General features: G+C 65.3%; 33 protein-coding genes and 1 pseudogene. 4 read left to right on the top strand and 30 right to left on the bottom strand.

The features are described 5' to 3' along the window. A partial coding sequence (locus QF819_08340) for a FlgD immunoglobulin-like domain containing protein (GenBank protein ID MDP6803167.1) occupies positions 1-373 on the top strand: 373 nt, incomplete at its 5' end. A 9-nt stretch (positions 374-382) separates the two neighbouring features. On the opposite strand, the gene murA is transcribed toward QF819_08340, so the two are convergent. The 18 genes and pseudogenes from murA to QF819_08250 form a co-directional block, all read right to left on the bottom strand. Then, a complete protein-coding gene (gene murA, locus QF819_08335; GenBank protein ID MDP6803166.1) occupies positions 383-1642 on the bottom strand; it encodes a UDP-N-acetylglucosamine 1-carboxyvinyltransferase in 1260 nt (419 codons plus the stop codon). 41 nt (positions 1643-1683) lie between these two features. Then, positions 1684-2601, bottom strand: a complete 918-nt coding sequence (prmC, locus tag QF819_08330; GenBank protein ID MDP6803165.1) for a peptide chain release factor N(5)-glutamine methyltransferase — start codon at positions 2599-2601, stop codon at positions 1684-1686. Between the two features lie 78 nt (positions 2602-2679). Then, the gene (locus tag QF819_08325) at positions 2680-3087 is read right to left on the bottom strand and encodes a DoxX family protein (GenBank protein ID MDP6803164.1); all 408 of its coding nucleotides are present in this window, start codon (positions 3085-3087) and stop codon (positions 2680-2682) included. A gap of 102 nt (positions 3088-3189) precedes the next feature. After that, positions 3190-4467: pseudogene (locus tag QF819_08320) on the bottom strand (MFS transporter). A gap of 45 nt (positions 4468-4512) precedes the next feature. Continuing rightward, positions 4513-6150 (bottom strand): antiporter, encoded by a 1638-nt coding sequence (locus tag QF819_08315; protein MDP6803163.1) that lies wholly within the window; start codon positions 6148-6150, stop codon positions 4513-4515. A gap of 72 nt (positions 6151-6222) precedes the next feature. Further along, the gene (gene narI / locus QF819_08310) at positions 6223-6951 is read right to left on the bottom strand and encodes a respiratory nitrate reductase subunit gamma (GenBank protein MDP6803162.1); all 729 of its coding nucleotides are present in this window, start codon (positions 6949-6951) and stop codon (positions 6223-6225) included. A gap of 15 nt (positions 6952-6966) precedes the next feature. Then, a complete protein-coding gene (locus tag QF819_08305) occupies positions 6967-7629 on the bottom strand; it encodes a hypothetical protein (GenBank protein ID MDP6803161.1) in 663 nt (220 codons plus the stop codon). Position 7630: 1 nt separating this feature from the next. After that, complete coding sequence (narH, locus tag QF819_08300) at positions 7631-9175, bottom strand: nitrate reductase subunit beta (protein MDP6803160.1); 1545 nt, start codon at positions 9173-9175, stop codon at positions 7631-7633. A 36-nt stretch (positions 9176-9211) separates the two neighbouring features. After that, positions 9212-12826 carry a nitrate reductase subunit alpha gene (locus tag QF819_08295; protein ID MDP6803159.1) on the bottom strand — a complete coding sequence of 1205 codons (3615 nt, stop codon included), beginning with the start codon at positions 12824-12826 and terminating at the stop codon, positions 9212-9214. A gap of 44 nt (positions 12827-12870) precedes the next feature. Next, on the bottom strand, positions 12871-13734 hold the full coding sequence (locus QF819_08290; GenBank protein MDP6803158.1) for a cytochrome c: 864 nt from the start codon (positions 13732-13734) through the stop codon (positions 12871-12873). 210 nt (positions 13735-13944) lie between these two features. After that, positions 13945-15006: a peptide chain release factor 1 gene (gene prfA / locus QF819_08285; GenBank protein MDP6803157.1), complete on the bottom strand. Its 1062-nt coding sequence runs from the start codon at positions 15004-15006 to the stop codon at positions 13945-13947. After that, the gene (locus QF819_08280; protein MDP6803156.1) at positions 15003-15923 is read right to left on the bottom strand and encodes a DUF1385 domain-containing protein; all 921 of its coding nucleotides are present in this window, start codon (positions 15921-15923) and stop codon (positions 15003-15005) included. Before QF819_08280 ends, prfA begins: the two co-directional genes overlap by 4 nt. Beyond that, a complete protein-coding gene (gene rpmE, locus QF819_08275) occupies positions 15924-16217 on the bottom strand; it encodes a 50S ribosomal protein L31 (protein ID MDP6803155.1) in 294 nt (97 codons plus the stop codon). It lies immediately after the preceding gene. Positions 16218-16306: 89 nt separating this feature from the next. Further along, entirely contained in the window at positions 16307-17560 is a 1254-nt protein-coding gene (rho, locus tag QF819_08270) for a transcription termination factor Rho (protein ID MDP6803154.1), read from the bottom strand. Positions 17561-17774: 214 nt separating this feature from the next. Beyond that, the gene (ilvC, locus tag QF819_08265; GenBank protein ID MDP6803153.1) at positions 17775-18821 is read right to left on the bottom strand and encodes a ketol-acid reductoisomerase; all 1047 of its coding nucleotides are present in this window, start codon (positions 18819-18821) and stop codon (positions 17775-17777) included. Position 18822: 1 nt separating this feature from the next. Next, a complete protein-coding gene (locus QF819_08260; protein MDP6803152.1) occupies positions 18823-19980 on the bottom strand; it encodes a tetratricopeptide repeat protein in 1158 nt (385 codons plus the stop codon). Positions 19981-20198: 218 nt separating this feature from the next. Next, entirely contained in the window at positions 20199-22631 is a 2433-nt protein-coding gene (gene priA / locus QF819_08255) for a primosomal protein N' (protein ID MDP6803151.1), read from the bottom strand. Then, a complete protein-coding gene (locus tag QF819_08250; GenBank protein ID MDP6803150.1) occupies positions 22619-24931 on the bottom strand; it encodes a sulfatase-like hydrolase/transferase in 2313 nt (770 codons plus the stop codon). The genes priA and QF819_08250 overlap by 13 nt, the downstream gene beginning before the upstream one ends. 298 nt (positions 24932-25229) lie before the next feature. Here QF819_08250 and QF819_08245 point away from each other — a divergent pair, with 298 nt between their 5' ends. From QF819_08245 to QF819_08235, 3 genes are read left to right on the top strand one after another with little or no spacing between them, the layout of a single operon-like run. Continuing rightward, positions 25230-26450: a cytochrome c3 family protein gene (locus QF819_08245; GenBank protein MDP6803149.1), complete on the top strand. Its 1221-nt coding sequence runs from the start codon at positions 25230-25232 to the stop codon at positions 26448-26450. Between the two features lie 34 nt (positions 26451-26484). Continuing rightward, positions 26485-27756, top strand: coding sequence for a hypothetical protein (locus QF819_08240; GenBank protein MDP6803148.1), 1272 nt, complete (start codon positions 26485-26487; stop codon positions 27754-27756). Beyond that, positions 27753-28403 (top strand): cytochrome c3 family protein, encoded by a 651-nt coding sequence (locus tag QF819_08235; GenBank protein MDP6803147.1) that lies wholly within the window; start codon positions 27753-27755, stop codon positions 28401-28403. The genes QF819_08240 and QF819_08235 overlap by 4 nt, the downstream gene beginning before the upstream one ends. Positions 28404-28434: 31 nt before the next feature. Here the strand turns inward: QF819_08235 and QF819_08230 are convergent, their stop codons facing one another. From QF819_08230 to QF819_08175, 12 genes are all read right to left on the bottom strand, one after another. Further along, positions 28435-28809, bottom strand: coding sequence for a response regulator (locus QF819_08230; protein MDP6803146.1), 375 nt, complete (start codon positions 28807-28809; stop codon positions 28435-28437). Continuing rightward, complete coding sequence (locus tag QF819_08225; GenBank protein ID MDP6803145.1) at positions 28806-31610, bottom strand: ATP-binding protein; 2805 nt, start codon at positions 31608-31610, stop codon at positions 28806-28808. The genes QF819_08230 and QF819_08225 overlap by 4 nt, the downstream gene beginning before the upstream one ends. Beyond that, the gene (locus QF819_08220) at positions 31607-32542 is read right to left on the bottom strand and encodes a response regulator (GenBank protein ID MDP6803144.1); all 936 of its coding nucleotides are present in this window, start codon (positions 32540-32542) and stop codon (positions 31607-31609) included. The genes QF819_08225 and QF819_08220 overlap by 4 nt, the downstream gene beginning before the upstream one ends. Positions 32543-32644: 102 nt before the next feature. Continuing rightward, entirely contained in the window at positions 32645-33688 is a 1044-nt protein-coding gene (gene tsaD / locus QF819_08215) for a tRNA (adenosine(37)-N6)-threonylcarbamoyltransferase complex transferase subunit TsaD (protein MDP6803143.1), read from the bottom strand. Further along, entirely contained in the window at positions 33685-34761 is a 1077-nt protein-coding gene (locus QF819_08210; protein MDP6803142.1) for a YbbR-like domain-containing protein, read from the bottom strand. The genes tsaD and QF819_08210 overlap by 4 nt, the downstream gene beginning before the upstream one ends. 90 nt (positions 34762-34851) lie before the next feature. Further along, on the bottom strand, positions 34852-35520 hold the full coding sequence (locus QF819_08205) for a hypothetical protein (protein MDP6803141.1): 669 nt from the start codon (positions 35518-35520) through the stop codon (positions 34852-34854). Beyond that, positions 35517-36842 carry a hypothetical protein gene (locus QF819_08200; protein MDP6803140.1) on the bottom strand — a complete coding sequence of 442 codons (1326 nt, stop codon included), beginning with the start codon at positions 36840-36842 and terminating at the stop codon, positions 35517-35519. The genes QF819_08205 and QF819_08200 overlap by 4 nt, the downstream gene beginning before the upstream one ends. Continuing rightward, positions 36839-37957 (bottom strand): DNA polymerase III subunit delta, encoded by a 1119-nt coding sequence (gene holA, locus QF819_08195; protein MDP6803139.1) that lies wholly within the window; start codon positions 37955-37957, stop codon positions 36839-36841. The genes QF819_08200 and holA overlap by 4 nt, the downstream gene beginning before the upstream one ends. Continuing rightward, positions 37930-39183, bottom strand: coding sequence for a flavodoxin-dependent (E)-4-hydroxy-3-methylbut-2-enyl-diphosphate synthase (gene ispG, locus QF819_08190; protein MDP6803138.1), 1254 nt, complete (start codon positions 39181-39183; stop codon positions 37930-37932). Before ispG ends, holA begins: the two co-directional genes overlap by 28 nt. Before the next feature lie 77 nt (positions 39184-39260). Further along, the gene (locus tag QF819_08185; protein MDP6803137.1) at positions 39261-40574 is read right to left on the bottom strand and encodes an N-acetylmuramoyl-L-alanine amidase; all 1314 of its coding nucleotides are present in this window, start codon (positions 40572-40574) and stop codon (positions 39261-39263) included. 76 nt (positions 40575-40650) lie between these two features. Further along, a complete protein-coding gene (locus tag QF819_08180; protein MDP6803136.1) occupies positions 40651-42591 on the bottom strand; it encodes an ABC-F family ATP-binding cassette domain-containing protein in 1941 nt (646 codons plus the stop codon). A gap of 21 nt (positions 42592-42612) precedes the next feature. Then, positions 42613-43575, bottom strand: a complete 963-nt coding sequence (locus QF819_08175; protein MDP6803135.1) for a peptidoglycan DD-metalloendopeptidase family protein — start codon at positions 43573-43575, stop codon at positions 42613-42615. Between the last annotated feature and the right edge of the window lie 323 nt (positions 43576-43898).

Raw genomic sequence — 43898 nt, 5'->3', positions numbered from 1 at the left:
CGATGTCCGCATTCACAACCGCGCCCTGGACGCCACGGAGATTGCCGGCCTCTTCGCCGCGACCGCCGTGGAGTCGCTGACGCACCCGTCCGTGCAGATCGCCGGAGGTCCCGGTTTCCCGAACCCCTTCCGGCACGAGACGAACATTCGCTTCTCTCTCCCGGAGGGCGGCTCCCGCGCCAGCCTTCGCATTCACAACTCCGCGGGGCGGTGGGTCCGCACGCTGCTGGACGGGCCCGTCTCTGCGGGGACTCACACGGTTCGCTGGGACGGGCGCGATCACACCGGGCGACCGGTCGCCGCCGGTGTGTACTTCTACCGGATGGAAACAGACCTCGGACCCGCGACCGGAAAGCTCGTGCGCGTTCGCTGACGCGCGGGGTTATTCCGAAATGCGGTGGATGTCCGCGCCCACAGCACGGAGCTTTTCCTCGATGCGTTCGTAGCCCCGGTCGAGGTGGTAGACGCGGTGGATCGTTGTCTTCCCCTTCGCCACGAGTCCCGCAATGATGAGCGCGGCGGAGGCGCGAAGGTCCGTCGCCATGACATGGGCACCCTGGAGCATGTCCGCCGGGTGTACGACCGCCGTGTTGCCATCCAGGCGAATGTCCGCGCCCAGGCGCCTCAGTTCCGGCACATGGGTGAAGCGATCCGTGTAGATCGTGTCCGAAATCACTGAGGTCTCGCACCCCATGCACGCCAGCGCGATCATCTGCGCCTGCATATCCGTCGGGAAGCCGGGATAGACTGCGGTCAGCACATGAACGCCGCCCAGAGCGTCCGGCGCATGGCAGCGTACGGTCGTCGCGTCCACCTCCACCGCGGCGCCCATCTCGCGCAGTTTCTCCAGCACGGCGTCCATGTGGTCCGCACGACACTCATCCAGCGTGATATCCCCGCCAGTGATGGCCGCCGCCGCAAGAAAGGTCCCCGCCTCGATCCGGTCCGGGATCACGGCCCAGCGCGTCGGCGTCATTTGCGACACGCCGTCCACGGTAATCGTCTTGGTGCCCGCGCCCGAGATCTTCGCACCGCACGCGACCAGATAGTCCGCCAGTGCCACCACCTCCGGTTCCGCGGCAGCGTTTCCGAGCACGGTCTGTCCGCTCGCAAGGACGGCGGCCAGGAGCGCATTGCAGGTCGCGCCCACGCTGGAAATGGGGAAGTGTATCTCCGCGCCGCGAAGCCCGCCCGATGGTGCCTCGGCCACGATGTACCCGTGCTCAATCTCCACCTTCGCGCCGAGCTTCTGCATGGCCTGCACATGGAGATCCACCGGCCTTGGACCCCACGCGCAGCCGCCCGGCAGCGAAACCCGCGCCCGGCCCATCCGCGCAAGAAGTGGGCCCAGCACATAGACGGACGCTCGCATGGTGCGCACCAGTTCGTACGGCGCCTCGCAAGATGTGAGGTGCGACGCATCCATCGTGACCGTGCCGTTCTCGTGGGAGGAGCGTGCGCCAAGTGTGGTCAGAACGCTGCGCAGCGTGTCGATGTCGCGGAGATCGGGAACGCGGTCCACCACGGAGGGCTTGTCGAAGAGAAGCGACGCGGCCAGCACGGGAAGCGCGGCGTTCTTCGACCCGCTGACGGAAACGCGGCCCCGCAGAGGACCGTTTCCCTGCACGACCATGGCGTCCAGCGTCCCGCTCCCTTCCCGACGAACGAATCAGTCCGCCGGATCTACTCCTGACCCATCCACCGGGCGCGCACAATCCGGTTCCGCTCTGCGAAGTCCGGCAGCACTTCCGCGTCCACAAAGCCCAGCATCTCCAACTGGTCGCGCACTTCCGGCCCCTGTGCCTCGCCGATTTCAAAAAGAAGCCATCCGCCGGGCTGCAGAAACTCCCGCGCCTGTTCCGCGATCCTCTGGTGAAACCCCGTACCTCCCGCAGGGTCGAAGAGCGCTTCCTTCGGGTCTGCGTTTTTCACTTCCGGGGGGAGTGTGTCCCTCTCCTTTGGGTCGATGTATGGCGGGTTCGCTGTCAGCACATCCACGGTCCCGAGGAGGTCCTTGAACGCGGAGAAGAGATCCGAGCGGCGCACTTCCACCAGATCCGCCACTTCTGATTCCTGTGCGTTGGTTCGTGCCAGACGAACCGCTCGAGAGTTCAGATCTCCGGCGTGGATAGAGACGCGACTGTCCGTGGAGTCCCGGACGCTGGCGGCCACGGCAATGGCGACGGCGCCGGTTCCCGTGCACAGGTCCAGAACGCGAATGGGTTCCGTGCTGGAGGACAGGCGCTCCCGGATCGCGCCGAGGGCCAGTTCTACCAGCACTTCCGTCTCAGGGCGCGGGATGAACACTCCGCGTTCCACGCGAAGGACGATGTCGTGAAACCCGGTCTTCCCGACCAACAACTGCAGGGGCACTCCCTTGGACCGGCGGTCGATCATCTCCATGTATCGCGCCACGCCTTCCGCGTCGGCGGTCAAGTCCGGCCGGACGAGAATATCGACGCGTGTTGCGCCAACTGCCGCCTCCAGCAATGTGGTGGCTTCCCGGCGGGGGTCTTCACTGCACGAGCAGTTGCCCGAACGCAGAATAACCTCCGCCTCCGAGACCAGGTCCCGAAGGGAAACGGTTCCACCTGTCTTCATGGAGTTCCTTCTCGTCATCACCGGACACGCCTGCGGACGACGCGGGGGACGGCGTGCCGCCCCCCTGCATCGCGAACCCTAGAAAATCTCGGGCTCCTTGTCCACATCGATGCGGAGAAGATGGTCCACCGAGAACGGACCCGATCCGCGCCAGACGAGAAGTACCAGACTGAACAGAACGAAGAGCGTGAACTGGAAACTCGTGCTCGTGACGACCAACTCTCCGGCGGTGCCCGCAGCCACGCCGCCGACGATGGCCGCTCCCACCAGGATCACCGCGTTTGCGGCGGCGGCCACGCGTGTGACGAACCCAAGTGCCAGCGCAGCCCCGCCGATCACATGCGCAAAGACCACCGACCACGCAATCATGATCTCGCCCTGTCCGAGGTTGCTGCCGAGCATCCCTTCCAGTTCCGACATGTGCATGATGAAGTAGACGCCCTTGATCACAAGCGCGATCCCCAGGTAAATCCGAAGCGCGTCCATTGGGCGCACATGGCGAATCCCGGGGATGAGGTCGTGAATCGTGGCCCGGCCCGCCTTCGCGATGCGCTGGGCCTCCTGCGCCACCTCAAACTCCCGTGCCGCCTCCGCCTCTTCCTCCGGGCGAAAGCGCACGGCAAATGTCGCGAAGGAGCAGACCGCGACCAGTCCTCCCAGTATCAGGAGTGCCTGCGGGTAGGAGATGGCCTCGGCGCGAAGCAGAAACCCGGCACTCACGGCACCCATGTTTCCGCCAGCCCCGACGATTCCCGCAACAGCCCCGAGCGCCTTCTTGTTGATGAACGGGACGATCGAGTAGGTCGCGCCCTCGGACATCTGCACAAAAAGGCTGAAGACGATCATCATCGGGATGGCCAGCGCGATCGCCGTCATCCGCGAGAAGAACACCAGTGCGATTCCCTCGATCAAAAGGGCTATGAAGAGCCACTTGACCCGTCCGTGAAGGCCGCCCTTTGCGACGAAGTGGTCGCTGATGAACCCCCCCATCGTTCTTGCGAAGATGTTCATCAACCCAAAAAGTCCCGCGACCAACCCCGCAGTCTTCAGGCCCAGCGAGAAGTAGTCCATGTAGTAGATGGCCGCAATGTTGTTGATCGTCAGTTCGATCCCGAAACACGCCCCGTAGATCAGAAAGAGCGCCCACACGCGATGGTCCCGCGCCGCCACCCAAAACGCGCCCTTTGTCTTCTCCACTGTGGGCATCTTGCCCTGAGCGCGAAGGTCCTTGAAGTTTCCGTCCGGAAGGTCCGTGGTGAAGAAGTAGTACGCCAACCCGGCGAGAAAACAGACCAACCCGGCCGCCACCATCGACAGGCGCCACGCCGACGGTTCCAAAAATCCGAGTGCGAGAAAGCCAGAGAAGACCAGCGGCATCACCATCTGGGTCACGCCGCCACCGAGGTTTCCCCAACCGGCCGAAGTGGCGTTGGCCGTTCCCACGCAGTTCGGCGCGAACATCACCGAGGTGTGGTACTGCGTGATCACAAACGCCGCGCCGATCGTCCCGATTCCCAACCGGAAGAGCAGGAACGAGGTGTACCCGTTCGACAGGCCGATCCCCATGACGGGGAGCGACGCGATGAGCAGCAGGTAGGTGTAGCTCAATCGGGGACCAATCCGGTCGCAGAGCCAGCCGATGAACAGTCGCGCGACGATGGTAATGGCCACCGACGCGATGATCGTGTTTCCGATCTGCGCCTTGGTCAGCCCCAGTTCGCCGCGAACTACCGCCATCAGCGGGGCAATCCCGAACCACGCGAAGAAGCACAGGAAGAAGGCGAACCATGTCATATGGAACGTCCGCATCTGCGGTGTCTTCAGGCTGAACAGGTCAATGGATGTCGCTTTGTTCTGAACCTGCATGATCCGCATTTCCTCCAGGGGTGGGGGCGAAGCGACGACCCGCTCCTACGGGTTCTTGTGCTCCGCCTTCGGACCGAGGTAGTACCACCAGTTCAGGACTGCGCAGAACGCGTAGAAGACGGCCAGTCCGTACATGGCGACTTCCGGGGTGGCTGCCTTCATCTGCTCGCCGATCAGTTTTGGAATCAGGAAAGCGCCGTACGCGGCGACTGCGGAAGTCCATCCGAGAACCGGTCCGGCTTGTTCCTGGTTGAACACCATGGAGATCGTGCGGAATGTGGAGCCGTTTCCGACGCCCGTCGCGGCAAACAGAATGACAATCAGCACAAAGAACGGAATGAAGTAGGTCTCCGGCGTCATCGATTGATACGCAAGGGATGAGTAGTAGCCCACGCCGATCGCGGAGAGCGTCATCACCACGGCGACCACCTGTGTCACAATGGCGCCACCGACCTTGTCCGCAATCATTCCTCCGATTGGGCGAATCAGCGCACCCACAAACGCACCCACCCAGACAAACATAAAGGTGGGCGGAGCCTTCGCGTTGTTCCCGGCTGCGGACAACACTCCGTCCACCATGCCGCCGTGCACCATGACGCCATCCACCATGCCGTGCTGAAAGCCGAAGATGAACTTGATGGCCAGCCCCACGGCCGCGGAGAACCCGATGAACGAACCAAAGGTCATCGTGTAAATGATGGTCATCACCCAGGTATGCTTGTTGCCGAAGATCTTGTACTGCCTGTCCAGGTTGCCTTTGATTTCGCCGGGCGAGAGTGCCTTCATCAGGACGACCGTCGCCCCAATCACGGCGGGCAGCACGATCCACTTGACCCATGTGAGGGCCGCGTACTGAAGAATGAAGAACAGACCCACACCTGCCGTCACAAACCCGATCAGAAGCAGCCAGGCGATCCGGCCAAACGAGACCAGTGGGTTTTTCAAGCCCGGCGTGACGGAATCGGTGGTGATGTTGTTCATCCGTGTCCAGCCAAGGAATGCCAGTGGAATCAGCCAGTACATCCACACCCAACCCGCGCTGGAGAGCCATGTCTGCGACCCTGCCGGAATGCGCTTGAAGATGGTGCCGCTGGTCGTGGCCAGTTCCATCGAGGGACCACTCAGCGGCCCGACAATGGCGGCCGTCATGCAGAGCGGAATCAGAATCTGCATGGTCGTCACACCGAAGTTCCCGAGCCCGGCGTTCATGCCCAGCGCGTAGCCCTGCACGCGCTTCGGGTAGAAGAAACTGATGTTGGACATGGAAGACGCAAAGTTCCCACCGCCGATTCCGGACAGAAACGCCAGAATCTGGAATACCCAGAGCGGGGTGTCCGGGTTCTTCAGGAAGTGGGCGGAACCGAGCGCCGGAATCATCAGGAGCGCGGTGGTGAAGAAGATGGTGTTTCGTCCGCCCGCCAGGCGGATAAAGAAGGTGCTGGGAATGCGAAGCGTCGCACCCGTGAGCCCCGCGATGGCCGTGAGTGTGAAGAGTTCCGTCTGTGCAAACGGGAACCCGAGGTTTTTCATCTGGACCGTAATGATCCCCCACATGAGCCAGACGGCAAAACCGCACAGCAGACTCGGGATCGAGATCCACAGGTTTCTGGTCGCAACACTCTTACCTGTGCTCGCCCAGAACTCTTCGTTTTCGACATCCCATTTGTCGATGTTCGCTGGCATTAGCCTGAACTCCTTGTGTCGGGTTACCGGAGATGGAACTACGGGCCACTCCAGGCGGGGAGGCGCCCGCAGTTAGTTGTTCCGCGGGCGGGTCCTGCTCCATGCTCCCGCAGGATCTCGGATGGTCTTCCGATCCCAGTTCCAGATCACTCGCTGGTACGGGCGCCAGATGTAGTGGAACGGCGCCACAAGAAGGTGAACGAGGCGCGTGAAGGGAAACAGTCCCGTAATGAGGAAGGCCCCAATCATGTGCAGCTTCACGATAAGCGGCAATTCAACCACCGCGCTGATGTCCGGCCGAAGCAGGAACAACGACCGCAGGTAGGGCGTGAGGTCCGCCGCAAACCACGACGAGCCCCAGCGATACCCAATGGCCGTCCAGCAGCCCAGAATGACCTGGGCAATCAGGAGAATCTCGATCGTGAGATCCATGCGGTTCGTCACCATGCGCACCCGGGGATTCCCGAGGCGCCGAACCAGCAAGAACACCAACCCGAACAGCACGCTCAGTCCAAACGCGGCGCCGGTGACTTCCAGTGCAAGGAGTCGAACCGGGTGGCTGTTCCACAGAAGCATCTGCTCCGGCAGGAAGAACGCCCAGAGGTGCCCCACAAAGAGCGCGAGGATTCCCCAGTGGAACGGCACCGACCCCCAGAAGAGACGCTGCCCCTCCAGAAACTGCGACGACAACGACGAGACACGAAACCCTGTCTGTCGATATCGAAAGATGGTGCCTGCCAGAAACAGGGCCATCGTCAGGTAGGGGAGCCCGATAAACAGGAACCCGTTCAGGCTGTTCATGATTCCTCCCGTCCTCTACGCATTGCGCTCGAGGGCCATTTCCGACCCGACCGAACGCAGGAAGTCGTGGGTGGCCGGCGTCGTCGGCCGGACCTTCAGTTCGAAGTCGTGGTGCAGCACGCAACGGAGCGTCTTGAGCGTGCGACCGTATATCAGTGCGTCATTCTCGCGGGTCTCAATCAGCGTCTTGTGGTGCTTCCGATAGAGCGCGTCCCTCTTGGTCACGCGTTCCGGATCGAACTCGGCAATCATCTGCCTGAGTGCGGGGTAGAGGATCTCTTCCACCAGTTCCCGCATGAGTTCCTGGTCCTCCATCTTTGCAATCAACCGGAGGAGGTTGGGCATGTGGTCTCCGAGTTCCGTTCCGCAATCCAGCCCGGCCCGGCGGTGCTCACCGTTCAGGTTGGCGAGAAGCTCCCCGCGCTTGTAGTCGTCTCCAAAGAGGACATATCCGGCATCCAGCGTGGTCAGCGACTGGACATCGAACGAGCGCGTAAACAACTCCTCCGCCTCATGAAGTGGCAGTTTCGGGACCACATCCGTAAACGGGCGCAGCTCTTCCGCCGCGTCCGGAAAGCGGTCGTCGAGCATAGCCTGCACGCGCTCGATCTTCTCTTCGAACTCCGCGTGGGGATACGCGAACAGGTCCGCAAGGACCGCGTAGTGGGATCGGTCCACGCTAGATCCCACGAGCCGGGGTGTCGTGCGAACCAAACCCCGTGCTGCCGCGCTTGTCGCCGGTGAACTCGAGCATCTCGATGGCCTGCTCGCGATGTGCCGCCGGAATCACAAAGCGGTCGTTGAACTTCGCCAGGGAGGTGAGTTTGTAGATGGCATCCGCGCTGTCGGTCGTGAGGTCGGCCGCGCAAAGTGCCGCATTGGCCTTGTCTTCGCTCACATCACCCACCGTCACTTGACGCCGGTGAATCCGCATCGCCATCATCTTCTGGATGCGTTCGCGGACCTTGCCTTCGTCGCCCGCGCTGAAGAGGTTGGCCATGTACTTCATGGGGATGCGTGCCTGCTCAATGGACCCCCACAACTCCTCCGTGGAAGTGTCGTATAGCCACTGGTCTTCCCAGACCTTCGACATGGGGTTGAGTTCGTCGCCCGCTTCCGAGCGGTCGCGCACCGATGCCATCACGGGAAGAAGGGGCGGCACATAGAACAACATGGGCAGCGTCCGGAACTCCGGGTGGAGTGGCAGCGCGAGGTTCCACTCTTTCACAAAGCGGTAAACCGGCGACTTCGCCGCCGCGTCCAGCGTGGAGTCCGCAATCCCGTTCGCACGAGCCGACGCGATGACCGCCGGATCTGTCGGATCCATGATCATGTCCATCTGGCGATCCACCAGGTCCTTCTCGTCGCAGGAGGCCACTTCCTCGATACGATCCGCGTCGTAGAGCAGAACGCCCAGATAGCGGATCCGCCCGACACACGAGTGCATGCAGGCGGGCGCGTGTCCCGACTCAATCCGGGGGAAGCAGAGAATGCACTTCTCGGACTTGCCGGTCTGCCAGTTGTAGTACGACTTCTTGTACGGGCACGCCGTGACGCACATCCGCCAACCCCGGCAGACATCCTGGTTGATCAGAACCACTCCGTCTTCGCCGCGCTTGTAGATAGCACCGGACGGGCACGACGCCACGCACGCCGGGTTGAGACAGTGGTTGCAGATCCTCGGGAGGTAGAAGAACGCCATGCGCTCCAACTGGAACATGGCTTCCTGCTCCGCGGGAGTCAGGTTCTCCAGATTCGGATCCTTCCGCCCGTGATCAGGCGTGCCCCCCATGTCGTCGTCCCAGTTGGGTCCCATGCGAATGTCCATCGGTTCGCCGGTAATCAGGGAAACAGGACGCGCCGTGGGCTGGTCGTCCGATTCGGGCGACTCGATGAGGTTCAGGTACTTGTAGGTGAATGGTTCGTAATAGTCGTCAATGACCGGCAGGTGCGGATTGTGGAAGATGTTCGCAAGGCCCTTCTTCTTTCCCGCGCCGCGAAGTCCGATGCTGGACCCGTTCTTCCGCCAGCCGCCTTCGTAGATGTCCTGGTCTTCCCACTTGCCCGGATAGCCCGTGCCGGGCTTGGTCTCTACATTGTTCCACCACATGTATTCGGCGCCTTTTCGGTCGGTCCAGATGTTCTTGCACGCAACCGAACAGGTATGGCATCCGATGCACTTGTCGAGGTGGAAGACCATCGCCACCTGGGATCTGATATCCATGATTTCCTTACCCCTGTCTTCCGTTACCGTGACGCACTAAAACACGACCTTTGTCATTTTCTTGACCGTGACATGCGTGTCGCGGTTCGGGGCGATGGGGCCCCAGTAGTTGAAGTGGTAGGTGAACTGTCCGTATCCGCCGCTCAGGAAGTTCGGCTTCAGGTGGATCCGGGTGAAGCTGTTATGGCCTCCGGCGCGTTTGTTCCCGCGCACCTGCGACTTCGGGATTCCCACGGTCCGCTCCGGAACATGGTAGACGATGCACACTCCGCGAGGCACACGCGCCGTAACCGCCGCGCGTGTGCAGAAGACTCCGTGATCGTTGTAGACCTCCACCCAGTCGTTGTCCTGAATGTCGAGGTCTGCCGCGTCTTCCTCGCTGATCCAGCATGGCTCGCACCCGCGTGACAGCGTGAGCATCCGGAGGTTCTCCATGTAGGTGGAGTGGATGTGCCACTTGCCGTGCGGGGTAAGGCAGTTGAGAACCTTGGCCTCGCCGCCTTCGAGCGTCTCCTTGAGATCGCCGTAGAGTTCCGGCTTGGGAGAAGGCTTGTAGGTCGGAAGATTCTCGCCGTATGCCAGGTACATCTCGTGGTCCAGGTAGAAGTGCTGGCGACCGGTGAGCGTCCGCCACGGCACGAGCCTTTCCACATTGTAGGTGTAGGCTGCGTACGCACGGCCGTCGTTCATGAGGCCGGACCACAATGGCGAAGTGTTGTATCGACGCGGTTGCGCCTGCAGGTCCGCATAGTTGATTCGGACATCCTGACTCCCGTGCGCCAGGTCGGCCAGCGTCAGCCCGGTTCGCTTCTCCGCGTTCTCATACGCCCGAACGGTCAACTCTCCGTTCGTGAGCGAAGATAGATGAAGCACGGCGTTCGCTGCGGATGTGTCTTCCTTCAGCGACGGCAGCGCGACCCCGTCCACCTGCTCCACCGGGAAGTGGTTCGAGGACACCATCTCGTCGTACTCGGGGGTGGCGTCGTAGCTGTTCCCGTGCGCTCCCAGACCATTGTCCCGGATCTTCTCCCCGAGGGAGATGAAGCGCTCGTACAGTTTTGTGTAATCCCGCTCCACGACCGCCAGTTTGTGCATCGTCTTGCCGGGAACGGCCTCGCATTCGCCGAGGTACCAGTCCCGAACTTCCGGCTGGCTGATTTCGTCTGCGGAATCGTGGGCCAGCGGAAGTGCCACCACATCTTTGTGCGCACCCGGCAGATACTTCGCGGCCAGTTCGCTGGTCTTCTTCGCGAGGTTGCGGAAGATCTCCCAGTCGCTCTTCGACTCCCACACCGGCGGGATGGCCTGCGACAGCGGGTGAATGAACGAGTGAAGGTCCGTGCTGTTCAGGTCCGCCTTCTCGTACCAGGACGCCGCCGGCAGCACGATGTCCGAATAGAGCGCAGACGAGTCCATCCGGAAGTTCAGGTCCACGATCAGGTCCATCTTCCCGGTCGGCGCCACCTCGTGCCACTTGACTTCCTGTGTGTGGTCTTCCGAATCCTTGGCAATGGCATTGGAGTGCGTGCCGAGGTAGTGCTTCAAACAGTACTCATGACCCTTCATGCTTCCCATGATGGCGTTGCCGCGCCAGATGTACCACACACGCGGGAAGTTCTCCGGTGCTTCCGGGTCGCTGACGGAGTACGCCAGTTTCTTCGACTTGAGCTGGTCGATGACGAAGCCCTTGATTTCCTCGTCTGTGCCGCATCCGCTGTCCGCGGCCTCGCGGCAAAGGTCCAGCGTGTTCCGCTGGAACTGCGGATAGAACGGCATCCATCCCATTCGTACCGCGCGGAAGATCTGGTCTGCCGTGTGCCGCCCCGTCCAGTCGTTGTCGGGCACGGTGTTGTACTTGGAGAACTGGCCGTCGTACCGGTACTGGCAGGTGTTGATGTAGTGCCACAGCGGGGCCTGCTGGAGGCGTGACGGAGCGTGCCAGTCCTTGGCGAAGGCAATGGAGCCCCACGAATCCATCGGCGCCAGCTTCTCCTGCCCGACATAGTGGTTCAACCCGCCGCCGTTGCGGCCGACGCAACCGGACAGCATCAGTGCCATGGCGCCCGCGCGGTACATCAGGTTCGCGTGGTACCAGTGGTTGATGCCCGCGCCGATGATGATCATGCACTTGCCCTGAGTCTGCGACGCGGTCGAAGCCCACTCCCGCGCAAACTGAACCACCGTCTTGGAGTCGACGCCGGTGAAGACCTCCTGCCAGGCGGGCGTATAGGCCGCGGTCTGGTCCGTATAGTCCGCCGGGTAGTCGCCGTCCAGTCCTCGACCGACGCCGTACTGCGCCATCGTCAGGTCATATACCGTCGTCACGGCCACACGGCCCGACTCCGTCTCCACATACTTCACGGGGACGCCGCGAAGCGCGGTGACATCCTTCCCGAACTCCACGAACTCCGCCTGAAGCACTTCGTCGGAGCCGTCAATGAACGACAGGAGCGGATCGTAGGGTGCGTTGTCGGCGGAGTTCTCCGCCTTCATGTTCCAGTGTCCCTGGTCCGCGTCCCACCGATGCCCGCTGGCGCCCTTCGGAACGACGAACGCGCCCGTCTTCGCATCGATGTTGAGGAACTTCCAGTCTCCGTTGGAGATGTCCCGGAAGTTCGCCACTTCCTTCGCGCGGAGAAGGCGGCCGGGCTTGTAGTGGTCCCCGTCCTTCTCCAGCTTCACCAGATACGGGCTGTCTGTGTACTTCTTCACATAGTCGAGGAAGTAGGGTGTCGCCTGGTCGTGGTGGAACTCCTTCAGGATGACATGCGAGACCGCCATCCAGAACGCGCCGTCGCTACCGGCGTGCAGCGGAACCCACTGGTCCGCGTACTTGCACACCTGGCTGAAGTCCGGCGCGAACACAACCGCCTTCGTGCCGTTGTGCCGCGACTCCGCGAAGAAGTGGCAGTCCGGAGTACGCGTCATGTTGAGACACGCGCCCATGTCCGCAATCATCTTGGAGTTGTACCAGTCCGCGCTCTCGCAGACATCCGTCTGCTCTCCCCAGATCTCGGGGAAAGCTGTCGGGAGATCGCAGTACCAGTCGTAGAAGCTCAGGTTGACGCCGCCGAACAACTGCAGGAAGCGCCCGCCCGCCGCGTAGCTCAACATGGACATGGCTGGAATCGGGGAGAAGCCTATCACCCGGTCCGGGCCGTACTTCTTCGCGGTGTGGAGGTTGGCGACCGCCATGATCTCCTCGACCTCTTCCCACGAAGTGCGCCGGAAGCCGCCCTTGCCGCGAGCCCGCGTGTATCGGCCGCGCGCCGATTCGTCCGCCTGCAGATTCTCCCATGCGGCGTACGGATCTCCGGTCTTCGCCTTCTCCGCGCGGAAAGCGTCCACCAGCGACCCGCGAATCAGCGGATACTTGATGCGGAGCGGGCTGTAGAGATACCAGGAGAAGGAAATGCCGCGCTGGCATCCGCGTGGCTCGTACGGCGGAAGCTCCCCTTCGAGCAGCGGATAGTCCAGTTGCTGGGTTTCCCAGACGACGATCCCGTCCTTCACATGGACCTGCCACGAGCACCCGCCCGTACAGTTCACGCCATGTGTGCTGCGAACCACCCGGTCATGCTGAAAGCGGTTTCGGTAGAACGATTCCCACTTGCGTGTCTCCGGAGAGACAATGTCCTTGATCCAGCTCATTGGCTTCCTCGTCCACTGGCGATTGAGGGTCGCGGCGCGTGCGCCTACTGCGACCGAACCTGGCGATCAAAAAGTTCCTGATTCATCGAACCCCGCTTGCGTCTCATTCCGAGCAGCCCGTACAGCCCGAAGAGCAATCCGGCACCCCCGATGCCGGAGTAGAGCAGGCGGAACCCGTAGTCCCGCGAAGGCTGGTCCATGCTCTGGCCGTCGACGACCTCCAGAAACGCGCTCAACGCGAATACCTCGTCCGCCTCCAGCGGGCGGCCGGAGTATGCGGTCTTCATGACGGGAAACGGCGGGCTGCCGAGGATGGCCTCGACACCGGGTGTTCCCATGCGCGTGAAGACGGTGGTGAGATCCTTCGCAAGCGTACCGCCGCCGATGACCGCGTCGTTCTGGACATGGTGGCAGGAGTTGCACGCGGGGCCGCCTCCGGCCAGTCGGGTCGTTCCCTGAAAGAGCCGACGCCCGAGCTCCACATCCGCCTCCGTGGCTGCCCTGGCCGGAGGGGGCGGGGCGGCCGGTTCGGCATCTCCCGACCCACCGGCTGCCTGCGCGATGTACGCAATCACGCCATCGATGGCGGCATCGTCCAGCGCGTTGTCCGGCATGGGGATCTTGTACTCGTCAAAGAGAGCGACGGCCTTGGCGTCTCCCTCGTCGACCATTTTCTGCGACGAGCGAATGAAGGAACGCAGCCACTCCGCGGAATGCCGGTCCTGCACGCCCGCAAGGTCCGGCCCCACCAGACGACCCCCGCCGATGGTGTGGCAGGCGAAGCACACGGTCTTGAATACCTTCTCTCCGTCCGCCTCAGTCTGGGCCCGGGAGGGGGGCGCGACTGCAACCGCAAGCGCCATAGCACCCGCGAGAAGGAGTCGAATCCCGACTCGGGAACTGGTCATGGTTTCCCCTCTCTTCCTAGAATCCAAACACATCGGGCAGTGCCGCCGCCGATGCTCTCAAGCCTGACCGCATATCGCGCGTATATCTCGGATGGGGAGTGTCCGCAATCCCCCATTTGTCGTCAAAGGATTTGTGTGAGTAGTGGGTCCATTTGTCCTGTTTTCAGGTGACCCGGCTGGGATCACCCGTTTTGGGGTGATTGTGGTCGATCAGTCGCCTCCCAGAATCTCCGCCACGACCTGCTGGCGCACGGCATCCACCAGTTCATCGAACTCTCCCGCCATCACCGCGTCGATACTGTGCAGGGAGAGGCCGATCCGGTGGTCTGTGACACGGTTCTGGGGAAAGTTGTAGGTCCGGATCTTCTCCGACCGGTCGCCCGAACCAATCTGGCTGCGCCGGGCCTCGGCGCGTTCGCTGGCGGCCGCCTCCCGCTCCTGGTCCAGCAGCCGCGATCGAAGCACTCGAAGCGCCTTCGCCTTGTTCTTGTGCTGGCTCTTCTCGTCCTGACAAGTCACGACCAGTCCGGTGGGTTCATGCGTGATCCGCACCGCGGAGTCGGTCGTGTTCACGCTCTGGCCACCCGGCCCCTGGGAACGGAAGACATCGATCCGAAGATCGTTGGGGTTGATGCTCACATCCACTTCCGCCGCTTCGGGAAGAACCGCCACCGAGACCGCCGAAGTGTGGATCCGGCCGCTTGTCTCCGTCGCGGGGACCCGCTGCACGCGGTGAACTCCGCTCTCGTAGCGCATCACGCCGAACGCGCCGTCCCCCTGCAGCGAGAAGGTGGCCTCCTTGACGCCGCCAAGTTCCGTCTCGTTGACCTCCAGCACTTCCGTCTTCCACTTTCGGCGGTCCGCAAAGCGCTGGTACATCCGAAAGACCTCGCCCGCAAAGAGCGCCGCCTCATCGCCTCCGGTCCCTGCACGGACCTCCACGATGGCGTTTCGGGAATCGTCCGGATCCTTGGGGACAGACAGAATCTTGAGCCGTGCCGCAAGTTCGGTGAGCTTCGGCTCCAGTTCCTCAATCTCCGCCGCCGCGAGTTCGGTGAGGTCCTCGTCGCCACTGTGGGCCACTTCGCGCGCCTCGGTGAGGGCCGCATCCATGCGCTCCCACTCGGCAGCGGCCTGCGCCAGTTCCTCCAGATCCGCGCGTTCCTTGCCGATCTCGCGCAGTCTGTCGATGTTGGAAGTCACGGACGGATCCGCGAGCATTTCCTCCAACTCGCGGAACCGGGCGAGTCCCTGCCGCGCCCGCTCGTTCATGCGGGGCCGCCTGCATCGCCTTCGTCGGTGGGCCGCCCTCCGGCCAGTGCGGCCCGAAGCGCCACGACCGCAACTTCCAGTTGGGTGTCGTCCGGAGGCGCGGTGGTCAGGAGTTGGAGGCCCATGCCGGGCGCAGCGAGCGCTCTTCCCGCAAAGGTCTCACGGAAACGCGCGGAGAGCCGAATCACCTCGTACGAGATCCCGGCGATCACCGGCACCCACGCGATCCGCGCGAGTCGCTCGGCGACGCCCTCCGGTCGCCCGAGAACCGAGAACACGAGAATCGACACAATCATCACAAAGAAGAGAAAGCTGGTGCCGCATCGCGGATGGAGGCGCGATCGGGTGCGTGCGTTTTCCACGGAGATGGGAACTTCGGCTTCATAGTTGAAGATCGTCATGTGTTCCGCCCCATGATACTGGAACACGCGACGCATCTCTCCCCAACGCGTAATGAGGAAGAGGTACGCGAAGAAAATAACCAAGCGGAACACCCCATCGACGAGATTGTAGGGGATGCTGCCGCGAACGCCGGTCAGGTCCGTGAGAATGAGCGGAACATAGAAGAAAAGACCCAGGCCCAGCGCGAAGGAGAACACCATGACCACACCGAAGAGAAGTTTCTCCCACGGGCTGGTCTTCTTCGCGGCCTGACCCTCTTCGCGCGACGCCTCCTCCGCGCTGTACATGAGCGAACCCGTCCCGATGATCAACGACTCCACCAGCGTCACGGCCCCCCGCAGAACGGGGAGACGGAGAAGACGGAAACGCCGCGTCAGTGGCTCATGGTCCCGATATCGCACGGAGATTCCACCGTCGGGGCGACGCACAGCCGTCGCCACCCCCCGGGGGGCGCGCATCATGACGCCTTCGATGACCGCCTGTCCCCCAACGAGCGACTGTGGTGCCCTGGGCATCTACTCGCCCGAAGCCGGGGTCTCCGGCGATGCGTCCGCGGCAGGCGCGTCGGCAGTGGGAGTGTCCGCGGCAGGCGCATCCTTCTTGCCGGCCTCGTACTTGGCAAAACGCTTCCGGTAACGATCCACGCGACCTGCGGTATCAATCAGTTTCTGCTTGCCAGTGAAGAAGGGGTGGCACGCAGAGCAGATGTCCACCTGAACATCGCCGACGGTCGATCGGGTCTTGAATGTGTTTCCGCAGACGCAGCGGACCTCACACTCCTGGTATTCCGGATGAACTTCTGCCTTCATCGTAAACTCCCTCGGGTTGGGACGCCGCGTCGCGCCGTCCGGCCTTGGATGATGTTCCGCCCGCCCGTTCGGCGCGGGCCGCAATATCGTCAACTCCCGGTTGTCATGCTCTCCATGAACTTCTTGTTGTTCGGGTACTGGCCGAACCGCTCAACCAGGAACTCCATCGCCTCCACGACATTCAGTTCGTTGAGGTACTTGCGGAGAATCCATGTGCGGTTCATCTCCGTCTCGTCGAGCAGTAGTTCTTCCTTCCGGGTTCCGGAACGCTGAAGGTCAATCGCGGGCCAGATCCGCCGATCCGCGAGTTTTCGCTCCAGCACCAGTTCCATGTTCCCGGTTCCCTTGAACTCCTCGAAGATCACTTCGTCCATGCGCGATCCCGTCTCGATCAGCGCGGTGGCAATGATCGTCAGGCTGCCGCCATTCTCGATATTCCGCGCCGCGCCGAAGAAACGCTTCGGGCGCTGGAGTGCGTTTGCGTCCACTCCGCCGGAGAGGATCTTGCCCGAATGCGGAATCACCGTGTTGTGCGCACGCGCCAGTCGCGTGATGGAGTCGAGGAGAATCACGACATCCTTCTTGTACTCTACAAGCCGACGCGCCTTCTCAATGACCATGTCCGCCACCTGCACATGGCGCGTGGCCGGTTCATCAAAGGTGGAACTGATGACCTCGCCGCGGACGCTGCGCTGCATGTCCGTGACCTCTTCCGGCCGTTCATCAATGAGCAGCACGATGAGGTGTACTTCCGGATGGTTCGCGGAAACGGCATTCGCGATCTTCTGGAGCAACACCGTCTTCCCGGTACGGGGCGGCGCGACAATCAACCCTCGCTGGCCCTTCCCGATCGGGGAGAGCAGATCCATGATCCGCGTGCAAATGTCCTCTGAGTCATGCTCCAGAGCCACTCTTTCATCCGGGTAGAGCGGCGTCAGATTGTCGAAGAGTGTGCGGTGGCGTGCGGCCTCCGGATTCTCGAAGTTGATGGCCTCGACCTTTAGAAGCGCGAAGTACCGCTCGCTCTCTTTCGGGGCGCGAACCTGTCCGGAGATGGTGTCGCCCGTCAGCAGATCGAAGCGTTTGATCTGCGAAGGGGAGACATAAATGTCGTCCGGTCCCGGGAGGTAGCTGTAGTCCGGCGATCGGAGGAACCCGTAGCCCTCATTCAGAATCTCCAGCACGCCTTCGGCGAAAATCAGGCCGGACTTCTCGGTCTGCGCCTCCAGGATCTTGAAGATCAGCTCCTGCTTGCGCAGTCCGGAAGTCCCCGGGATGTCCAGTTCGTTGGCCGCCTCAACCAGTTCGGCCATCGTCTTGGTCTTCATGTCCGCCAGGTTCAGCCGGGCTTTTCGAGAATCCGCGGGGGGTTTTTTTGTGCGGGGCATGATCTTCGCTCTCTGGTGGGGTGTGGGGAGTCCCGTGATCACAGAACTCGCGAGGGTGATTTCCGGAAGGTGCTCCGGGCCGGGGAAGGTGTGAACAAACGGGAGTGGGCGGGTTCCGGTCGGTCGCCCCCGACGGGCAGCTTCAGATCCCACCGAATCGGCAGCTATACTAGATTTCGGGGTGCCCCGTGTCAACCTCTGCGGGGTCGTCACGGTCGGCGTCTCCCGCGGGACCCAGTTCCGCGCGAACCCGTCGTCCGGCCGCCTCCATGGGGTGCTCCCTCTCTCGCCGGGTAAGGTCCTCCAGGCGCCCCCCCCCGGACTCCTGCTCCTGCTTCCATTCCGCGGCAAAGGAGCCGGTGCGGATCTCCTCCAGTGCGGCACGCATCTCCGCGCGGGCATCCTCCCCGACGATCCGCGGACCGCGCGTCAGCCCTCCGTAGCGGGCCGTGGTGCTGATGGCGCTTCGCATTCCTGCCGGGCCGTCGCGCGAGACGAGTTCGAGAATCTGCCGCAACTCCTCCACGCAGCTGTAGTACGCCACTTCGCCGGAGACTCCCGCCTCCACCAGCGTCTCCCACGCCGCGCGCATCAGTTCCACCGCGCCGCCGACCAGCACCGCCTGCTCGGCGAAGAGATCGCTCACGACCTCCTCCTCCAGCGTCGTCTCAATGAGCCCCGCCCGCGTCAACCCGATGGCGGCGGCATACGCCAGGGCACGCGCCTCAGCAGTCCCCGTGAAGTCCTGTACCGCCGCAAAAAGCCCCGCGAGTCCTCCCCCTTCCAGAAAACGCTCTCGAAGCAGCGACCCCGGTCCCAGCGGACATACGAGCGCGGCGTCGAGGTCTTCGCGAAGGAGGCGGGGGTGTTCCCGCAGCGTGAATCCGTGCGCGAAAAGGAGCAGTGTGCCCGGAGCGGCGTGGGAGCGAATGGGGCCGTTCAGGAGTTCGGCCTGGACTTCGTCCGGGACGAGTACGGCGAGAATGTCGCATTCGCCCAGATCCGTGGCGCGAAGCACCGGGAAGCCCGCCTCGGTCACCGCCGCTTCAGACGGCCCGCCGGCGCGGGGGAGCACGCGCACCGCCACACCGGAGTCCCGCAGGCACTCCGCCTGGGCCCGGCCCTGATTCCCGAAGCCGAAAACCCCGACTCTCGCCCCGGTCAGGTGCGCGGGGTCCGCGTCCCGGAGGATCCGTGCGGGGCGCGGGCGCGCCATGCTACTCCTTCGCCTGGTCCAGTTCCAGTTCCTGTTCCTGTTCCTTCGCCTGTTCCAGTTCCTGGAACTTGAGGAGCATCTCGGAGGCCTCCTGCTTCAAACCCATCTTCGAGTACGCACGGGCAAGAATGCGATAGTAGTCCTGAACTTCCCGATTCGCTTCCACCAGCGGGAGCAGCGACTGGACGCAGTCCGCAAACTGCTCCTGGTAAAGGAAGCAGATGCCCCGATTGTAGAGCGCGTCCGACCAGAGATCCTCTCCGGTGCCCTTGAGTTCGTCCGCGACGGCACCAAACGCCGCCGCAGCAGCCGCGTATTGATCCGCCTGATAGAAACCCACGGCGACATTGTAGAGACTGACAACATTCTGGCGGTCCATTTGGATTGCCTTGCGGATGGCGACCAGTGCGTCCGTCAGATTCCCGGCGTCGAACTCAATCTCCGCCAGCGTGGCATACGCGCGGTCGCTCTCGGGATTCAGCGCAATCACGCGCTTCAGTATGTCCCGCGCCTCCTGAGCCACGGCGGCAACCGCAGCCGTCGAATCTCCGGCCGCAGCGGCAGCCGAAGTTTCCCGCCAGGCATCCACGAGCGTCCATGCGGTTCTTTCCAGCGCCACCAGGTTCTCCGGCTCCACGCGAAGCGCGCTCCGGTAACTCTCCAGCGCGGCAGCCTTCTCGCCCAGTTGCGCCTGCGTAAACGCGAGGTTCAGGTACGCGTCCACCTTGATGGGATACACCCTCGTCGCATGCAGAAACGCCGCCATCGCCCCTTCGTTGTCCTCTTTTTCGAGAAGCTGAATCCCGCCGTTGAACGCCCGTGCGTAAGTGTTCTGAAGTTGGTCCTCCACCTTCTTCGCAAGCTTCCGCGTCTTCTTGTCCCTGCCGTCGATCCGGTCCAGGAGCCATGAGTTGGCCTCCCAGGCTTCGTCAAAGCGCCCCGCCTCACGAAGGGCCCACCCCGCGTAGTAGTAGGTCTCCGGATTCTCCGGTTCCTCCTCCATGCACTTCAGGCAATACGGGACGGCCTGTTCCCATTCTCCTTGCGTCTTGGTGTAGTACTTGCAGTTCGCCAGGGCGGACTCCGCAAGCGCCGTCGCGGGAAGAAGAAGTGAGACGAGAACAATCGACGCGAGAACCGCGTGGCCGAGCCGGACCATGAAAACCGCTCCTTGGCGTTGCGGGGATGGAATCCCCGAAGAACTGAATCCGCATGCAAAAGCCTTGCGGCACCTTATGCAACGGCCCCGGCAATCGTCAAGGGCGGGCCCGGAGAGCGGAGGCGGGCAAGGGGGAGGGATCGTCGGATCCTCTTGGTGCCACACGACTTGCCCGCCCGGTGTGGGCCGGTGGGGGGGGAGACGCGGAACCCGCCCCCTCACAGCATGCTCACCGGGTCCACATCCACCTGCACCTCGACATCCGCGTACCCCGCAATGGCGCCACGCGCGGCCAGGGCAACCCGGCGCACATCCGCCCGGCGGCGACCCTTGACCAGCAGGTGGAACCGGTGCTTCCCGCGCACCTGCGCGATCGGGGCGGCCGCCGGACCCAGCACAACCGTCCACTCCGCGCACTCCTGCACGCGCACGGCCATTCGATCGCGCACGACTTCGGCCGCGCCCTCGGTGCGCCCCAGGTTCGGGCCGCGCACGAGGATCGCCGCCAGTTTCGCGAACGGCGGGTAGCCCATCGCCTTCCGCTGCTCCATCTCCGACTCGCGGAATGCCGCGTCGTCGTGCGTGCGCGCCGCCGCAAGGCACGCGTGTTCCGGGCAGCGCGTCTGGATCAGCACCTTTCCGCCCAGTTCACTCCGCCCCGCGCGCCCCGCCACCTGCGCCAGCAACTGAAAGGTGCGCTCCGCGGAGCGGAAGTCCGGCAGATGCAGCCCGGTATCGGCGTTGATCACGCCGACCAGCGTCACGCGCGGGAAGTCCAGCCCCTTCGCGACCATCTGCGTCCCGAGCAGCACATCCACCTTCCCGTCCAGGAATGCGCCGAGGATCTCCTCGTGGGCGCCGCGCCGCTGCACGGAATCGGAGTCCAGCCGCGCGAGATGCATCTTCGGGAATCGCTCGCGAAGATCCTCTTCGATCCGCTGGGTTCCCGCGCCCCGGTACACCAGCGTCCGAGCGCCGCACGCCGCACACGCGTCCAGGCGCGGCTCTTCGTGATCGCAGTAGTGACAGCGAAGCGTCCCGTCGGACTTGTGGAAGGTCAGCGACACATCGCACGCGCCACACCGAACCGCCATCCCGCAGGTGACGCACTGCACGAACGGACTGAATCCTCGGCGATTCAGAAAGAGAATGGTCTGCTCGCGACGCGCAAGGCGTTCGCCGATCGCCTCCAGAAGTTCCCCGGAAAACGCCCCGCGCCCCCCGCGCTGGTCCACGAGTTCCACCTCCGGCAGAGGCAACGCCGACACACGCGAGCCCAGGCGAAGGAGGCTGAACTTCCCGCCGCTGGCGCGATGCCAGGTTTCGAGATCCGGCGTCGCCGTTCCCAGCACGACGGTCGCCCCGGCGCGACGGGCGCGCTCGATGGCGACATCGCGGGCGTGGTACCGGGGTGCGTCTTCCTGCTTGTAGGCGCCGTCGTGTTCCTCGTCGATCACGACCAGACGCAGGTTCGGAAGCGGCGTGAACACCGCCGAGCGCGGCCCGAGTACCACATCGTAATCGCCACGACGCGCCCGGAAGCGCGTGCGTCGGCGCTCCGCATCCGTGAGTCGCGAATGCAGCACCGCCGCCCGGCGACCGAATCGGCCGCGCACGCATGACACCATCTGCGGCGTCAGGGTGATCTCCGGCACAAGGAGAATGGAGTGGCCGCCGAGGCGCCTCGCCTCTTCCATGGCGCGGAGGTAGACCTCGGTCTTGCCGCTGCCGGTGACCCCGTGCAGGAGGAAGGTCTGATGGGTGAGCGAGCCCAGCGCGCCGGTAAGCGCGCCAATGGCGGACGCCTGCTCCGCATTCGGTTCATGCCGGGAGACGGTGACGAAGTCGGCGGCGTCCTCCGTCTCCCACTCCCCGAGGCGCACGCGCACCAGTTTCTTCCGCGTGAGCGCGCGCACCGCACCCCGCGCGCCGGCGACCGCCTCCGCAAGGTCGCGCAGCGGGATGTCCCCACCGGCTTCGCGCAGAAACTCGACGCATCGGTGCTGCACGGGAGCGCGGCGTGCCAGTTCCTCCCCGGCTTCCGCGTCTCCGGCCAGCGCCACCACCTTGATGCGTGGCACCGACGACGCCCGGGAGACCGCCCGATCGGTCGCCAGAATCCGCTTCGACCGGATGAGTTGCTGCACGACCGGCCGAAGATCCGCCACACGCATCCCAAGCCGCTTTGCGAGCAGGAGCGTCGACAGTTCCCCTTCTTCGGCGACTGCCGCGAGAGCGCGCTCGGCGGGGTCGGATTCTTCGGAGGTGCCGAAAAGGGTGGTCGCCACCGGAGCCCCCAGCCGAAGCACCTTTTCCCGGCGCGGCGCCGTGTGTCCCGGCAGCATTGCGCGAAGCGCATCGCCCCAGGAGCAAAGCGTCCGCTCGGCAATCCACTTCCCGAGATCGAGCATCTCCCCGTCGAGAAGCGGGTCATCGTCCACCAGTTCATGGAGGGAGCGCAGTTCTTCCGGCGGGTCCGGTGGATTCATGGCAACGACAAAGCCCGTCAGCGTGCGACCCGCACCGAACGGGACCGCCACGCGGCATCCCACGCGTACGCTGCGCTCCATGCTCTGCGGGACACGGTATGTAAAAGCTGGCGGGTCCAACACCGGGACCGGGAGCGCGACGCCCGCCGTCAGCGTGCCCACTCGGCCACCTCCGGCACGCTCCCCAGATCGGGCCGTTCGGCAAGCGCCGCCCGGACATGTGCGCGGCCGTCCGCCTCCCGCCCTGACTCCGCCAGCGCAATCCCCAGATGCGCCCGCACTTCCGCGTCCCGCGTGGCCTCCCAGGCGCGGCGCAGCGGTTCCACCGCCTCCGTGGGCCGCCCGGAGCGGATGGCCGCCCACCCCAGCGTGTCGAGAATGGCCGCGTCGTCCGGCTCCTTCGACGCCGCCAGCCGCGCCAGCCGGTAGGCTTCCTCCGGGTCAAAGACCGCCCGGTGGTCCGCGAGAATCCATGCCAGGTTGTTCGCGATCCCCGCGTCTTCGCCGGACGCGACAAGTCCCCTGCGAAGCGTCTCCACCGCTTCCGCGGGCCGCCCCATCGCCGTCAGGATCGATGCCCGCCCGGTCACGGCCCCGGCGAACCCCGGGTCCGCCGAGATCGCCCGGTCGTAAGCGGCAAGGCCCTCTCGGGCACGCCCCGCGTCCTTCAGCGCACGACCGAGGTCCGCCAGAGCCTCCGCCGAGGAATCCGCCGCCACCGCACGCTCCAGCGCGGCAACCGCCCCTGCATGATCTCCCGTTTCCGCCAGGAGGCTCCCGGCCATCCTCCATGCGCGTGCGTCCGTGGGGTTGGCTTCGGCCGCCCGTTCATATGCCTCCGTCGCGCCCGGGCGGTCTCCCGTGCGAAGAGCCGCCTCCCCGATTCCGAGCCAGGCCGCGGCATCCCGCGCGTCGAGCGCCACCACCTTGCGCCACGCGGCCTCCGTCTCCTCCCATGCCTCCGCCCGCCGCCAGAGCTGCGCCACCTTGCGAAGCACCGGCAGGTCCCCGGGGATGGCCGCATCCATCTCCGCCGCGACCGCCTTCGCCTCGGCCGTCTTCCCCGAAAGAATGAGCTGCGGCAGCTTCTGAAGCAGCGCGAAGACCGTGACCCCGTCCTTCGGGTCCGGGCCGCGGAAGGTCCACAACGCCGCCTCTGCCGCCGGGGCCGACGACGCGCCCACCCCTCCGACATACCCCAGCCCCTCCAGTTGCTCCCGCGCCGCCTCGTCCACAATGGCCTCGACCGCACCGAGCGCCCCCCCGCGCGCCGAATGCTCCCACAGTTCCGCACGAAGCGCGCGGGCCTCTCCCGGGTGCCCGGACAGCACATTTCGTGTCTCGTGGGGGTCCGCCGTCAGGTCGTAGAGTTCCGGCCGCGGCGCATCGATGTACTTCCAGCCGCCCTTCCGAATGCTCCGGCTGCCCTCCCAGTCGAAGTTGAGCCGGGGAAAGAGCGCCTCCGCGAAGATCGCGTCGGGGGCGGCGTCGTCTCCGCGAAGAAGCCCGGCCGCGCTCCCTCCATCCAGCCCGGAAGGGACCGGCACGCCGACCAGTTCCAGAAGCGTCGGGGCAAACTGCACCAGCGACACGGGATCTTCCACGCGGACCCCCTCCGGCACGCCCGGGCCCGCCATGATCCACGGCACGCGGAGCGCGGAATCGTAGACGAAGAAGCCGTGCGAGGGCTCCTCGTGCTCACCGAGCGACTCCCCGTGATCCGCGGTCACCGCCACGAGAAGCCTCGACCTCACCGCCTCCCCGAGACCGCCGAGCAGCCGCCCGAGCTGCTCGTCCACGAACGCGATCTCCCCTTCGTAGGGGGCGTCCTCATAGCGGGACGCGATGTGTGGCGGCGGCTCGTACGCCTGATGCGGGTCGAAGAAGTGGACCCACGCAAAGTACGGCTTTGTCCCGGCCGCCGCCTGTGTCATCCACGGCAGCGCGAGGTCCACCACCCGATCCGCGGTCCGCTGGTCGGAATAGAGCCGGTTCAGGATGTCCCCCTCCGGAAGGTCGTCCGCGAGGTCGTCCTCGTAGAGGTCGAAGCCCTGCCCGGTGCCGTAGCGGCTCTCCAGCGGAACGGCGGCAAGAAAGGCGGCGGTGGACCAGCCCTCGTCGCGAAGAATCTCGGGAATCGTCCGGGCCTCCCCGGGGAGGCGGCCGGCCCCGTTGTCGCGCACGGTATGCCTGTCCGGATAGAGCCCCGTGAGAATGGAGCAGTGGGAGGGCAGCGTGACGGGTGCGGTCGCCGTGGCGTCCAGATAGGCCACGCCCCGCCCGGCCAGACCGTCAAGGGTCGGGGTTTCGCAGAGCGTGGAGCCGTAGCAGCCAATCCGGTCTGCCCGGCAGGTGTCGATCGTCACCAGGAGAACCCCCGGTGGCGCTTCCTTCCGGCCACAACCGCAAAGTGCCAGAAAGGCGGCCACAAGGACGATTTCGACCTGAATGCGCGTCTTCACCCGATTTCCCTCCGGCCAACTCTCAGGCTTCGGCCCGGGTCGCAGGCTATCGCGGAACTCCCCGGGGAACCAGCAGGAAACCCAAATGTCGCCTGTTTCGGGTCCCCGAGGGCGGTTCGGACCGTTTCCTGATTATCTTCATGTTCAGTGACCTTCACTCACAAACACGCCCTGACGCTCTTTGTGGAGAAGGGGACCTTGTAATCGACAATTCGGTGTCGAGTTGTGCCTGTGGGGGTCGGGGCCCCGGTGTCCGCAGGGTGGTATTCCCAAAATCTGCCTCAGGGGAGGTGGTTTCATGCTGAATCGTTGGTTGCCCTGTCTTCTGGTTCTGCTCGTTGCGGCGTTCGTGGCCGGATGTGCAGACAATGATGACGATTGCATCACGCCGGACCCGGTTCCGGCCATGGACTACGCGGGCTCGGCAGCCTGCGCAACGTGTCACTCCGACACATCTTCGGCAGGTCGCGCCACCGGCAGCGACGAGTACGATCGCTGGGTTGAGTCCGGCCATCCGTACAAGCTGACGAAGATTGACGGTGTGGCTCCGACGGACAAGTTCCCGACCTTCTCTCGCTATCCCAACGATCCGGTCGACCCGCCCACGGGCACATGGGCCGACTACAGCTACACGATCGGTGGATACGGCTGGAAGATGCGCTGGGTCAAGAACGACGGATTCATCCAGACCGATGTCGGCAGCAATCAGTACAACTTCGAGAGCGGGGCCTACTCGGACTACCATGTCGGTGAGGAGAAGCCGTACAACTGCGGCAAGTGCCACACCACCGGTTGGGTGGACTCCGATGACGGCGACGCCACCAACAACCAGGAAGGCATGGCTGGAATGACCGGAACCTTCGTGGCTCCCGGCGTCCACTGCGAGGAGTGCCACGGCACCGGTTCGCAGCATGTCTCCGACCCGGAACTCTTCCCGATGACCGTGGATGCCTCGTCCGACCAGTGCGGACGCTGTCACACGCGTCATTCCACGCAGAAGATCCAGGTCAGCAGTGGCTTCATCAAGCACCACGAGCAGTACGACGAATGGCTGCATTCGCCGCACAAGGGATATGCGGGCTGCAACGACTGTCACGACCCGCACTCCTCCGTGGTCTTCGACGACGAGGCGCTCGGCATGGGCGTGACCACGACCTGTGAGGATTGCCACTCGGAAGTGGTGACGATCGCGGGACACGATCTCCTCTATCCGGGGACGGTCGGGTGTACGGACTGCCATATGCCGGAAGCCGCCAAGAGCGCGGTCAAGGAGAACGACTACAACGGAGATGTGATGTCGCACATCTTCCAGATCAACACGGATGCGGTCGGCAAGGACGCCATGTTCTATGATGACGGCGGCACCACTTTCGTGGTCGTGGACGAGGGCGGCGTAGCCTCGGTCACTCTTGACTTCGCGTGCCATGGTTGCCACCAGGATTCTTCCGGTACGGGAGGCCTCGGGTCCATGAAGACTCTGGCGGAACTCTCGGCCCAGGCTGTGGGAATCCACGACTAGGACAAACTGAAACCCGTTTCACGGATGTGTCCGGTTGCGATCGTCAGGACCCGGTAGACTTCTCACCGTCGCCCTGGCGATCGCCCTGGGAGGTGGCGCGGCCCATGCCGCGTCGCTCTCGGGGACCGCCGCCACGACTCTGTACATTCTGGAAGACGGATCCGGATCGGATTCCGGAACACGGACCCTGGCCTATCAGAGACTCGGCATTTCCGTGCCGGGGCTGGGCCGGGGTCTTTCTTTTCGCGGGTCGCTGGTGTCCCGCAACGACCTCTCCGAGGGAGACCCCTCTCTCACGAAGACCCGCATTCATCATGCGGCGCTGCGGTACCGGTCCGCGGACAGCGGCGTCCGGGCCGCGCTTGGTCGCCACTATGTCCACGCGGGGGGAGGATCGGGCGTAATCGACGGCGTGTCGGTGCGCGTCCGTGCGGGATCCCGCGTGAACTTGCTCGCCTACGGGGGAACGCTCGGCCATGAGGAGCGTACGGAGTTGCTCCTTCTCTCCCGGGACGAGGGGTCGCGCTGGGGATTCTGGAGCGCTGCGCGGGTCGCGGGGGCGCTTCGCCTGTCGGGCGGGGTTGAGACGGTCCGCCGGGACGCGGAGACCACGGAACGCAATCTGGACACGCGCGCGGACTACCGCTTCGGGCGTGTGGCCTCCGCGTATGCCGGGCATCGTTACGACATGGAGTCCGAAGAAGCCGTGGAGACCTACTTCGGCGGAACGGTGCGTCCGGCACCGCACCATCGCGTGACGCTGGCGTACCGGGACCGCGCTCGACCCGAGATCGTCGGGGGCTACTTCGCCTCGCTGTTCGCCGATATCGAACCCGCCGCCTTCCGCCGCATGAGCGCCGCGTGGAGGTGGTCCGTGGATCGCGATCTTTCCCTCTCCGCAAACTGGGTTTCCTCCATCCGCAGCACGGACGATGAGCGGTCCGACATCGCACGCGGCACGGTGTCCTGGAAGAACTGGTCGGTGGGTTACCGCGCCACCCGGGGAATCGCGGGCGACCGAAACGGTCTCTTCGGGTCAGTCCGAAGGAACCTCCGGCCAGGGCTCGATGTCCGTGCCACGGCCAATCTTCAATCGTATGAGCGCGGCACCGTGGTGCCCGTGGAAGACGGGGCCGCCGCCTTCGCCCTGGCCGCGGATTACCACGCTTCGGATCGGCTGAAGTGGAACACGCGCCTGGAGTACCTCAACAACGACCGGCACCCCTATGCGCTGCGGTTGCTCTGTGGCGTCACCTGCAACTTCGGCATCCCGGACGACGGGAAGAACGGGAGGGCCGGACGATGACCGGACGACGCAATCTCCGCATCGTCGGAGCTCTGCTCGGTTCCTTCGCGTTTGTTTTCGCGGCCGTTGCGGAAACGGGAACCCCCTTCTCCCACGATCTCCACGCCGTGGACAACGAAATCGATTGCTCTTCGTGCCACATGGATGCGGACGCCGGGAGGCTTCTCCCTGTTTCGCGGGACGGGTGCGCGGACTGCCACGAAGGAGAACACCTTCCTGATCTGCCAATCTTCTCGGGGGGTGCGCCATCCAGCCATCGCGGGGATTTCCTCTTCACCCACCGCCTGGACGCCGTGGGGCCGGATGCGGCGGACTGCGCGGGGTGTCATGTCGATGAGGAGTCGTGTACGGAATGCCACCTCGGGGAGAATGTCGAGACGCTCTCCCACCCGAGGAACTTCCTCTTCACGCACGCGGATGAAGCGCGGGGCGGGTTCACGGACTGCGGTGCCTGTCATGACGAACGGAGCTTCTGCCTGGACTGCCATGCGGGAAGTGGTGTTCGACCGCCGGACCACCGGTCGCTGGACTGGGTGAACCCGGGCCTGCCGGACGGCGGGCTGCATTCAGACGAAGGCCGGGCCGACATTGCCTACTGCGCCACCTGCCACACGGACGCGGAACCAACCTGCACCCTGTGCCACTGACAGAGCGCGGACTGAGCGCGTGGGGTTTGCCCTATGCGCTCAGCAGTCCGTGGATGCGGTCTACCAGGCGCCCGGGACTGAACGGCTTCGTGATGTAGTCGTCCGCGCCCGCTTCGAGTCCCTGCTTCTGGTCGGTGTCGCGGCCGCGCGCGGACAGGAGAATCACCGGCGTCGCCGAGAGATCCGGATCGCGCTTGATCTGGCGGCACGCCTCAAACCCGTCCATCTTCGGCATCATCACATCCAGCACGACAAGATCCGGCCGATCTTCCTTCGCGCGGAGGATGGCCTCTTCGCCGTCTTCGGCGGTGATGACCTCGTACCCCTCCGCACCGAGACTGAAGTCCAGAATGTGCAGAATGTAGTTCTCGTCATCGACGACGAGTATTTTCCGTTTCTCGTTCATGACCCGCTCCCGTGAGATTGGTTGGTTCCTTCGCTTCCGTTCGCGTCCAGCACGCGCGCTAGAGCCTCCACGACGACGCCATCGTATTTCGTTCCCACGCCCTCGCGCAGTGTGTTCAGCGCCCATTCCCGATCCTCCGCTTTGCGGTGCGGCCGGTCCGAACGAAGCGCGTGGTATGCGTCGACCACGGCGAGGATCTTCCCGCCCCTCGGAATGCGCCCGAGAGGCAACCCGCGCGGGTACCCGCCGCCCTCTCCTTCGTGGTGGGAGATGACGATGTCGAACACATCCTGCAGGAACTCAATCGGGCGAAGGGCTTTCGCGCCTTCTTCGGGGTGACGCTCGACAATCTCCCGGCCGCCGGACCCCAGTGGTGTGGAGCGCCGGTAGATGCCGTCGGGAATCTTCGCCATGCCGATGTCGCGCATCATCCCCGCGTAGTGAATCAGCGATGCCTCCCGGGGCGGGACATCCAGTTCACCACAGACGGCAAGAAGCGTCCGGTCGAAGTCGCTGCCGCTGGGGTGGTAGTGCCGACGCACATCGATCACGCATCGAAGCGAGTTCTCCATGTTGCGCAGCGACTCCGGAGACCGTGCGTGCTCGCGGATCTTCCCGAGAATGAGTGCCACGCGTTCGGACAGAAGTTCCACGAGTCGCCGGTCGTGCTCGGTGAAGGTGTCGCCGGTGCGCTTGTCGCACACATTGAGTACGCCGACGACCCGACCGCCGATCTTCACCGGCGTGGAGAGCACCGACTTTGTGCGGTAGCGTGTCGGATGCGCGGACTCGAAGCGCCCGTCCACCGCCAGATCCGGAATGAGAAGTGTCTCGCCGGTCCGCGCCACGACGCCGCAGATCCGTTCGCCGATTCCCACGCGTACATCACGCACGACCTCGACGGGGAGCCCCACTGCCGCGTGAATGTGCAGTTCCTCCGAAGACGGGTCGGTGAGCATCAGCGACACGATGTCCACGCCCATCACTTCAGAGATCATCTCAACAATGAGTTCCGGGATGCGGTGCGTCTCTTCCGGTTCCATCTCCACGATTCCAGCGACGGGTCCGCACGCCGTCGCCCGTCTCGACGGGAGCGACACGACGAAACGCGCTCCGCCCCCCTCTTCACTTTCGGCCCAAATCCGCCCGTCGTGCCAGGTGACGATTCTCCGGCAGATGGCCAGACCCAGCCCGGTGCCCCCGGCCTGCCGGGTGTTGGACCCGTCCACCTGATAGAACTGTTCGAACACCAGGTCCAGTTGGTCGGCTGGAATCCCGGCACCGCTGTCTTCCACGGAAATCCTCACCGAAGCGCCGGACTCGTCCACGCAGAGGCGAACCTCGCCACCCTCCGCCGAGAACTTCACCGCATTCTCCAGCAGGTTCACCACCACCTGCTTCAAGAGGTCCGCGTCCGCGTGGACCATTGCCTCGATCGACTCGGGGAGCACGAGGCGCACTCCGGCTTCGTCCGCAATCGGCCGGATCACATCGGCGGAACACGCCACCACATCGCCCAGCGCAATCCGACGGCACGCCATGCGCATGCGGCCCGATTCCATCGTCGCGAGATCCAGAATGTCGTCGACAATGCGCGAAAGGCGATCGCTCTCCCCGCGAATGACATCCAGGAAGCGGGTGCGCGTGGTCGGGTCGTCCCAGGCTGCCGTATCGCGAAGCGTTTCCGCATACGCGGAGATAGAAGTCAGCGGCGTGCGGAGCTCGTGAGAGACCGCGGCAATGAAGCGTGACTTCATGCGATAGATCTCGTTCAAGTGTTCGTTTTCGGCACGGAGTTTCTCCAGGTCGCGATGGCGTAGGCTCTGCGCGGTTCCCGACTCCAGCGAGAGAGATGCCAGCGTGGTCCACCGGCGGAGCGACTCCACCGCGCCCTGCGCGTCAGGCGCCCCGGATAGCAGGATGAGAATGGCCCCGTCGGGAAGCGGCCGGGCCTCGTTGCCGAGGCTCGCCACGAGCATGTCTCTGGCGACCGGACACGCCCCGGTGCGCGATCCATGCGCCACCCATCCGTATCCGGACCACCGGGGAAGCCCGCCGAGCCACTTCGGAAAACCCTCCCCGCGCCGGGCACTTCCCGGAAGTTCGGGCGGGCCGCCGCGTCCGCATCCGTTTCGTGTGCCCACGCCCGCCACTTCGCGATACGCCCCGTCTTCGGGGCGAAGCACCCACGCCGACACGCCCGCCACCCACGGAAGGCGCGCCACGCCGTTCACGACTCCACGCGTCGCGTCCGCCGCGTCTCCGCCGCGCACGAGTGCCTCCAGTATCTCCAGCGACCGCTCCAGTTCGTCGGTGAACCCGGTGGCGCCATCCCGGAGGCTTTGCTCACCCTCGCGGCGAACCTCGCGGACCAGTGCACGCCCGGCATGCACCAGGAACCGTTCGATCGCCTCCGGGTCTCCTTCAGTCACCACCGCGCCGACCGCGTGCCCCGCCGGCCCCAGAGGCACCGCATAAAGCCCCGCGCACTCCACGGTTCGTGCCTCGTGAACCGCCCGGCGCGCCAGTTTCTCCTGCTCTGCAAGAGTGTCCGACCCCGACCGCTTCACCGACTCGATCCCGCTCCCCACGCAAGTGAACTCCTTGTCGCCCCGGGCCAGGAAGATCGCGCCCGGACCCACCCCCGGAACCGAGGCCAGCGTCTGCCGCATCAGTTCCACCACGCGCCCCGAAGACTCCGCAAGTTGCAGATTCCCCTCCTGAACCTCCAGAAAGTGCTTCCACAACCTCTCCGGTCCGGAGAGCAGCCACGACCCGTCCGCGTTCGATGCCTGTGTCATGAGTCCCCTCTTCGTTCCCGGACGACAATGCTCCCGGTCATGGTTTTTCCGTATCTCTTGAGTTCTGACGCAATGTCGGCCAAGCGGCCGATGTGCCCGACTTCGCCCTTGTCGTTGGTGACGACAGCGAGCGTGATTCCGAGCGACTGGACCTTCATGATCTCGCCGGATCGCCGCCGGATTCGCAGGAACCCGCGTTCCAGGTCTTCCGCGTCCATGAGGTCTTTCCGCGCTTCGTCGAACTTCGCGACCACCGTCCGTGCAATCTCATCCGCACGCTCGGGCACCGTCATGATGACAAAGTCATCTCCGCCGATGTGCCCCACGAAGTCGCCCTGCTCGCCGTGCTGCAATACGGCCTCGGTGAGAATGGCCGCTGTGGCGCGAATGGCTTCGTCGCCACGCGCATACCCGTAGTAGTCGTTGTAGGCTTTGAAGTTGTCGATGTCGGTATACAGAAACGCGAACGGCTTCTTCGACCCGAGTCGCTCCGTCAACTCCCGCTCGATGGACACATTCCCCGGAAGCCCGGTCAGCGGATTCGCCTCTCGCTGCGACTCACTCCACTGGAGGACATTCTTTACGCGCACCAGAAGTTCCGGCATGGCGAACGGTTTTGTCATGTAGTCGTTCGCGCCGTTCTTCAACCCCTGGAGCTTCTCGCTGAGTTCCCCGCGCGCGGTCAGAATGATGATGGGAATCTGACGCGTGTCGTGCCCGTCCCGCAGGTGTCGGCACACTTCGAAGCCATCCATCTCCGGCATCATCACATCGAGAAGCATCAGGTCGGGGGGGTCTTCCCGCGCCATCTGGAGCCCCGCCGCGCCGTCCCGGGCGCACCTCACCTGATACCCCGCGCCCTCCAGTTGGAACTTGAGGATCTCACGGATGGGCGGTTCGTCCTCCACCACGAGGATTCGGGCTGTGTCCAAGGTTCCGGCTCTCCTGTGTCGCGCAGACGGGGACTACGAGGTCTCCTCGTTGCATCGGCATCTGAGGGCGGCATTGGGAGAATTTTCGCAGCGAGAGCCGGGTCAGGAGGCGCGGCGCTTCGGGCGGCGGGGAGCGCGATTGGGAACAAACGCCAGCGGCAGATTGGGGTCTGCGTCCAGGGTGGTCTCGTCGCGTTCTCCACGGTCCAGACGCCGTTTTCCGGCGAAGGCGATCATCGCGGCGTTGTCGCCACACCATTCCATCCGGGGGGCCACAAACCGCAACCGGCGAGACGCGCAGGCCGCCTCCAGCGCACCCCGAAGCGCGGCATTCGCCGCCACCCCCCCGGCCACGGCGACCGACGGCACTTCTTCGCGACGCGCGGCCTCCATCGTCTTCTCCACCAGCACGGAGACGACCGCCGCCTGAAACGACGCGGCCACATCCCGCGACTGCGGCTGATTCTTGAGCGCGGGTTCCGCGTCCAGCGCCATCCGGACCGCCGTCTTCACTCCGGAGAAGCTGAAGTCGAGGCTGCCGCGCTCCAGACGCGCCTGCGGGAAGTCGAAGGCGCGCGGGTCTCCGCTCGACGCGAGTTTCTCCAGCGGCCCTCCGCCCGGATACCCGAGGCCGAGCATCACCGACACCTTGTCGAAGGCCTCGCCTGCCGCGTCATCCCGCGTACGCCCCAAAACGCGCAACGGTTCATCCGGGTGCACGCGCACCAGAATCGTATGCCCCCCCGACGCCACCAGTACCACCGCGGGCGCGGGCAGAGACGGATCTTCCAGGAACGGAGAGAGCGCATGCCCCTCCAGATGGTTCACCCCGACGAACGGAATCCCGCGCGCGGAGGCAAACGCCTTGGCGGCCTGAAGCCCCACGAGAAGCGAACCGACCAGTCCAGGCCCGGCGGTCACGGCGACACCCGTCAGGTCGGAGATCTCCGCGCCCGCGTCGGAGAGCGCCTGTCGTATCACCGGCACGAGGTGTTTCGTGTGTTCGCGGGAGGCAATCTCCGGGACGACACCACGGTAGAGTTCGTGAACGCGCTGGGAGGCGACCACGCTGGACACCACACAACCCTGCGCGTCCAGAAGGGCGGCCGCCGTTTCGTCGCAGGATGTCTCGATCCCGAGAATCACGGTGCCGCGTCCTCCGCCGACACCGTGTCCGGCGCGGCGCGGCCCACGGACAGCGTGAGGGTGGAAGGCCGGACCTCCGCCACGCTCACGCCGGGAGGCAGCGGCAGGATCACCTGAACCGGACCGGTCACGACGGACCCTGCTGGCGAATCCGGGTCGGCGGACGGGCGCGTGGTGTTCTCCGGCACCAGCGCCAGCGCTTCGCCTTCGCGTTCGGTCGCGAAGACAAACTGGCCCGCCCCTTCCCGCCATGCTCCGGCGCGGAGCAGGACGCGGGAGAGGCTCTCCGCCGTCACTTCCACGAGACTCCGCGCTCCCGTGAGCACCAGAGCGACTTCGGGCGGTTCACAGGACAGGACCATCCCCGGCGGCAACTCTCCCGCAAAGTGTGCCGCGACGGAAGCGACCTCCTGCCGCACGATCGGTTCAATGGTGATCCCGACTTCCGCGGATTCAGGCGTCACTTCCACGGTCGACCCTTCCGGCCCCTTCAGCGCGACGCGCCGCCGAAGCGTGTTGCGGGCCCCTTCCAGCGAAACCTCTTCGGTGGTGAGCAGCGCGACGGGATCCACCAGACGGCGCGGCCCACGCACGCGCGCGACCGTGGGATTGACGAAGGTCTTGCCGACCCGCACATGTCCCTCTTCGGGAACACCGGTGACGGAAGCGTGAATGGGAATGTCGCGGATGACCGTTTCGTCGAACTCCATGGCGATGCTTCGCGGTTCGAGGATCTCCACGCGCGTCACGGCGACATCGTCGGGGAGGATCATGTTCCCGCCGGTCACGACCACGGAGTTGTGCCCCACCTGCGCCGCCGCCAGATCCACCCGACAGAACGCGCCGCGCAATCGGTACGCCAGAAACCGCCCCTTGGCGCGAACGCGCGTGCGCACTTCTTCCGGCAGTTGGTCCAGCGGTGTGATCTTCTCCGAAAGATCCGCATATCGGATGGGGAAGACGATGTCCTTCTCGAACTCGATCTGATTCGTCACACCCAGCCAGAGCGCCAGTGCCATCACGAGAGAGAGGAGCTTCGGTCCCAGTCGATGAGTCAGCCGCTTCCAGCGCAACGGGCGTGGTCCTTTCTGTCCAAGTGAGAGCGCGACACCTGCCGCGATGTTAGCCCCTGATTCCCGGGCCGACAACCGCCGGTCCGGACGCTATTCCGGCGATCCCCCCGGGAGATTCTCGGGAAGCGCGTCGCCGAGCGCCTCTTCGGCGCGCCGGATCGCCTTGTCGCGGAGAATGCCGACATCGGGGAGATCCCCCGGGCCCTCCGCGTGGATGTGCGCGATCTCGGCCTCTGAATACGCCAGCAGAACTTCGCGAAGCCGGGCTTCCAGTTCCAGAAGCGGCGATTCGTCCACCAGCGGTCGCTTCCAGGTGGCGCTGGACTTGAGGCGCGTGGTGTCGTCGATCACGATGTCCACGGACGCCGTCTTCGTCCATCCGGGCGGATCGACTCGGGAATCCTCCTCCGCCCGCAGATTGTCCAGCGGCAAGTCCTTCACCCGTTGCCAGACGGCCGCGTACTCGGTTGCGGTCATCGTCGAACTCACCGGAACAGACGCCATCCCCACGCGCACACTCCCCCGGACACGAACGACATCTCCCTTCAGTTGAAAGAGCTCTATCTCCAGACTCTCCCGATCCAACCCCGCGCCGCGGCTCTCTCGAAACCGCAGGAACGACGCCTCGGGCACTCCGCGAACTGCGGGAGGCGCCATCGTGTCGGCAACTTTCGCTTCCCGCGAACCCTCGTGTTCGCACCCGGTCAGGAGAAGGACCGCCAGGGACGCTGACACCAGAACCGGGAATGTGCGTTTCATGAGGTCTCCTTCGCGGGGGTGGGGAGTTCCATGAAGACGGCCTCGACCGCCAGACGCGACTCGACGCCGCGTTCGATATCCTCACGGGCCTCTCCGACGCGATCGAAGAGCCTGCTCCACTCCCCGGCCGGGATACGGAGGGTCAGGCGGCGTGCTTCGTCCGGTGCCATGCCGCTGCCGGGCACGAACCCCGGAACGCTTCGCGCGAGCACCATGTCGCGGCATCCGACCGCAAGCAGTTCCAGAAAGAGCGACGCGTCCCGACGGATGTCATCGCGGTCGCGCCCCTTGCCGCTGTTCGGGAAGACGCGCGTCCCGATGATCGACAGCGCCGTACCCGCCCGGCCCTCCGCGATGGCTTGCAGCACTTCGGTCACGCCCTCGCTGCGCCGGGAGATGTCCAGATCGCGCAGTTCCAGCGCACGCCGGACGCTCCCCTCGGACATCGACGCAAGAAGGGCCGCATCCTCCGGGCCAACACCCTGCGTCCCGGCCAGGAACTCCCGCAGCACCCCCTCGCGGATGGAGCCGAACACGATCCGTGCGCAGCGCGAGAGCGTGGTGGGAAGAAGCGACAGCGGTTCCGAAGTCACCAGAATGAGGAGCGTCCCCGGGGGTGGTTCCTCCAGCGTCTTCAGGAACGCATTCTCCGCTTCGACCGACATGGTGTGCGCGTCGTCGAGCACGGCCACTCTCCGCGCGCCGTTGGCGGTCGTCGCCAGAAGCGATGCGACCGTGCGGAAGTACGCACCGTCGCCGCGCCCGTGAATCAGGTCGATCCCAATGCGGCGGCGATACCAGGTGATGGCCGTTCCGGGCGAAAAGAGCCGCCGGGCCACTTCCGCGGTTCGTGGCGGCAACTTGCGCGCCTTCTCGAGACCGGCCAGTCCCTTCTCCAGGATCTCCGCGAACGGAATGCCCTTTCGTCCGGTGAACCGCGCGGGGTCTCGCCGGATAAGGTCGATGACCCCCTCGCCCCGTGCCGCAGACACGCCTTCGATCCACCCGTCCGCAGTCAGACGCGTATAGGCTTTGAGAAGATCCTCTTCCTCAAAGCCATCGCCCAGAAGGTCCGCGCGGCGCACCGGGAGCGGACGGGCAAGGTCGGCGTAGAGCAGGTACCGGTCGTCCGCGCGACGATCGAAGCGGGCGGCGGCCTCCGGGTCCCCCGCCGTGAGGAACTCCCGCGCGAAGGCTTCGGCGGCCGTCCGCTTGCCGACGCCCTCCGGCCCGGCGAAAAGAAGCGCGTGCGGGAGGCGGTCCGCCGAGGCGGCGGCGCGGAGTGTTTCGAGAACGCTCTCCTGCCCCAGCAGAGTGCTCACGCGACCGACCCTTCCATGGCGCAGAGATCCAGTATGAGTTCCTCCAGAACTTCCCGGGGGCCGGTCAGCGTGCCTGTTTTCGCCTCCCGGTCCGCCCGGCGCAGACGGGAGACCATGCGGCGCAGGTCCTCCAGACGATAATCGGTCGCCGCCTCGAACCGCTTGAACGACGCATAGGGGTGAATCCCCGTGACATCGTCCGCGCCCTTGCCGAACTCTCCGGTCTCGAAGGTGGACGCGATGCGCGACCGGAACCCGGCGGGGTCGCGAAACGCGGGTCGGCCGGCACGCTCCCACAGAAGGCGCGCCTGCAGGAGATGGCGACCCTGCCGGACGAGCAGCGTGAGAAGCACCAACGGGTAGACGCCGGACGCCAGCAGGTCGGCGAGCAGTTCCATGGCGCGGGCGGAGTTTCCGCTCATGACGGCCCCGGTGATGTCCCAGACCGCATCTTCGCGCGTCTTGCCCACCAGCGACTCCAGGTGGACCGCGTCGATGGTGTCTTCCTTCCAGCGGAAGAGCACCGCCTTCTCCAGTTCCTCGGAGAGCGTTTCCATGTCCGGCCCGACGCGCTCCAGAAGAAGCGAAGCGCCCGCGCGGGTGAGTTTCTTCCCTTCGCGGGACGCGCGCGAACGAAGCCACTCGACAATGACATCCGGCTTCTGCGTGTTCAGTTCCAGCACGCTCCCGATCCGCGCCAGTCCCTTGAAACCCTTGCCGCGCTTGTCCACCTTGGCGGGATCCCCGGGCGCTCCGCCCGGCGCACTGAAGACGACGGCATTCCCGGCGGCCAGTCCCGTTTCAATCCCCGCGATCAGCGTGTCGGCCGCGCTCCCGGAGAGCAGGTGGGCGAAGTTGCGCACCACGGTGACCTGCGCGGACGCGAAGAGCGACATCTCCGTGAGCGGTTCCACAACATGGGCCGCGTCCTTTCCCTGCGCATCCACCCGCACCGTCTCCGCACTCAGAGCGGTGGTGAGCGCGTCGGTGAGGGCTTCGGTCGCGGTCCGCACAAGATACGACTCCGCGCCGAAGACAAGGTAGGTCGGCCGGGGGTTGCCTTCGCGGATTCCCGCCAGTTCGGACTTCAGTTCTCCGGCGCCGTCGATCGACACGATGCCTCCTCTCCCGCGTACTTCCGCGCCACATACTCCTCTACGATTCGCAGGAAGTCGTCCGCGATTCCTTCGCCCTGAAGCGTCGGGCCGGGGCGGCCGTCGATGAACACGGGCGCCTTCGGGTCTTCGCCGGTGCCGGGAAGCGAAATCCCGACATGCGCGTGCTTCGATTCTCCCGGGCCGTTCACGACGCACCCCATGACCGCCACGCGAAGATCCGCCGCGCCGGGATAGCACTCGCTCCATTCGCGCATGCGTTCCGTGAGGCGCTCCTCCACGCGGGCGGCGAGTTCCTGAAAGAGCGTGCTGGTCGTCCGGCCGCACCCCGGGCAGGCGGTGACGCGGGGCGTGAACCGGCGCAGGCCCAGCGCCTGAAGAACATGGCGACAGAGGCGCACTTCCTCTGCGCGATCCCCTCCGGGCGCGGGTGTCAGGCTGGCGCGGAGAGTGTCGCCGATTCCCTCCTGCAGGAGAATCGCCAGCGCGGAAACCGTGGCGGCCGACGCGGCGGCGCCCGGTCCCGCCTCGGTAAGCCCCAGATGAAGGGGAAGGTCGGTCGCGCGCGCCAGTCCGCGCGTGACGGCCACCAGTTCCTGCACGCCGGACATCTTCGCGGAGAGAACGATCCGGTCGTGGGGAAGGCCCAGCGATTCCGCCGCGCTCGCGGAACGCACGGCGCTTTCGATCATCGCCCGGGTGGTGACGGCAGACGCGGGCTCCGGCTTTGCGGCGCGAGCGTTCTTGTCCATGAGGTGCGCCAGAAGTTCCCCGTCCAGCGAACCCCCGTTCACACCGATCCGCACCGGCTTCCCGTGTTCGACCGCAACACGGATCATGGCGGAGAAGTTTTCGTCGCGGCGATCCCCCACCCCGACATTCCCCGGATTGATACGGTATTTCGCAAGCACCGCCGCGCACTTCGGAAACTCGGTGAGAAGCACATGGCCGTTGAAGTGAAAGTCTCCAACCAAAGGCGCGCGGACCCCCCGGTTCGCGAGCCGCGCCGCAATCTCCCCGACCGCCCGGGCCGCCGCCCGCGTGTTGACCGTGATGCGCACGATCTCCGACCCCGCGTCCACCAGCGCGGCAATCTGGTCGGCGGTCGCCTCCGCGTCGGCGGTGTCCGTGTTCGTCATCGACTGGATGACAATCGGGTGCGCCGATCCCACACGCACGCCGCCAATGCGAACGGTCGGCGTCGGGCGGCGGGTGGCGGGGGCCACGGCTTTTCTCCCGGGAAGTGGCGGTGCGCGTCGGGGCGGGAAGACCCGCGCAGTGTACAACGGGCGCGGCGGCCGGGCTATCCCCGGCGTACGCGGAGCTTCTGGCCCACAAGGATGCGGTCGCCGGAGAGCCGGTTCGCGGAGCGGAGCGCGGGGACGGTCATACCGTACTGCCGGGCGATTTCGGAGAGGGTGTCACCCCGGTGGACTTCATGGACCGCCCAGCCGCGTCGCGGCATCTCCACTTCCTCGCAATACCGCACAATCCCGTCGGCCAGCGCCCGTGCGTACTTCTCCCGATTCCGCGAAGACCGGAAGAAGCGTTCGTCGTGGCGGTTGGTGAGGAATCCGGCTTCCACAAGCACCGCTGGCACAAAGAGCTGCTTCAAGACGGCAAAGCCCGCCTGCTTCACGGCGCGAGTGGGAACACGGCTTCTCTGGTCCACGGAATCGGTCAGTATGGTCGCCAGCCGCTGGCTGCGGTCCACGGTGTCGTTCTGGCGCACATCCACGAGAATCCGCGTCAGGTCATCCGCCCGGGCGGGATCTCCCGGCGGCAGCCCGCCCACGAGGTCGGCGGAGTTCTCCACGGCCTCCAGTTCGCGGACGGCGTGCGTCGTCGCGCCCCTCATCGAAACGAAGTAGACCTCTGTCCCGCGCGCGGACCGGACCTGGGCCGCATTGAAGTGAATGCTGACGAAGAGGTCGGCCGCCGCATCCCGCGCGATGTCGCCGCGATTGGCAAGCGGCACGAAGTAGTCGCCGGTTCGCGTGAGCTTTGCGCGATACCCGGTGCGACCGTTGATCTCCGCCTGCAACTGCCGCGAAAGATCCAGCGCCAGCGTCTTTTCCTTCAGCCCGTCCGGGTTGTGCCTCCCGGGATCTTCCCCGCCGTGCCCGGGGTCGATCATCACGAGAAACCCGCCCGGGCCGTCGGCCGGTGGCGGACGCGGCGCCGGAACTTCCGCGCGGGGCGGGGCGGGTGGGGCGGCGCGCGTCACATCAATGACAATGCGATCCGGCTTGGAGTCGATCTTCGCCAGCGAAAAAACCCGGCAGGGGGACGGCTGTTCCAGGTCCACCACAACCTGCGCGGCGCCGCTTCGGGAGAGCGCGTTGAACCGAAGGCGCTTCACCAGGCCGTCGTTGACAGTGACGGCGTCCCGGGGAAACCGGAAGCGTGCCCGGGCAATATCCACCGCGAAGCGATCCGGGCCGGTCAGCGAACGATGCGTAAAGCGGGAGGGTCCGGCCAGATCGATCACGATGCGCGTATGGTCCGGCGCGGACCAGTGACGCACGGCCAGTACGCCCACCGCGGCACGCACGGGAGGTGGGGACGCAAGAAGCGCCACCGTCAGAAGAAGAAGTGGTGTCCGGCGTGGAATCATGGGCGGTCCCGAAGCAAGTGCGATGGGCGACAATACCACGCACGCCGCACAACCGGAATCAGCGAGTCCCGGGCCGTCAGCTCGACGCGCCCCCGAGCGATTCAAGACGCGTGCAGACCCGCTCCCACTCCTGAACGCGCCGCTCCAGGCGGGCCGCGACCTCTCGCTCTTCGGCACTGAGCCGGTGGAGTCGCTCCCAGTCGCCCGCCGGGTCTTCGGCCAGTTGCTCGTGGAGTTCGCCGGAGCGCGCCTCCAGCGCCTCGATGTTCCGCTCCAGCGCACCCTTCCTGTTGCGGAGTTTCTGCAGCTCGCTCCGCCGGCTGCGGGAAGCCTCCCGCGTCTGCGCACCCTTCGGCGGCGCGGCTTCTTCCGCCGGGGGGGGTGCTGTGGCCGATGCGGCCGCCTTCGCTCTCTCGGTCCATCGCGCACGGGCTCGCGAATAACATCCTTCGTGAAGCGCGGCCTTCCCGTCATCCACGAGAAGCGTCCGTGTCGTCACCGCGTCCAGGAAGTCCCGGTCGTGCGACACCACCAGCAGCGTGCCCTCGTACTCGGCCAGCGCGCGCTCCAGCACTTCCTGCGCGGGGATGTCCAGGTGGTTGGTCGGTTCGTCGAGAAGGAGGAGGTTGCACGGCACCAGCGAAAGCTTCAGCATGGCCAACCGGCACCGTTCCCCGCCGGAGAGTCCGCCCGCGGCGCGGTGGGCGTCGTCCCCGAGGAAGCGATACCGCCCCAGTGCGTTCCGCGCCTCCTCCGGCTTGAAGTCCGGCCGCACGGACTGGACCTCCTCGATGAGGGTTCGTTCATCGCGGATGCCTTCGAGCTTCTGATCCAGATACCCCGGACTCACGCGGTATCCGAGCTCGGCCAGGCCCGCAAGTGGACGAGCCTTGCCCAGAAGCACCTTCGCAAGGGTGGTCTTCCCCGCGCCGTTCGGCCCGACAATCCCGACTCGATCCCCCCGGTGCAGGGTCCAGTCCAGCCCCTCGATGAGCGGAGGCTGCCCGGCGTGCCCGACCGAGAGTCCCTTCGCCACAAAGGACTCGCGGCCGCCGGGGTGTTCCGCCGACGCAAAGCCGAACCCCAGGTTCCCGGCCGCCTCCCAGACATCTTCGGGGCGGGCCAGCTTGTCGATCTTCTCCAGCATCTTCCGGCGGGCCTGCGCCTGCTTGGTCTTCTGCCCGGCGATGTTCCGCCGTACGAAATCCTCCGTGGCGCGAACGCGTTCATTCTGCGCCACAAACTCCTTGAACGCGCGATCCAGCCGCGCCCTGCGGATCTTCCGATAATGATCATAGCCCCCGGGGTAACGCGCCGCGCCCCGATGCTCCACCTCCAGAATCGTGGTACAGGTGGCGCGAAGAAACGCGCGGTCATGCGAGACGAGAAGGAACGCGCCCGAGTACTCCGCAAGGCGGCGCTCCAGTCGTTCCGTCTGTGTCAGGTCGAGATGGTTTGTGGGTTCGTCCAGAAGGAGAAGTTCCGGGTTGCGCAACAGAACGCGCGCCAACTCGAAACGGGACCGTTCGCCGCCGGAGAGCGAACCGGCGCTCCGCGAGAGGTCTTCGGCCGTAAGGCCCACTTCCGCCGCGAGCGCTTCCGCGCGCGCTTCGAGCCCGTAGCCACCCAGCTCCTCAAAGCGGTACTGCGCCTCCCCGAATGCGTCCAGCGTCCCGGGGGAGTCGTCGCCGCCCTCCATGCGGAGTTGGACGGCGTCCAGCTTCGCGCGGGCCTCCAGAACCTCCGCAAAGGTCGCCAGAAGAAGGTCGTGGACGGACACATCGTCCGGGAACTCCTGAGACTGCCGAAGGTAGCCCACTTCCGTGCCGCGACGCACTGTGCGCACGCCGGTGTCGACGGGGAGCCTCCCGGCGAGGATCCGCAGGAGCGTGGACTTGCCGTGCCCGTTGGGGCCGACGACGCCCGTGTGCTCCCCCGGGTGGATCGCCAGCGTGAGATTCCGGAAGATGTCCTCGGCCGCGTAGCCGAAGGTGACGCCGGAGAGTGAGAGAAGCATGGCGGCCTCGGGAGACGGGCCTCAGCCGACGCGTGGGCCCCCGTCGAGAATGTATCGGCGCGGGTTGGTGTGCCGTCCGTTCACCTGGATTTCATAGTGGCAATGCGGCGAGGTCGAGCGGCCTGTGCTGCCCACTTCCGCGATGATGTCCCCACGGCGAACACGCTGGCCGACCTTGACGAGAAGCTTGCTGTTGTGCCCGTAGCGCGTCTTGATGCCGTTCCCGTGGTTGATCTCCACCAGAAGCCCCAGTGTCGAGTGGCGACTGGCACGCGACACGCGGCCATCCGCCGTGGCGTACACCGGCGTACCGGTCCACGCGCTCAGGTCCACACCCCGGTGCATGCTGCGCCGGCCGGTGAAGGGATCTTCGCGCATTCCGTAGCGGCTGGAGAACCACCCCCGGCGCACCGGCGAAATGGAGGGCGTGCTGGAGAGTTCGTCTTCGCGAGTGCGGAGTGCGCCGACCATCTCCCGGAAGTTGGCGGAGCGGAATGTGGCGCGGCGCTCCAGGTCGGCGAGGCGGTGGAGCGTCTCGCGAGCCATGACGAGGCCCGGTTCGCCGGAGTTCAGGTCACGCGACCCGGACAGGGCCAGAGGGCCCCCAACGCCGAGGCGGCGGACATCATCCGGGATCTGATCGAGGTTGGCGAGATTGCGGAACTCCCGCTCGATATCCGCGGCCTCTTCCATGCGGACCTCGAAGCTGCGGACCGTCTCCTGAACATCCATCAGCCGGGCGGTGAGACGGCTGTTTTCCGACTCCAGTTGGATGAGGTGGCTCTCCTCCACGGCGCCGCTCGTCCAGCCGAGAAACGCGGCGGTCCCGCCGCCCAGACCCGCGATGAGAAGCACGAGGACCATGGGGATGACGGCGGCCGGGAGGTTGAAGTGGCGGATGCCGCCCTCCGGGCCGTCGAGAACCATGACGGTGTAGCGCTTGCGAATCCAGCGCAGGAGGCCGGTCCTGGGTTGGTCGAGCAAGGTCTCCCCCCGGTGAAACGCCTGTAGGCGGTTCTGTGACCCTTGGCACTCAGCCCGGGGGACGCTACCGGGGGAGCCGTTGGGTGTCAAGGGGGGGGGGGGGGGGGGGGTTCGCGCCGGAGTCCGGGCGGACCCGCCCCCCGGGTGAGCGCGTGGCTGAGTGCCAAGGGACCAAGGGCCAAGCGCTCTGATGGCGCGAGCGCCATCAGAAGGCCAGCCTCATGGGCCGGAACCCAACGCTGCTGCCCGTGCCGCCCGGGTAGTCGCTGTACCGGTAGGCGGACCGGCAGCCCTGAGCGCCGCTGCCCCAGCTACCGCCACGG

The sequence above is a fragment of the Gemmatimonadota bacterium genome, from assembly GCA_030747075.1.
Classification (GTDB): domain Bacteria; phylum ARS69; class ARS69; order ARS69; family ARS69; genus ARS69.
This window is presented reverse-complemented; position numbering and strand designations above follow the sequence as displayed.

Excerpts from the sequence above, each read along its gene's own strand:
- QF819_08315 (MDP6803163.1), bottom strand. The coding sequence starts at position 6,150 with ATGCCAGCGAACATCGACAAATGGGATGTCGAAAACGAAGAGTTCTGG.
- QF819_08230 (MDP6803146.1), bottom strand. The coding sequence starts at position 28,809 with ATGAACGAGAAACGGAAAATACTCGTCGTCGATGACGAGAACTACATT.
- QF819_08225 (MDP6803145.1), bottom strand. The coding sequence starts at position 31,610 with ATGACACAGGCATCGAACGCGGACGGGTCGTGGCTGCTCTCCGGACCG.
- QF819_08235 (MDP6803147.1), top strand. The coding sequence starts at position 27,753 with ATGACCGGACGACGCAATCTCCGCATCGTCGGAGCTCTGCTCGGTTCC.
- QF819_08245 (MDP6803149.1), top strand. The coding sequence starts at position 25,230 with ATGCTGAATCGTTGGTTGCCCTGTCTTCTGGTTCTGCTCGTTGCGGCG.
- QF819_08280 (MDP6803156.1), bottom strand. The coding sequence starts at position 15,923 with ATGCCCAGGGCACCACAGTCGCTCGTTGGGGGACAGGCGGTCATCGAA.
- narH (MDP6803160.1), bottom strand. The coding sequence starts at position 9,175 with ATGGATATCAGATCCCAGGTGGCGATGGTCTTCCACCTCGACAAGTGC.
- QF819_08185 (MDP6803137.1), bottom strand. The coding sequence starts at position 40,574 with ATGATTCCACGCCGGACACCACTTCTTCTTCTGACGGTGGCGCTTCTT.
- QF819_08325 (MDP6803164.1), bottom strand. The coding sequence starts at position 3,087 with ATGGACGCGCTTCGGATTTACCTGGGGATCGCGCTTGTGATCAAGGGC.
- QF819_08205 (MDP6803141.1), bottom strand. The coding sequence starts at position 35,520 with ATGAAACGCACATTCCCGGTTCTGGTGTCAGCGTCCCTGGCGGTCCTT.
- QF819_08290 (MDP6803158.1), bottom strand. The coding sequence starts at position 13,734 with ATGACCAGTTCCCGAGTCGGGATTCGACTCCTTCTCGCGGGTGCTATG.
- prmC (MDP6803165.1), bottom strand. The coding sequence starts at position 2,601 with ATGAAGACAGGTGGAACCGTTTCCCTTCGGGACCTGGTCTCGGAGGCG.
- narI (MDP6803162.1), bottom strand. The coding sequence starts at position 6,951 with ATGAACAGCCTGAACGGGTTCCTGTTTATCGGGCTCCCCTACCTGACG.
- QF819_08180 (MDP6803136.1), bottom strand. The coding sequence starts at position 42,591 with ATGCTTCTCTCACTCTCCGGCGTCACCTTCGGCTACGCGGCCGAGGAC.
- QF819_08295 (MDP6803159.1), bottom strand. The coding sequence starts at position 12,826 with ATGAGCTGGATCAAGGACATTGTCTCTCCGGAGACACGCAAGTGGGAA.
- QF819_08260 (MDP6803152.1), bottom strand. The coding sequence starts at position 19,980 with ATGGTCCGGCTCGGCCACGCGGTTCTCGCGTCGATTGTTCTCGTCTCA.
- prfA (MDP6803157.1), bottom strand. The coding sequence starts at position 15,006 with ATGAACGAGCGGGCGCGGCAGGGACTCGCCCGGTTCCGCGAGTTGGAG.
- ilvC (MDP6803153.1), bottom strand. The coding sequence starts at position 18,821 with ATGGCGCGCCCGCGCCCCGCACGGATCCTCCGGGACGCGGACCCCGCG.
- rpmE (MDP6803155.1), bottom strand. The coding sequence starts at position 16,217 with ATGAAGGCAGAAGTTCATCCGGAATACCAGGAGTGTGAGGTCCGCTGC.